This window comes from Nocardia sp. NPDC059236 (assembly GCF_042754085.1).
Classification (GTDB): Bacteria; Actinomycetota; Actinomycetes; order Mycobacteriales; family Mycobacteriaceae; genus Nocardia.
Genome location: NZ_JBHZAF010000005.1, coordinates 229,658 through 285,412, shown reverse-complemented (window position 1 = coordinate 285,412; position 55,755 = coordinate 229,658). Strand labels below are relative to the sequence as shown.

Annotated in this window: 56 protein-coding genes and 2 tRNA genes (1 of these 58 running past the window's edge); 32 read left to right on the top strand and 26 right to left on the bottom strand. The window is 67.4% G+C overall.

The features are described from left to right. On the bottom strand, positions 1–308 hold the 5' end (the start) of the coding sequence (locus ACFXIV_RS15900) for an RNA-guided endonuclease InsQ/TnpB family protein (RefSeq protein WP_379396916.1). The gene continues 841 nt to the left of window position 1, outside the view; 308 of the gene's 1,149 nt are visible here — the first part of the coding sequence; its start codon is at positions 306–308; its stop codon lies off the left edge, out of view. A gap of 22 nt (positions 309–330) precedes the next feature. Here ACFXIV_RS15900 and tnpA point away from each other — a divergent pair, with 22 nt between their 5' ends. Both tnpA and ACFXIV_RS15890 read left to right on the top strand, forming a co-directional pair. Next, positions 331–777: an IS200/IS605 family transposase gene (gene tnpA, locus ACFXIV_RS15895; protein ID WP_379396914.1), complete on the top strand. Its 447-nt coding sequence runs from the start codon at positions 331–333 to the stop codon at positions 775–777. Positions 778–1,003: 226 nt separating this feature from the next. Then, positions 1,004–1,885: an LLM class F420-dependent oxidoreductase gene (locus ACFXIV_RS15890; protein WP_379396912.1), complete on the top strand. Its 882-nt coding sequence runs from the start codon at positions 1,004–1,006 to the stop codon at positions 1,883–1,885. A 12-nt stretch (positions 1,886–1,897) separates the two neighbouring features. Here ACFXIV_RS15890 and ACFXIV_RS15885 read toward each other — a convergent pair whose 3' ends face one another. Together ACFXIV_RS15885 and ACFXIV_RS15880 are read right to left on the bottom strand one after the other, a co-directional pair. After that, positions 1,898–2,344, bottom strand: a complete 447-nt coding sequence (locus tag ACFXIV_RS15885) for a nuclear transport factor 2 family protein (RefSeq protein ID WP_379380977.1) — start codon at positions 2,342–2,344, stop codon at positions 1,898–1,900. Between the two features lie 799 nt (positions 2,345–3,143). Continuing rightward, positions 3,144–3,422, bottom strand: coding sequence for a hypothetical protein (locus tag ACFXIV_RS15880; protein ID WP_379396910.1), 279 nt, complete (start codon positions 3,420–3,422; stop codon positions 3,144–3,146). A gap of 491 nt (positions 3,423–3,913) precedes the next feature. Here ACFXIV_RS15880 and ACFXIV_RS15875 point away from each other — a divergent pair, with 491 nt between their 5' ends. The 3 genes from ACFXIV_RS15875 (at position 3,914) to ACFXIV_RS15865 (ending at position 4,641) form a co-directional block, all read left to right on the top strand. Then, positions 3,914–4,126: a hypothetical protein gene (locus ACFXIV_RS15875; RefSeq protein WP_379396908.1), complete on the top strand. Its 213-nt coding sequence runs from the start codon at positions 3,914–3,916 to the stop codon at positions 4,124–4,126. A 107-nt stretch (positions 4,127–4,233) separates the two neighbouring features. Further along, on the top strand, positions 4,234–4,386 hold the full coding sequence (locus ACFXIV_RS15870; RefSeq protein ID WP_379396906.1) for a hypothetical protein: 153 nt from the start codon (positions 4,234–4,236) through the stop codon (positions 4,384–4,386). A gap of 54 nt (positions 4,387–4,440) precedes the next feature. Next, on the top strand, positions 4,441–4,641 hold the full coding sequence (locus ACFXIV_RS15865) for a hypothetical protein (RefSeq protein WP_354832694.1): 201 nt from the start codon (positions 4,441–4,443) through the stop codon (positions 4,639–4,641). Between the two features lie 29 nt (positions 4,642–4,670). On the opposite strand, the gene ACFXIV_RS15860 is transcribed toward ACFXIV_RS15865, so the two are convergent. After that, complete coding sequence (locus ACFXIV_RS15860; protein WP_379396904.1) at positions 4,671–4,985, bottom strand: hypothetical protein; 315 nt, start codon at positions 4,983–4,985, stop codon at positions 4,671–4,673. Between ACFXIV_RS15860 and ACFXIV_RS15855 the strand changes: the two genes are divergently transcribed. The 5 genes from ACFXIV_RS15855 (at position 4,975) to ACFXIV_RS15835 (ending at position 10,497) form a co-directional block, all read left to right on the top strand. Further along, on the top strand, positions 4,975–5,625 hold the full coding sequence (locus ACFXIV_RS15855) for an ATP-binding cassette domain-containing protein (RefSeq protein WP_379396902.1): 651 nt from the start codon (positions 4,975–4,977) through the stop codon (positions 5,623–5,625). The genes ACFXIV_RS15860 and ACFXIV_RS15855 overlap by 11 nt on opposite strands. After that, positions 5,622–6,398, top strand: coding sequence for an ABC transporter permease (locus tag ACFXIV_RS15850; protein ID WP_357005905.1), 777 nt, complete (start codon positions 5,622–5,624; stop codon positions 6,396–6,398). Before ACFXIV_RS15855 ends, ACFXIV_RS15850 begins: the two co-directional genes overlap by 4 nt. Before the next feature lie 118 nt (positions 6,399–6,516). Then, complete coding sequence (locus ACFXIV_RS15845; protein WP_379396900.1) at positions 6,517–7,497, top strand: hypothetical protein; 981 nt, start codon at positions 6,517–6,519, stop codon at positions 7,495–7,497. A gap of 150 nt (positions 7,498–7,647) precedes the next feature. Further along, entirely contained in the window at positions 7,648–8,811 is a 1,164-nt protein-coding gene (locus ACFXIV_RS15840) for a polyprenyl synthetase family protein (protein ID WP_379396898.1), read from the top strand. A gap of 93 nt (positions 8,812–8,904) precedes the next feature. Further along, a complete protein-coding gene (locus ACFXIV_RS15835; protein ID WP_379396896.1) occupies positions 8,905–10,497 on the top strand; it encodes an MFS transporter in 1,593 nt (530 codons plus the stop codon). Between the two features lie 90 nt (positions 10,498–10,587). On the opposite strand, the gene ACFXIV_RS15830 is transcribed toward ACFXIV_RS15835, so the two are convergent. After that, positions 10,588–11,262, bottom strand: a complete 675-nt coding sequence (locus tag ACFXIV_RS15830; RefSeq protein WP_379396894.1) for a class I SAM-dependent methyltransferase — start codon at positions 11,260–11,262, stop codon at positions 10,588–10,590. An 86-nt stretch (positions 11,263–11,348) separates the two neighbouring features. On the opposite strand from ACFXIV_RS15830, the gene ACFXIV_RS15825 reads away from it, so the two are divergent. Next, positions 11,349–12,083, top strand: coding sequence for a glutamine amidotransferase (locus ACFXIV_RS15825; protein ID WP_379396892.1), 735 nt, complete (start codon positions 11,349–11,351; stop codon positions 12,081–12,083). Here the strand turns inward: ACFXIV_RS15825 and ACFXIV_RS15820 are convergent. From ACFXIV_RS15820 to ACFXIV_RS15790, 7 genes are all read right to left on the bottom strand, one after another. Continuing rightward, entirely contained in the window at positions 12,031–13,344 is a 1,314-nt protein-coding gene (locus tag ACFXIV_RS15820) for a glycosyltransferase 87 family protein (RefSeq protein ID WP_379396890.1), read from the bottom strand. The genes ACFXIV_RS15825 and ACFXIV_RS15820 overlap by 53 nt on opposite strands. Positions 13,345–13,776: 432 nt before the next feature. Next, positions 13,777–14,811: a zinc-binding dehydrogenase gene (locus ACFXIV_RS15815; protein WP_379396888.1), complete on the bottom strand. Its 1,035-nt coding sequence runs from the start codon at positions 14,809–14,811 to the stop codon at positions 13,777–13,779. A 192-nt stretch (positions 14,812–15,003) separates the two neighbouring features. Continuing rightward, entirely contained in the window at positions 15,004–15,414 is a 411-nt protein-coding gene (locus tag ACFXIV_RS15810; RefSeq protein ID WP_379396886.1) for a YbhB/YbcL family Raf kinase inhibitor-like protein, read from the bottom strand. 196 nt (positions 15,415–15,610) lie between these two features. Next, a complete protein-coding gene (locus ACFXIV_RS15805) occupies positions 15,611–16,096 on the bottom strand; it encodes a 3-isopropylmalate dehydratase (protein ID WP_379397183.1) in 486 nt (161 codons plus the stop codon). Positions 16,097–16,104: 8 nt separating this feature from the next. Next, complete coding sequence (locus ACFXIV_RS15800) at positions 16,105–17,352, bottom strand: aconitase/3-isopropylmalate dehydratase large subunit family protein (RefSeq protein WP_379396884.1); 1,248 nt, start codon at positions 17,350–17,352, stop codon at positions 16,105–16,107. A 3-nt stretch (positions 17,353–17,355) separates the two neighbouring features. Continuing rightward, complete coding sequence (locus tag ACFXIV_RS15795) at positions 17,356–18,228, bottom strand: oxaloacetate decarboxylase (protein ID WP_379396883.1); 873 nt, start codon at positions 18,226–18,228, stop codon at positions 17,356–17,358. After that, entirely contained in the window at positions 18,225–19,664 is a 1,440-nt protein-coding gene (locus tag ACFXIV_RS15790; RefSeq protein ID WP_379396881.1) for an MmgE/PrpD family protein, read from the bottom strand. The genes ACFXIV_RS15795 and ACFXIV_RS15790 overlap by 4 nt, the downstream gene beginning before the upstream one ends. A 101-nt stretch (positions 19,665–19,765) precedes the next feature. On the opposite strand from ACFXIV_RS15790, the gene ACFXIV_RS15785 reads away from it, so the two are divergent. Next, positions 19,766–20,791: an Lrp/AsnC family transcriptional regulator gene (locus ACFXIV_RS15785; protein WP_379396879.1), complete on the top strand. Its 1,026-nt coding sequence runs from the start codon at positions 19,766–19,768 to the stop codon at positions 20,789–20,791. Positions 20,792–20,836: 45 nt separating this feature from the next. Here the strand turns inward: ACFXIV_RS15785 and ACFXIV_RS15780 are convergent, their stop codons facing one another. Genes ACFXIV_RS15780 through ACFXIV_RS15770 form a run of 3 tightly spaced genes read right to left on the bottom strand, consistent with a single transcriptional unit; the run spans position 20,837 to position 24,901 of the window. Further along, complete coding sequence (locus ACFXIV_RS15780; protein ID WP_379396877.1) at positions 20,837–22,309, bottom strand: hypothetical protein; 1,473 nt, start codon at positions 22,307–22,309, stop codon at positions 20,837–20,839. A 1-nt stretch (position 22,310) separates the two neighbouring features. Further along, complete coding sequence (locus ACFXIV_RS15775) at positions 22,311–23,957, bottom strand: sulfatase-like hydrolase/transferase (RefSeq protein WP_379396875.1); 1,647 nt, start codon at positions 23,955–23,957, stop codon at positions 22,311–22,313. Further along, positions 23,954–24,901 (bottom strand): haloalkane dehalogenase, encoded by a 948-nt coding sequence (locus ACFXIV_RS15770; protein WP_379396873.1) that lies wholly within the window; start codon positions 24,899–24,901, stop codon positions 23,954–23,956. The genes ACFXIV_RS15775 and ACFXIV_RS15770 overlap by 4 nt, the downstream gene beginning before the upstream one ends. Before the next feature lie 67 nt (positions 24,902–24,968). On the opposite strand from ACFXIV_RS15770, the gene ACFXIV_RS15765 reads away from it, so the two are divergent. The 4 genes from ACFXIV_RS15765 (at position 24,969) to ACFXIV_RS15750 (ending at position 27,545) form a co-directional block, all read left to right on the top strand. Further along, positions 24,969–25,526: a TetR/AcrR family transcriptional regulator gene (locus ACFXIV_RS15765; RefSeq protein WP_379396872.1), complete on the top strand. Its 558-nt coding sequence runs from the start codon at positions 24,969–24,971 to the stop codon at positions 25,524–25,526. Between the two features lie 24 nt (positions 25,527–25,550). Continuing rightward, a complete protein-coding gene (locus ACFXIV_RS15760; protein WP_379396870.1) occupies positions 25,551–25,907 on the top strand; it encodes a DUF1330 domain-containing protein in 357 nt (118 codons plus the stop codon). Between the two features lie 71 nt (positions 25,908–25,978). Then, the gene (locus ACFXIV_RS15755) at positions 25,979–26,614 is read left to right on the top strand and encodes a hypothetical protein (protein ID WP_379396868.1); all 636 of its coding nucleotides are present in this window, start codon (positions 25,979–25,981) and stop codon (positions 26,612–26,614) included. A 100-nt stretch (positions 26,615–26,714) separates the two neighbouring features. Beyond that, positions 26,715–27,545: a class I SAM-dependent DNA methyltransferase gene (locus ACFXIV_RS15750; RefSeq protein WP_379421276.1), complete on the top strand. Its 831-nt coding sequence runs from the start codon at positions 26,715–26,717 to the stop codon at positions 27,543–27,545. Positions 27,546–27,609: 64 nt separating this feature from the next. Here ACFXIV_RS15750 and ACFXIV_RS15745 read toward each other — a convergent pair whose 3' ends face one another. Beyond that, on the bottom strand, positions 27,610–27,819 hold the full coding sequence (locus ACFXIV_RS15745) for a hypothetical protein (protein ID WP_379396864.1): 210 nt from the start codon (positions 27,817–27,819) through the stop codon (positions 27,610–27,612). A gap of 857 nt (positions 27,820–28,676) precedes the next feature. On the opposite strand from ACFXIV_RS15745, the gene ACFXIV_RS15740 reads away from it, so the two are divergent. The 7 genes from ACFXIV_RS15740 to ACFXIV_RS15710 are packed head-to-tail and all read left to right on the top strand — an operon-like array spanning position 28,677 to position 35,697. Further along, complete coding sequence (locus tag ACFXIV_RS15740) at positions 28,677–29,864, top strand: DegT/DnrJ/EryC1/StrS family aminotransferase (protein ID WP_379421274.1); 1,188 nt, start codon at positions 28,677–28,679, stop codon at positions 29,862–29,864. Further along, entirely contained in the window at positions 29,861–31,015 is a 1,155-nt protein-coding gene (locus ACFXIV_RS15735) for an MFS transporter (RefSeq protein WP_379396860.1), read from the top strand. The genes ACFXIV_RS15740 and ACFXIV_RS15735 overlap by 4 nt, the downstream gene beginning before the upstream one ends. 15 nt (positions 31,016–31,030) lie before the next feature. Next, positions 31,031–31,972, top strand: coding sequence for a sulfotransferase (locus ACFXIV_RS15730; protein WP_379396858.1), 942 nt, complete (start codon positions 31,031–31,033; stop codon positions 31,970–31,972). A gap of 18 nt (positions 31,973–31,990) precedes the next feature. After that, positions 31,991–32,803, top strand: a complete 813-nt coding sequence (locus ACFXIV_RS15725; protein WP_379396856.1) for an SDR family NAD(P)-dependent oxidoreductase — start codon at positions 31,991–31,993, stop codon at positions 32,801–32,803. Beyond that, positions 32,797–33,672: a family 3 encapsulin nanocompartment shell protein gene (locus ACFXIV_RS15720; protein ID WP_379396854.1), complete on the top strand. Its 876-nt coding sequence runs from the start codon at positions 32,797–32,799 to the stop codon at positions 33,670–33,672. Before ACFXIV_RS15725 ends, ACFXIV_RS15720 begins: the two co-directional genes overlap by 7 nt. 9 nt (positions 33,673–33,681) lie before the next feature. Continuing rightward, entirely contained in the window at positions 33,682–34,971 is a 1,290-nt protein-coding gene (locus tag ACFXIV_RS15715) for an NAD(P)/FAD-dependent oxidoreductase (protein WP_379396852.1), read from the top strand. 12 nt (positions 34,972–34,983) lie between these two features. Beyond that, positions 34,984–35,697, top strand: a complete 714-nt coding sequence (locus ACFXIV_RS15710; protein WP_379396851.1) for an aspartate/glutamate racemase family protein — start codon at positions 34,984–34,986, stop codon at positions 35,695–35,697. A 226-nt stretch (positions 35,698–35,923) separates the two neighbouring features. On the opposite strand, the gene ACFXIV_RS15705 is transcribed toward ACFXIV_RS15710, so the two are convergent. Further along, the gene (locus tag ACFXIV_RS15705; RefSeq protein ID WP_379421273.1) at positions 35,924–37,126 is read right to left on the bottom strand and encodes a PucR family transcriptional regulator; all 1,203 of its coding nucleotides are present in this window, start codon (positions 37,124–37,126) and stop codon (positions 35,924–35,926) included. 54 nt (positions 37,127–37,180) lie between these two features. On the opposite strand from ACFXIV_RS15705, the gene ACFXIV_RS15700 reads away from it, so the two are divergent. The 5 genes from ACFXIV_RS15700 (at position 37,181) to ACFXIV_RS15680 (ending at position 40,996) form a co-directional block, all read left to right on the top strand. Continuing rightward, complete coding sequence (locus tag ACFXIV_RS15700; RefSeq protein WP_379421272.1) at positions 37,181–38,347, top strand: alpha/beta fold hydrolase; 1,167 nt, start codon at positions 37,181–37,183, stop codon at positions 38,345–38,347. A gap of 32 nt (positions 38,348–38,379) precedes the next feature. Next, positions 38,380–38,724, top strand: coding sequence for a hypothetical protein (locus tag ACFXIV_RS15695; RefSeq protein WP_379396847.1), 345 nt, complete (start codon positions 38,380–38,382; stop codon positions 38,722–38,724). Positions 38,725–38,894: 170 nt separating this feature from the next. Beyond that, entirely contained in the window at positions 38,895–39,656 is a 762-nt protein-coding gene (locus tag ACFXIV_RS15690; RefSeq protein WP_379396845.1) for an SDR family NAD(P)-dependent oxidoreductase, read from the top strand. Between the two features lie 45 nt (positions 39,657–39,701). Further along, complete coding sequence (locus ACFXIV_RS15685; protein WP_379421271.1) at positions 39,702–40,586, top strand: AraC family transcriptional regulator N-terminal domain-containing protein; 885 nt, start codon at positions 39,702–39,704, stop codon at positions 40,584–40,586. Beyond that, entirely contained in the window at positions 40,583–40,996 is a 414-nt protein-coding gene (locus tag ACFXIV_RS15680) for a PPOX class F420-dependent oxidoreductase (protein WP_379396841.1), read from the top strand. The genes ACFXIV_RS15685 and ACFXIV_RS15680 overlap by 4 nt, the downstream gene beginning before the upstream one ends. A 224-nt stretch (positions 40,997–41,220) precedes the next feature. Here the strand turns inward: ACFXIV_RS15680 and ACFXIV_RS15675 are convergent. Next, positions 41,221–41,305, bottom strand: a tRNA-Leu gene (locus tag ACFXIV_RS15675). Between the two features lie 93 nt (positions 41,306–41,398). Continuing rightward, complete coding sequence (locus ACFXIV_RS15670) at positions 41,399–41,707, bottom strand: hypothetical protein (protein ID WP_379396839.1); 309 nt, start codon at positions 41,705–41,707, stop codon at positions 41,399–41,401. Between the two features lie 174 nt (positions 41,708–41,881). Between ACFXIV_RS15670 and ACFXIV_RS15665 the strand changes: the two genes are divergently transcribed. Then, the gene (locus tag ACFXIV_RS15665; RefSeq protein ID WP_379396838.1) at positions 41,882–44,152 is read left to right on the top strand and encodes an ATP-binding cassette domain-containing protein; all 2,271 of its coding nucleotides are present in this window, start codon (positions 41,882–41,884) and stop codon (positions 44,150–44,152) included. A gap of 9 nt (positions 44,153–44,161) precedes the next feature. Here the strand turns inward: ACFXIV_RS15665 and ACFXIV_RS15660 are convergent, their stop codons facing one another. After that, positions 44,162–44,995, bottom strand: a complete 834-nt coding sequence (locus ACFXIV_RS15660; RefSeq protein WP_379396836.1) for a tetratricopeptide repeat protein — start codon at positions 44,993–44,995, stop codon at positions 44,162–44,164. Between the two features lie 274 nt (positions 44,996–45,269). Here ACFXIV_RS15660 and mihF point away from each other — a divergent pair, with 274 nt between their 5' ends. The 3 genes from mihF to ACFXIV_RS15645 all read left to right on the top strand — a co-directional run bounded on the left by mihF (position 45,270) and on the right by ACFXIV_RS15645 (position 47,709). Further along, the gene (gene mihF / locus ACFXIV_RS15655) at positions 45,270–45,584 is read left to right on the top strand and encodes an integration host factor, actinobacterial type (RefSeq protein WP_354832585.1); all 315 of its coding nucleotides are present in this window, start codon (positions 45,270–45,272) and stop codon (positions 45,582–45,584) included. A gap of 139 nt (positions 45,585–45,723) precedes the next feature. Further along, positions 45,724–45,808 (top strand) — tRNA-Leu (locus tag ACFXIV_RS15650). A gap of 551 nt (positions 45,809–46,359) precedes the next feature. Further along, complete coding sequence (locus ACFXIV_RS15645) at positions 46,360–47,709, top strand: flavin monoamine oxidase family protein (protein WP_379396834.1); 1,350 nt, start codon at positions 46,360–46,362, stop codon at positions 47,707–47,709. Positions 47,710–47,807: 98 nt separating this feature from the next. On the opposite strand, the gene ACFXIV_RS15640 is transcribed toward ACFXIV_RS15645, so the two are convergent. The 6 genes from ACFXIV_RS15640 to ACFXIV_RS15615 form a co-directional block, all read right to left on the bottom strand. Further along, a complete protein-coding gene (locus ACFXIV_RS15640; protein WP_379396832.1) occupies positions 47,808–48,230 on the bottom strand; it encodes a hypothetical protein in 423 nt (140 codons plus the stop codon). A gap of 43 nt (positions 48,231–48,273) precedes the next feature. Continuing rightward, positions 48,274–50,373 carry a glycogen debranching N-terminal domain-containing protein gene (locus tag ACFXIV_RS15635; protein WP_379396830.1) on the bottom strand — a complete coding sequence of 700 codons (2,100 nt, stop codon included), beginning with the start codon at positions 50,371–50,373 and terminating at the stop codon, positions 48,274–48,276. After that, a complete protein-coding gene (locus ACFXIV_RS15630; protein ID WP_379396828.1) occupies positions 50,370–51,611 on the bottom strand; it encodes a glycosyltransferase family 4 protein in 1,242 nt (413 codons plus the stop codon). Before ACFXIV_RS15630 ends, ACFXIV_RS15635 begins: the two co-directional genes overlap by 4 nt. 241 nt (positions 51,612–51,852) lie before the next feature. Beyond that, positions 51,853–52,848, bottom strand: a complete 996-nt coding sequence (locus ACFXIV_RS15625; RefSeq protein WP_379396827.1) for an RNA polymerase subunit sigma-70 — start codon at positions 52,846–52,848, stop codon at positions 51,853–51,855. Positions 52,849–53,003: 155 nt separating this feature from the next. Further along, entirely contained in the window at positions 53,004–53,996 is a 993-nt protein-coding gene (locus ACFXIV_RS15620) for an NADPH:quinone oxidoreductase family protein (RefSeq protein WP_379396825.1), read from the bottom strand. A 77-nt stretch (positions 53,997–54,073) separates the two neighbouring features. After that, a complete protein-coding gene (locus tag ACFXIV_RS15615; protein ID WP_379396823.1) occupies positions 54,074–55,480 on the bottom strand; it encodes a DUF1254 domain-containing protein in 1,407 nt (468 codons plus the stop codon). Positions 55,481–55,755: the final 275 nt, after the last annotated feature.

The window sequence follows — 55,755 nt, the reverse complement described above, 5'->3', positions numbered from 1 at the left end:
GCACCTTTCCGCTTGCCGGTGACCGACTGGAAGAAGTTCCGGTAGGCAGTGTGCAGGTCGCCCAACGCCTGCACCAGCGCGACGCTGGAAACCTCGGCCAGCCATGCACGTTCCGACGTTTTCTTCGCCTCGGTGATCACCAGGGTTTGCAGCGCCGAGTCCTTGATGTACGGCAGCCCCGCCTCGCGTGCCTGTTGCCGCAACCGCAACCCGTCGTTGTACACCACCCGCGCGCACCCGAATGCCCGCTCCAGCGCGATCTGCTGACCAGGCGTCGGATAGACGCGGAAGTTGTACCGAAGCTGCACAACTCAATCCTATCGTTGGTCTATGGTTTCTGAGAGTAGTTATAGACGCGGACGCAGTGTGGTTTCCGCGATGCACGTCCACTTGGTCTTCGTCACCAGATACCGCCACGGAGTGCTCACCGACGAGCTGCTCACGACCTGCGAATACGTGATGCGCGACGTGTGTGCCGACTTCGAAGCCGAGCTGGTCGAATTCAACGGCGAACACGATCATGTGCACCTGCTGGTCGAATACCCGCCCAAGCTCGCGGTATCCAAGCTCGTGAACAGCCTCAAGGGTGTGTCCGCCCGTCGCCTGCGCGACGAATACCGCGGCTGGGTGAACCGGCACAGCATGAACGGACACTTGTGGTCCCCGAGCTACTTCGCCGCGTCCTGCGGCGGTGCGCCGCTGTCGATAATCCAGCACTACATCGAGCAGCAACAACGGCCGCCTCGCGCCCCCGGCAGGCCGAAGTTGATGCGCTAACCCGGCCCTGAAGGACCGGGCTTGCGCGCTACGTTTCCGGGTCATGGCGCAAACTCCTCGCGGTGCGACCGGACCGAGCGATATCCCATGATGGCGCGCGGTCGCATCGCGCGGGCCGCATTCGCCGCAGTCCGTGCGCTAATTCGTTCCGGGCGGCTTCGCAGCCTTCGCCGGCCCGGTTCGGCGCCCCCGAACGGTTCCGGATTCCACTGGTAGACAAGAAGTCATGGTCCTCCCTTTCCGCTTCGGCGTGAACCTGCTGACCCCCGCATCCCGCCCGGAATGGATCGAGAAGTGCCGTCGCGCCGAGGGACTCGGCTACGACGTCATCGGAGTGCCCGACCATCTCGGGCTGCCCGCGCCGTTCCCGGCGCTCATGCTGGCCGCGGATGTCACCGAACGGCCGCGGCTGAACACCTTCGTGCTCAATACGCCCTTCTACAACCCGGTTCTGCTGGCCCGGGACGTGGCCGGGCTGGATCAGCTCACCGGAGGGCGGTTCGAGCTGGGGTTGGGGGCCGGGTACGTGCGGGCCGAATTCGAGGCCGCCGGAATGCCGTTCCCGTCGGCGGGCCGCCGCGTCGCGCACCTCGAGGAGACGGTCACGACGCTGCGCCGCCTCTACGCCGATCCGGAATATCAGCCGCGTCCGGCGCAGCCTTCCGGGCCGCCGCTGCTCGTGGCCGGCTGGGGTGAGCGGGCGCTGCGGCTGGCCGCCGAGTACGCCGACATCGTCGCCTTCACCGGCGCGAGCTCGGCCGACAGCGGGCTGCTCACGCTCGCGGACGCCGACTCGACCGCGAAGAAGACGGACTACGTGCGCGGGCTGCTCGGAAACCGGGCCGGCGCCGTCGAATTCAACCTGCTCGTGCAGGGCATCGCCGCACCGGCCGACCGCGAGGCCGCGGTCGCCTACCTCACCGAGCGCCTGCCCTTCGGCTACACCGGCGCGCTCGAGGACCTGCCCGTGCTGCTGGTCGGCACCGCCGCGCAGATGGCCGAGGCCCTGCGCGAACGCCGGGAACGCTTCGGGTTCAACTACGTCACCGTGCTCGAGCACAACATGGACCGGTTCGCGCCGCTCATCGAGCTGCTGAAGGGGGAGTGATCCCCGCAGGACTCAGGTGCCCGGGACCGCGTCGGGGGCGATGAACATGTAGCTCTTCTCCTCCACCCGCTGCTTGATGCGCCATTCGCCGTCCATGCGCACGAAGGTGTCGTGATACCAGAGCCCGCACAGCATGAGCTGCCGCGTGCCGTCGGCGGCGGTGACCAGCATCGGGTTGTGGCACATGGTGCGGGCAGTGGCGTTATCGCCCTCCACGCGGATGGAGGAGTTACTGATCATGTGCTGGAAGGCGGAGAAATTCGGCATGACGGTGGCGAGGAACTTCTTGGTGGATTCCACGTCACCGGCCGGGCCGCCCATGGCCGTGTAGTCGATGTGGGCGTCGGGGGTGAAGATTTCGTCCAGCAGCTCCCATTGGTGGGTGTCCACGGCATGGGAATAGCGGACCATGAGGTCCTCTATTTCCAGGCGGTCCGAAATCTCCTGCAGGGACAGCATGGTGCCTCCGAGTGGTGCCGATAACTGTTCAGGGACGGTGGGCCAGCGTACGGCGAGGCGGACGTTGATCTTGCCGTTTCCGAAAGATATTGCAGGCGAATGGGATCAGCCGAGGCCAGCGCCCCGCCAACCGTCCGGAACAGCGGGTTTGCTTACCGCCGACCTACCGGTCACTACCGCGCCATACCGGCGGCTACCGATTTCTGCGCCTCAAAAGAGGAGGCAATCGTCGAGCGCACCTACCGCGAACTACCGCCCACTACTGCCGCTTTCGGCCCGAACTCGACCACCAGCGGCGCTTGCACAGGCGTCGAACCTCAGTCGGCTGACCATATCTCGAGCGGCCGGTATCCAGTGTTTGCAGAACAGCCTCGCTGGCGTGTCGTCGATCCGACACGCCAGCGAGATTCCCGGGCCAGCAATCCACCGGCAAACTCCTCGGGCTGGACGGCATCGCTGAGAGGACCCTACTCGTGAGCGCCCGACACACGCGCGAATGCCGATGGTCATCCGGGGCACACGACACGGCCCGCAGAGCATAAAACTCAAGCTGGGCCCTCCGGATTCCCCCTTCCTGGACCGGCTTTCGTCGTTTCCGGCGGTAGCAACGCGAGATGGCCGAAAAAGACTCGGCCCCAGCCCGTTTGGCGTCTGCGCTGCCAAGCCGATAGATTGACCGTTCGAAATATGGACACCCGTTGATGTGTCTCTCCAATACGATGGTCGCCGCCGGTACGCCCCGCCAACGAATGCCCGGCGGTCGACCATGAGAGCCACTTCTCCGCTGAGACGTCCCCGACTACAGCATTTCGGCGTACATGCGGCCGTCGAGGATTCCGAACTCGATCCGGCAGGGGAACGCCGACGGGTGCCCGGCCGCAACAGCGTGCAGGTTCCCCCCGATGACGGTGGTCGCCCAGTCTCGCAGCTGCTCGGGTAGCTGGTACCGCGCGCCGTTGGTTGCCCGCAGATACAGGGTGTCGGCGCCGGCGGGGTCGTAGATGCCGACGGCGGCGACGTCGAGGATCATCCCCGTCTGCTGCGGCGTGGCGATCATGGGCGGCTCGAGTGGTGTCATGCCAGGAAGATAATGCTGGCAGCGGGCACTGGGGACCGCTCTGATCAATACGGCCCGATACGTCCGGGTAGGTCTCTGCTCCCGTCCAACGGACGCCGTCCAATGTCCAACGAGACAGCGCGACCGGATCGCAGCGCACTACTCGTTGTCCACGGATGGATGGTCGCAGTGACGCAGCCGAGGACCCACCTGGATGGGTGCTGGTTCCCGCCGACACCCACCACCAGCCCAGCATGGATCCCTATGTCTTCCAGTCGAGGAGCTCCAGCACGGTGCAGGTGATGAGGTCCCCTGATTCGCTGCTCGCCGTCAACTGGGTCTTGCTGGTCGCCTTCGCTCATACCGGATTTGACGCGCCGAGCACGCCGGCGGTTGCATGCGACAGGCGCCGATATGCGGAACGAACCCGGTGCGAACCACATCGGACGTGCATCGGACCCCGATCCGAGCTGGATCGCATCCGCGCCGCGTTCAACCAGCACGATCGGGTGGTGATCCTGACCGACGAGCAGAGCGGCTGGGGTGGTGATCCTGGATCCGCGATGCCGAAGGAGGTCCCGCTGTACACGTGGAACCTCGCCGGCTACCGGATGGGTCACGCTGCGGGTGGCCCGAACCGGCACACCTTCGGTGGTCTCTCGGACTCGTGCTTCGCCTTGATCGAACTCATTGAGCGGGGCCGTGATTCGGATTGGCCCTTTTGAATGACACGCATGGGTGATGTCACATCAAGCGCGAGATCCGGCTGGCGGTCCAGGACGTCAAGGCCAGCCCGGCACTGTGCAAGCCGCTGGCCCAGGTCGGTGATTTGGTGGTGGGCGCGTACGCCGAGCTCGGCGGCGGCGACACCTCCGGGGTGACCGATTTGGAGAACTCGATCGACTCGATCGAGGCGCAGGCGAAGGGCGCGGGCGAAGCGATCACCGAGCCCGCCAATACCGACCCCAACTCCGTGCCGAACTAACTGTCGGAACCGTTCCCGTCCGACATCCGGGCGGTAATTCGAAAGGAGCGCCGAATGCGCGATGCCGACAGCCATCCCATCTTCTCTCGATGCCTCGCCTGTACCAACCGCATCCACTGGGTGGAATGCCCGACCGGCGGGTGGTGGAAGCATGACAAGCATCCCGGCGACGACCACGACGCGGTCTCGCCGTTGCGCGTGTTGGAAGAGAGGGACGACAGCGGCAACTGCGTGGTCGTGGGAACCACCATATGACCGCGACCCTCCGTTGAGCACCGCCTGGGTCATCTCCGAACCCGGGGGCTGAGCTGCGCCATGGCGTCGAAGTAGAAGTCCGCGGCGTCCGGCAGTTCGGCGAGCAGGCGTGGCGCCTCCCAGCCCTGGCCCGTGAAGGTTTCGGCGAGGATGCGGCGTTGGGCCGCGGTGTCGCGGCGCTGCTGGTGGGGCTCGCGGCGCAGGCGCTCATCGACCCCGAAACCGCCGCCACCGGAGCGGAACTCGCCGAGGGGCTGCGTCGGATCGCCGGGCTGCCGGCGAGTAGGCGACCCCGCGCCCCGTCGCCGATCCGGAGTGGGGCAGGGTGAGGCGGTGCCCAGCATTGTTTTGGACCGGGTCAGTCTCGGCCACGGATCGACCTCGGTACTCGTCGAGGTCGATGCCACCTTCGCGGCCGGGCGGTGCACGGCCGTGGTCGGACCGAGCGGGGCGGGCAAGACGACCCTGCTGCGGCTGCTGAATCGGTTCGGGGAACCCGACAGCGGACGGGTGCTGCTGGACGGGATCCCGGTGGCCGACCTGGATGTGCTGACGCTGCGGCGGCAGGTGGGGTTGGTGCCGCAGCGTCCGGTGTTGCTCACCGACACGGTCGGCGAGGAGGTGTGCGTGGGGCGGGCCGTCGATTCCGAGCGGGTGGGCGAATTGCTCGGGGCGGTCGGCTTGCCCGACGGGTTCGCGGCGCGCCGCTGCGCCGAGCTGTCCGGGGGTGAGGCGCAACGGGTTTGCCTGGCGCGGGCGCTGGCGGTGGACCCGCGGGTGCTGCTGCTCGACGAGCCGACCTCGGCGCTGGACGGGGCGTCGGCGGTGGCGATCGGTGCGTTGATCCGGGCGCATGTGGTGGCCGGCGGCAGTGTGGTGCTGGTCAGCCATGATCCGGGATTCGTGGCCGAGGTGGCGGACGAGGTGTGGACGCTGGCCGCCGGGCGGCTCACGCGCGGTGCGGAAGCGGGGAATCAGCCATGACCCAGGGACTTTCGGTGCCCGACTGGACGGGCGTCGGCGCGTCGCTGGTCCTGGTCGCGCTGGCGGCGGCCATCGCCTATCGGCAGCAGCTGCATCTGACCCGCGAACTGCTGATCGCGGCGGCCCGGGCCGGGGTGCAGCTCGTCGCGGTGGGCGCGATTCTGCTGATCCTGTTCCGCCACACCGGTTTGCCGGGCGCGCTGGGCTGGGTGGTCCTGATGATCGTCATCGCCGGGCAGGTGGCCGGGCGCCGCGGCGCGGGACTGCCGCACGCGACGCGCTCGGCGACCATCGGCGTGGCGTTCGGCGCGTCCATCACCCTGGGGGCGTTGATCGCGCTCGGCATCATCTCCACGCAGGCGCGGGTGGTGGTGCCGGTGGGCGGCATGATCGTGTCGTCGGCGATGCAGTCGACCGGAATCGCTCTGCGCCGCCTGGTCGAGGACGCGCGCCGGGCCCGCGATGCCGTGGAAGCGCGGCTGGCACTGGGTCTTTCGGCGTACCAGTCGTTCCTGCCGAATCAGCGTTCGGCGCTGCGCACCGCGCTGATCCCGGCCATCGACTCGACCAAGGTGGTCGGTCTGATCAGTCTGCCGGGCGCGATGACGGGTCTGATTCTCGCGGGCGTGGATCCGCTGACGGCCATCCGCTATCAGATCGTCGTGATGTACATGCTGCTCGCGGCCACGACCCTGGCCGCGCTGGCGGCCACACGGGTGGCCGAGCGGACCCTCTTCGACGGTGCGCAGCGCCTGGTCCGGCTGCCCGACTGACGACCGTCCGGCCCGCAAAATCCTAATGAGTGAGATTTCAAATGCGAGCTCAAACGTCCGAAATGCCGTTATCGTTACGATGTCGTCGGTAAAATGCTTGGGGGATAGGTAGTTTCGTATGGAAGCGATCGAGTTCTTCATGCCGTTCGGCGCTGCGGGGGTCAATCCCGCGGAGCCGGAAGCCGAAGCGGGGATGTGGTCCTGGCTGGAGGCCTACGGGCTGGTTCCCACCGAGCCCACCCGGCGTCGCATGGAACGCACTCGCCCGGCGCGCATGTACGCCCTCTGGTGTCCGAGCGCGGACCCCGAGGAGCTCACGCTGCTGAGCCAGTACACCGCATGGGCTTTCATCGTCGACGATCAGTTCGACATCGAAATTCCCGATCCGCGTCGGTGTCTGGAGGCCATTACCGCCATCGAGGCCGTACTGGACGGTACGACAACACCTTCCGGCGTGCTGGCGATCGCCTTGGCCGACCTGTGGCCGCGCCTGTGCCACGGCCGGTCGGCGGCTTGGCGGCGGAGCGTGCGCCGGGAGATCCACGACTGGCTGTGGACCTACTACACCGAGAGCGTCGGCCGACTATCGGGCAATCTGCCCGACCTCGAGACCTACCGCGCACATCGGCGAGACGGTGTGGCGCTGTTCGTGTTTCTCGATATCAGCGAACGCGCCGAGGGCGTGGACCTGCCCGCCGCCGTCCGCCACCTGCCCGCCATGCGCAGCCTGCGGATGGCGGCCGTCGAACACATGGGCCTGTTCAACGATGTGCTGTCGGTTGCCTCGGACGAGGCCTCCGGCTACCTCTACAACTCGGTACTGCTCGCGCAGTATCACCACGGGCACGACAGAGCTCAGGCCCGGCAACTGGTCAACGGCATGCTCTCCGAATGCGTCGAGCAGATGATCGAGGCGGTGCAACGCCTGCCGACCGAGCTCGACGATGCCGGCCTCACCGGCCGCGAACGCGCGGACGCCCTGGTCACCGCCCAGAACTACACCGTCTATGTGCGCGCCAACCACGACTACCACTATCAGGCAGCCCGCTACACGAGCGCACCCGCGGAGGCGCTCGAGCACGGCCTGCCACTGACCTGAAGCAGGAAACCTTCCGGCGTTGCCGAAATGAAATCCGCAGGCAACCCTCAGGTTTCAGACTGTGATGGGACCATGAGCTTCTTCTGAGCATGGCTGCCCAGCCGCCATCGGGTGGCTGCGGCAACCGTGTCCGAGCGAGCGGGGCCGATTATGCGAGCGTCGAAACCGATCCGATTCACCGCAGGACAGCACGCCGAGGGCAAGCGCCGATGGAGCCTGTCCCGTCCGGCCGCGGCCGCCCTGGCCGACCGTGACGAAACCTGCGCCCGCGCACCCGAATCCCTATCGCACCCGCTCGACGTGGACATCGAGCGGAGAGCTCGCAGACGCCTGTCCGAGGCCCGGATCGCCATCGACCCGGTGCTGCGCTCGGCGGTCGGCGCGCTGGCCGAACCCCTGGATGTGATGGCCGGGTACCACTTCGGGTGGTGTGATCCCGAGGGGCAGACGGTCACCGGCGCGCAGGGCAAGGCGCTGCGCCCGGCCCTCACCTTCGCGGCGGCCGCGGCCTGCGGCGGCGCGGTCGAAGAGTCGGTGCACGCCGCCGCGGCCGTCGAACTGCTGCACAACTTCTCGCTCGTCCACGACGACGTCATGGACACCGATCCGTTCCGGCACGGCCGGCCGACGGTCTGGCGCATCTGGGGCGAGACCAATGCGACGCTGCTCGGTGACGCGCTGCAGGCGGTCGCGCTCGGCGTGCTGTGTGACGGCGCACCCGAGACCGTCACCTCCGAGGCGGTCATCCGGCTGGCCAAGGCCACGGTCACGCTGTGCCGGGGCCAGTACGCGGACTGCGCCTTCGAAACCCGGCCCACCGTCAGCGTCGACGAGTACCTGGCCATGGCCGCCGGGAAGACCGGTGCGCTACTGGGCTGCGCCTGCGCGCTGGGCGCGCTGTGCGCCGGGGCCGACCACCGCGTGGTCTCGGCCATGCACACCTTCGGTATCGAGATCGGGCTCGTGTTCCAGCTCGCCGACGACTTCATCGACATCTGGGGCGATCCGGAGATCACCGGAAAACCGGCGCACAGCGACCTGATTCACCGCAAACAGTCCTTCCCCGTGGTGTGCGCCCTGGAATCGGATACCGCGGCCGGCCGCGAGCTGGCCCGCCTCTACCACGCCCGCCATCCCATGACCGCGGCCCGCGCGGCCCGGGCGGCGGACCTGATCGAGCAGGCGGGCGGCCGCCAGCGCACCCTGCGCCGCGCGACCGCCGCCCTGGACGCCGCATTCGCGGCCCTGCCCGGCGATCTCGCCTCCGACGACCTGACCGCCCTGGCCCAGCTGATGGCACACCGCGATCACTAGGACGCCGGGACCGTCAACATGGTGCCGCCCCACCCGTTCGGCCGATCGCGAACGGATGCGCCGATGCCAGGACGGATCCGTACCCTCTGACGGATGAGCACACCCTCGGCGACCTCACCGTGGACACCCCTGCGCATCAATACTTTTCGCGCCCTGTGGATCGCCTCGATAGCGTCCAATGTCGGATCCTGGATGCACCTGGTCAGCGCCTCCTGGCTGATGACCACGCTGACCGGATCGGCCGCGCTGGTGGCATTGCTGTCCACCGCCAATGCCCTGCCCAGTTTCGTGCTGGCCCTGCCCGCGGGTGCGCTCGCCGACATCCTCGACCGCCGCCGCCTGATCCTGTTCACCCAGGCGTGGCAGCTGGTGGTGGCGGCGCTGCTCGGCGCACTCACGCTGTCGCACAGCGTGAATCCGGCGCTGCTGCTGACCGCGACGCTGCTGCTGGGCACCGGCGCGACGCTCGGCATGCCGGCCTTCAGCTCGATCACCCCCGAGCTGGTGCCGGCCGCGCAGTTGCCCGCCGCGATCAGCCTCAACTCGGTGGCGATGACGGCCTCCCAGGCGATCGGACCGGCCATCGGCGGCGTGCTGGTGGCCGCGGTCGGCTCCGGCGGCGTCTTCCTGCTCAATGCCGCGTCGTTCCTGGGAGTGCTTGCGGTGGTCTATGTCTGGCGACGCCGGCCCACCGCGACGGCACTGCCGCCCGAGCATCTCACCACCGCCATCCGCACCGGCCTGCGCTATGTGGCCAATGCGCCCGAACTGCGCGCGGTGCTGGTTCGCGCCGCCGCCTTCGTGCTCTGCTACGGCGCGCTGCCGTCTCTGCTGGCCGTGGTGACCCGGGTGCGTCTGCATCAGACGGCGACCACCTACGGCCTGCTGCTCGGTGTACTCGGGGTCGGTGGTGTGTGCGGCGCACTGGTGCTGCCGCGCATCCGGCACCGCTATTCCCCCGATCGGATCGCGCTGGCCTGCAGTCTGCTCTACGCCGCCTGCCTGCTGACGGTCGCGCAGCTGACTGCCTTCCCGCCCGCGCTGCCGGTGCTGTTCCTCGCCGGCATGGCGGGCATGGGTGTGATGTCGACGCTCAATATCGCGGCACAATCGGTGCTGCCCAGCTGGATTCGCGGTCGCGGACTGGCGGTGTTCCAGCTGGTGTTCCAGCTCGGCTTCGCGGTGAGCGCGGCCGGCTGGGGTGCGGTGGCCGGCACCGCGGGACTGCCCACGGCACTCACCGCGGCCGGGGTGGCGCTCGCGGCGCAGACGGTGCTGGGCCTGTGGTTCCGGCTCGCGGCCGCCGAGCAGATCGATGTCCAGGCCGCGCACGTGCTGGAACCGTACGTGCCGCTGTCGCTGGCCCCCGATGACGGCCCGATCATGCTCACCGTCGAGTACCGCATCCCCGCCGAGCACCTGGCCGACTTCCACGCCGCCATTCCCGACCTGCGGCGTTCCCGCCGCCGTGACGGGGCCATGCACTGGGCGATGTACTCCGATCCGGTCGACCCGGACCGTCACGTCGAGACCTTCATGAGCCCGTCGTGGGTGGAGCACGAGCGCCTGAGCCAGCGGGTCACCGGGACGGATGCGCTTGCGGTGCAACGGATTCGGTCATTGCACGTGGGCGCGGAGGATCCGGCGCTGCGGGCGCTGGTGAGCGACCGGGTGCATCGGGGCTGAAGGCAGCGGCAGGGCTGAAAACAAAAGTACGTGTAACCCTGGGTTACACGTACTTTTCGGAAGAATTTTTGATGAGGTAGGCGAACTGTATCAGAGCCTCCGGATGCGTGCCATCCAAGCCGCAACATCCACCAGACCCGCGGGGGACAGCTCGAGGCCCACCGCCTGATCGGCGACGGTGGCGGTGACCCGGCCGCGGTAGCGGGTCGGTTCCAGGCTCTCCAGTTCCCAGCCCGCGCCGAAGGATTCCCGGATCACCGTGTCGCTGATGCGGGGGCCGAAGCCGGGTTCGGCGTCGGAGAGCGCCAGGACGTGGACCACGCCGCCGGGCTTGCAGACGGCGTGCAGGCTGCGGACGTAGGCGGAGCGGGCCTCGGGTTCGGTGCCGAAGACGTGGAACAGGGCGCTGTCGACCACGGTGTCGAAGGCGGGCACCGAACCTGGAGGATCACCCGCGAAGTCGGCATTGCCGCCGAGGGCCAGGGCATCGGCGACCTCGAAGCGGACGGCCAGGACGTCTTGGGCGGCGGCATTCGCGCGGGCGTATTCGATTGCGCTGGGGGAGAAGTCGACGCCCAGGACGTCGTAGCCGAGGCGGGTGAGCAGGATGGTGTGCTCGCCCGCACCGCAGCCCGGCTCGAGGACGCGGCCGCGGATCTCACCGGCGCGTTCCAGTGCCACGATGGCAGGTTGCGGTTCGCCGATCACCCAGGGCGCGGTGTCCTCGTCGTAGACGGTGTTCCAGATTTCTACCGGTCGAGTCATGGTTCCACCCTGCAACCTCGAGCGCACTCGAGGTCAATCCCCGCATAGCCCCCAACCGGAGCGGACCGACCGCCCACAATGTGGACATGCCCAAGTCTTGTCTGCTGCTGCAGCTGCGACCCGAGCAAGCGGCCTCCGACCAGGAGTACGAAGCGATCCTCGACGCGGGCGGGCTCGCCGCCGCGGACGTGGTGCGGGTCGAGATGAATCGCGGCATGCCCGATCTCGAGCTCGACGACCACTGGGCGGTGATCGTCGGCGGCGGGCCGAGCAACCTCAGCTACCCCGAGGCCAAGAAGTACGACTATCAGCGGGTCTTCGAACCCGAGCTGAAGAAGCTGCTCATCGAGATCGTCCGCCGCGACATCCCGTACCTGGGCGCGTGCTACGGGTTGAGCATCCTCGCCGACGTGCTCGGCGGGCCGGTCGGCACCGAGCGCTACGGCGAGACCCCCGGCGCGACGACCATCGAACTCACCGAGGACGCGGCGAAAGACCCGCTGCTGCACGGACTTCCGGACACGTTCCGGGCCTTCGTCGGGCACAAGGAGTCCTGCCAGGACGTTCCGCCGGGTGCGGTGCTACTCGCGCGTTCGGCCGTCTGCCTGGTACAGGCGGTGCGGGTCGGGGAGAATGTCTACGCCACCCAGTTCCACCCTGAACTCGACGGCCGGGGCCTGGCGCTGCGCATCGAAATCTATCGGCACGAAGGCTATTTCGACCCGAGTGAGGCCGACTCCCTGACCGAACTCGGGCACCGTGAGCACATCACGGTGCCGCAGGAGATTCTGCGGCGCTTCGTCGCCCGGTACCGGGGGTGAGGACGGGGCGGACAGGCGCGGAACCGCGCCGTGTCAGCACGGCGGTGGCGGCGAAGAGGGCGAGCGTGAGCCAGATGTAGGCGTTGTGGTCCAGGACGGCGAAGGGGCCGCGGCTCGGGAGGTCGAAAACGCTGCCGTAGTGCAGGTCCAGCAGCTCGAAGACGCCGCCCGAGCAGACGAGAAAGACGCCGAGCAGACCCGCCACGGTCGGCAGGGAGCGGCGGCGCAGGGCGAGGTCGGCCAGGCAGATGAGCAGAGGAGCCAGCCAGACCCAGTGGTGGATCCAGCTGTACGGGGAGACGACCGTGCTGGTCAGACCACACAGGACCACGGCGGGAAGTTCACGGCCGGTGACCGAGAGACGGCGGGCCAGGATCAGGCAGACCACCGCGATGGCGAGAGCGGCGGCGGCCCACAGCAATTGGATGCTGCCGGCAGCGCCCAGGGTGCGGGCGAGCATGCCGCGTAGAGATTCGTTCTGCGGGTTCTCGGGGACACCGACCCGCGCAGGGTCGGCGAAGGCGCCGCTCCAGAACGTCAGCGAATCCTTCGGCAGCACGGCCAGGCCGATCACCATGGTGGCGACCAGCGCGCCGGTGGCGGTGGCGGCCGCCCGGAATCGACGAGTCACCAGTAGGTAGACGATGAAGAACGCCGGGGTCAGCTTGATGCCGGCCGCGATACCGGTCAGCACGCCTTTGCAGCGGGAGGAATCGGGCAGCGCCATATCGGCCAGCACCAGGAGCAGCAGCAGGATATTGACCTGCCCGAAGGCCTCGGTCTCCCGGATCGGCTCACACAACAGCAGCAGAGCGGCAGCGGCAGGGCCCACGATCAGCATGCGGCGGTCGCGCCGATAACCGAGCACCGACAGTGCCGCCCAAACAGATCCGGTGAGCATCGCGAAATTCGCGAGTCCCCCGGCCCAGGTGAAGACCGACCCGTGCAGCCACGCCAGCGGCACGAACATCAGCGCCGCGAACGGGGTGTACACGAACTCCCACACCCCGCGCGTGTGCCCCCGCAACGGGGTGTCGTACACCGAAACATCGTGCACCACACGGTCTGCCGCGATCTGATACACGCCGAGATCGACCAGGTGCAGCATCGCGCGGGGCGCGGCCAGCAGCTGACCGAGGTAGTACCACCCGGCCAGTCCACCCAGCACCGCTACCAGCCACACCACGACCAGCGGAATCGAGCGCCGTTGCGGCGCATCCTGATTCGTGGCCATCACCTGTTCGGCCGTCGACAACGGCATCCACACACCCCCGCTTCCGGGCTTCCGATTGCCCGCCCCACCGTAGTGACGGGCTCACCTGATCGCCAGCCGGCCCCGGCGCGTGCGGACCGTGCGGGAGTGTCGACATTGCCGGTTACGAGCGGTCGGTGTGCGTCTATGGGTCGTGACGATCGGCGGCTGACCTTGGCCGAGGTGCACCGATCACACCCTGGCCAACCGCTTGATGGCGTCGCGGGGCATTGTCTCCGACGCGCCACTGTCTCCCGCCCGACCAGGCGTGACGAACATCGTCGTTGGGGCGGGCGGTGAAGCGCCCGGCCTGTTCAGCTCCGCCCGCAGCTTGTCCTCAAACGCGTGCAGTGTGGCCGTCGAAATCGGGCGGGCGGGTGGTTTCTGCTCCGGCGCGGGGTCAGCGCCCGCGACCGCTCCTGACGGAGTTGAGGGATCGGCTCAGGCACGGAGGAGGACCTTCAGGGAGCGACGGTCGTCCATGGCACGGTAGGCGTCGGGGGCGTCATCGAGGGAGAGTTCGGTATCGAAGACCCTGCCGGGGTTGACGGTGCCGTCGAGGACCGCCGGGAGCAGGGTTTCGATGTAGGCACGGGCGGGTGCGGGGCCGCCGGTGAGAGTGATGTTGGGGCCGAAGAGGTCCCACCCGACCGGGGCGTCGTTGTATTGAGGAAGGCCCACGCGGCTGATCACGCCGCCCGGGCGGACCACGCCCAGGGCCTGTTCGTAGGCGGGCATGTGGCCGACCGCTTCGATGACGACGTGGGTGCCGTCGCCCCGGGTCAGTTCACGCACCGCGGCGACGCCCTCGGCTCCGCGCTCGGCGACCACGTCGGTGGCGCCGAATTCGCGTCCCAGATCGGTGCGCTCCTGGTGGCGGCCCATGAGGATGATCCGGGGTGCACCCAGCTGCCACGCGGACAGGACGCCCATGAGGCCGACCGCGCCGTCACCGATCACGGTGACCGTGGTGTCCGCGGTGACCCGGGCCTTCACGGCCGCGTGGTAGCCGGTGCCGTACACGTCCGACAGCGTCAGCAGCGACGGGACCAGCGGCGACTTCTCTTCGACCGGTACCGGGACGAGGGTGCCGTCGGCGAGCGGCACCCGCACGGCCTCGGCCTGGCCACCGCGCACGTCGCCCGCGTTCCAGAAACCGCCATGGCGGCAAGAGGTTTGCAGGCCCTCACGGCAGAAATCACAGGTGCCGTCCGACCAGGCGAAGGGGGCGATCACGAAATCACCCTTCCCGACCGTGCGGACCTCGCTCCCGACGTCCTCCACGACTCCCACGAACTCGTGGCCCATCGATTCGCCTCGCTCCGACACGGGCATGTTGTGGTACGGGTGCAGATCGGAACCGCACACGCAGCTGCGGACGACACGGACCAGGGCGTCGGTGGGGTGTTGGACGACGGGATCGGGAACGTCGATGACACGGACGTCACCGGCACCGTACATGTAGGTCGCTCGCATGAGACTCCTTCGCTCGATACCGATGCCAGTCAGGGTTGCGGGAAGTGCGCGGCAGCAGTCCGGCCCTTCCCTGTGGGCGGGTTGTTCAGGCGTTCCATGCGCTCTCCTCCGATCGGAGAGGACGTCATAGCTAATTATTTGCCACCTGCCGATTCCGCTGCCGGCCGACCCGGTCTATCCCGATGGTTCGCGTTAGGGCCGTTCGTAGCGGCCGGTGAGTTTGCCGCGGGCGATCACATGCCCGCTGACGGCTGCGAGTACGGCGGGCAGCGTTGCGCCATCGGTCAATCCGCTCGGCTGGTCGAGCGCCACGAGCTGGAAGACGTAGCGGTGCGGTCCGTGACCGGGGACGGGGCGTGGACCGGCGTACCCTCGGCGGCCGAAGCTCCCGGTGCCCACCCTGATGCTGCTGCTCGTCTCCCCGTCATTCGAGCCGAGCGCTCCCTCCTGGACGCTGGTGATACGCGGATCGATTCCGGTGAACACGCCGTGCACAACCGGACGACGCAGAGGAGCGTCGAGGTCCTCGATGATCAGGACCAGCTCGACGGCCTCGACCGCCACACCCGACCAGCGCAGTGGTGGGGATACGTTGTCTCCCACGCCTGTTCCCGCGTGCAGACGCGGAATGTCCCCGCCGTCAACGAAAGCGGCACTGCCCACCATCAGGGTTTCGGGTGCATGCTCGACAGCCGGATCGAACCATGCCGTGCGGCCGATTCCGGCTCGCACTGGCCGCAGGAGTCTTCCGATCAAACGAATTGCCATGGCTGGTCCGATTCTGTGGGGTCGGTTGCGGTCACGACAGGAAGCCCTGCTCGGCCAGGCGCGCGAGAATCCCTCCGCTACTGATGATTTCCAGCAGCAACGGCGGCAGGGGGCGGCCCAGGCCACTGATACCGGTGGACTCGTTTCTGTACGTGCCCGTCGCGAGATCGAAAGTGCCGGTCTGGCCGTCCTGGAAGTGCTCGGTGATTCCGGGTGCGGTGATCGCGGGCAGTCCCGCGTTCACGGCGTTGCGGAAGAACAGCGAGTTGAAACTCTCCGCGACCACGGCGGCGACGCCCAGCTGTTGGAAGAGGGCGGCGACCGGGCGGGAGGAGCCGACGCCGAAATTCGTTCCGGCGATGACGATGTCGCCGGGGGTGACGAGATCGGTCCAGCCAGGGCGTACCTGGTAGAAGATGTGCCGGGCGGCCTCGGGTAGCTCGAGCTTCATGGCGAAGGCCGGGTACATCGCGTCGGTGTCGAGGGAGTCGCCGAAGACCCAGACGCGGCCGGTGATGGTAGTGCTCATGCGGTGACGCTCCGGGGGTCGGTGATGTAGCCGGTGATGGCGGAGGCCGCGACGGTGGCGGGCGCGGCCATGTAGATCTCGGCCTCGGTGCTGCCCATGCGGCCGGTGAAGTTGCGGGTGCTCGAGGTCAGGCAGACCTCGCCGGGTCCGACCACGCCCATGTGGTAGCCGAAGCAGGCGCCGCAGGTCGAATTGGTCACCACCCCACCGGCATCGGCAATGTCCTGCAGGTATCCCAGTCGCATGGCGTCCCGGTAGACCTGCTGGGAGGCGGGCGTGACCAGCAGCCGGACGCCGGGGGCGACGGTCCGGCCGCGCAGGATCTGCGCGGCGATGCGGAGATCTTCGAGCTGGCCGTTGGCGCAGGACCCGATGAACGCCTGGTCGATGCGCCGGGGCTCGACCTGCGAGACCGGAACCCCGTTGCGGCTCACCGTGCCCGGGCGGGCGACGTACGGTTCGAGGCCCGACAGGTCGATGGTGCGGATGGCGGCGTATTCGGCGTCCGAATCCGCGTCAGCGGCAACGAAATCCGCCACCCCACGCGCGGCGAGAAACTCGCGCAGCAGGTCGTCGACACCGAAAGTGGCGAAGTCGGCGGAGATTTCGGCGGCCTGGGTGGCGATCGTGCGCCGGTCGTTGAGCGGGACCGTCGGCAGGCCCGGCCCGCCGAATTCGAGATTCTGGTTGGTGGCGTCACCGTAGGTGTCGGCGAGATAGAGGAAGACGTCCTTGCCGCCGACCTCCGGCGGGAGCGCGCCGGCGAGTTCGTAACGCACCGTGGGGGCGAGTTCGAACCAGGTGGCGCCGGTGCACAGGATGGAGTACACCTCGGCCGGGCCGAGTCCGCGGGCGGCGGTGTTGTACGCGCCGCCCGCGCAGGTGTGCGAGTCGGTGCAGGCGAGCACCTCGCCGGGACGGGCCAGCCCGTTCTCGGCGATGACCTGGTGGCAGATGCCGTGCCGGCCGACATCGTAGAAGTGCTCGATCCCGAAGTCCGCCACGAACTTCCGCGCCTTCGGACCGCCCGCGGCATCCTTGAGCGACGGCGCCGGTACAGCGTGGTCCATGACGACCGCGACCTTGCGGGGATCATGGATGCGGCGGGGCTGCTGCCACAGCGTGGCGAACTGCAGATCGATCAGCACGCACATGTCGACGTCGACGGTCACGATGTCCCCGGGCCGGACCCGCGGCACACCGGCCTTGCGGGCCAGCAGATTCTCGATCATGGTCATGCCCATGGGTCAGGCTCCTTCACGGTAGCGTTCGCCCAGCTCGGACCATTCGGCCAGACCGACGAGGTTGAAGAACTCGGCAGGTTTCGCGGGCAGCAGCGGCCCGGGATCGCGGCCGGCGAGGTCGGCCAGGCCGGTGAGCATCGCGGACGCCGCGGCGCCCAGCGGGAGCGAGGGGTGGATGGCGATCGAATAACCCAGTTCCCGCAGGCGCGTGGCGGATTCGATCGGGGTGAGGCCGCCCAGGACGAGATTGATGAGCAGGGGAGCGGACACCTCCTGCGCTATGCGCTCGATCTCGGCGGTGCCCTGCGGCGCCTCGACGAAGATCACGTCGGCGCCCGCCGCCGCATAGGCTTTGGCCCGGTCGATGGCAGCGTCGATACCGAGCGGGCCGCGGGCGTCGGTGCGGGCGATGACGACCAGGTCCGGGTCCGTGCGCGCCTCCAGTGCGGCGGTGAGTTTGGTGACGAACTCCCCGGTCTCGATCAGCTCCTTGTCGGGCAGGTGCCCGCACTTCTTGGGGAAGGCCTGGTCTTCGAGCTGGATCGCGGCGACGCCGGCGGCCTCGTATTCGCGCACGGTGCGAACGACATTGAGTGCGGTGCCGTATCCGGTGTCGGCATCGGCGAGCAGCGGGATGTCGCCGAGGACGCGCACCAGCATCCGGGCGCGCTCGACCATTTCGGTCTGGGTCACCAGCCCGATGTCGGGGAGTCCGAAACCGCTGGCGGCCACGCCCGCGCCGGTCAGGTAGGCGGCGGGAAAGTCCAGCCGGCGGACCAGGGAGGCGGACAAGCCGTCGAATACGCCGGGGGCGACGATGATTTCGACACGGTCGGCGAGGGCGGCGCGTAGTCGCGCCCGCGACGGGGTGGTCATCGGTGGTGATCCTGTTCCAGGTTGTCGAGGGCGCCGGCGACGGGCGCGGCGAGCAGGTCGGCCAGCTCGCGCAGATCGGCGAGTTCGTCGATGCCGAGCACTGCCCGCTGGATGGCGTCTAGCCGATCGGGCGAGACCAGGGGACCGACGAGTGAGCGGTACTTGGCGACGAGTTCGTCGTCGGTGACCGGGTCGGCGGGGCCGCCGTGCGGCTGGACGATCCGCTGTGCGAGCACCGTGCCATCGGTGAGGGTGATCGCCAGTTCGGTGGCGAAACGTTCGTGGACAGGGCCGTTCTGGATGTTCTCGTCCAGTTTCACCTCGACCTTGCCGAGCAGCTCCCAGACATCGTCGGCGTCCAGCCGGGCCGCGGTGAACTGCGGCGGCAGCACCTGGCCGTCGAGCAGCGCGACCGCCGCGGCGTAGCCGAGATTCATCTGCGCGCCGATGGCCGTCAACGGCCGTTCCGGCTCCCACCAGCCATGGTGGTAGACGGTGTGGCCGACGCGAATCTCGATGTGCGCGACCGACTTCGGGTCGATGTGGTGGCGGGCGCGCAGCTCCAGCGCCGCCTGGACGGTGCCGTGCAGCCCGCCCTGGGACGCATACGACTTCACCATGATGAGCTCGGTGTGCCAGCCCTCGCCCAGACCGGCGATCACCTGGGCGGGGTCCGGGTCGTGGCCCTCGCCGAAGACCGACAGGTAGCCGCCGTAGGGCCGATCGAAGACCTGCTTGATCCCGGTGTACCCGGCAGCGGCCAGACCGGCCGCGTAATAGCCGTTGCGCGCGGCGAATCCGTGCTGCATGCGCTTGGACATCGCCTCGTACTGGGCGGCCATCAGTCCGGCGGACTGGGTGCCCGCCATGCCGAGCGCGTCCTCGAGCCGGGCGGCGTCGAGCGCCCGCAGCTTGCCGGCAACCATTGCGGCGGTGTGGGTTCCGAAGACCGGGCCGCTGTGCCAGCCGCGGGAGAGCATCTCCGAGCCGTGCAGGGCCAATCCGACGCGTGGACCGACCTCGAATCCGGCGATCGCGGCGGTCAGGGCCGCGGCGCCGGATACCCCGCCGAGCTGCTGGGCGGTTGCGAGCAGGACCGGCAGGATCAGGGAGGTGCTGTGCAGGGGCGCGAGCGGATGGAAATCGTCGAGCTCGAAGCCTTGGATGAACGTACTGTTCAACAGGACCGCCGCGGGCCCGCCGGTGGTGGCCCCGGTTCCGATCAAGGTCGCCGCGCCCGTGCCCTCCAGGTCCAGCACCGCCGAGGTGGCGACTGGGGACCAGGGCAGCTGGGCGCCCACCAGACCGCACGCCACACCGTCGAGCAGCACGTGCTTGGCGCGGGTCCGTACCCGCGCGGGGATCTGCTCGGGCGTCAACTGCTCGACCCACCGGGCCAGCGGTACCGTGACGCCCGTCGTCGTCGATTCGCTCATGTCCTCAGTGAACGGCAGGCCATTCGCCTGTCCCCGAAATTGCGGGGGAGTCGCACAATGGGAGCATCCAGTGCGGGAAATCGACGGAACGGATCTGAGTCGTGCGGGAGAGCAACCTCGATGAGGTCGACCTGATGCTGCTCGACGCGTTGCACGCCAACCCTCGGGTCAGCTTCGAACGGCTGGGCCCGGCGCTCGGGGTTTCGGCGGCCACGGCCGCGCGCCGGTGGCAGCGACTGTCGGAATCCGGGCGCGCGTGGGTGTCGTCGGTGCCCGGTCCGCAGGTGGCGCTGGTCGGCGCGGTGTGCGAGGTGCGGGCACAGCCGGGCCGGGCGGTGGCCGTCGCCGCCGGGCTCGCGTCGATCCCGCAGGTCATGAGTGTCTACGGCACCGACGGCGATTTCGACCTGCACACCCTGGTGTTGTCCGACAGCCCGGCGGCCTTGAGCACCCTGCTGCTCGAGCGACTACCCGCGGTGCCCGGCATCGTGCGGGTGCGCTCCACCGTGGCGCTGCAGTGGCACAGCGGCGTGCACTGGCGGCTCGGCGCGATCGACCGCGATCAGCAACGGTCGGTCGTCGAGGAGGAGAGTGGCGAGTCGCGAAAAGCGGTGCGCTACCGCACTTTCGAGCCCGGCGACCGGGACCTGTTCCTCGCCCTCCAGCACGACGGCCGGGCCAGGTACCGGGATCTGGCCCGCGAGCTGAACACCTCCGAGCATCTCGTGCGCCGGCAGCTCGATGCCCTGATCCGCCGCGGAATGCTGGCTTTCCGAACCGATTTCGCGCGCGGCGCGGGCGGCTGGCCGACCGAGTACGTGCTGTGGCTCTCGGTTCCGCACCAAGACCTGGATGCGGCGGGGACCGAGATCGCCTCCTGGCCGGAAACCCGGATCTGCCTGTCCACGGTCGGGCGGGCGAACATCATGGTCATGGCCCAGGTGCATCGCATCGCGGACCTGAGCGCCATCCTCGGCCGAATCGGCACCGCGCTGACCGATGCGGTCGTCCTCGACCAGCGCTTGGTGCTGCGCGCGTTCAAGTCGTGGGGGCGGCTGCTCGATGGTTCGGGGCACACGGTCGGCGTGGTGCCGGTCAATCCGTGGGCGGCGGTGGCGGACGCCTGAGGCGTGTGGATCGAGAGCCGTTGCCGTGCAGCGACTCTCGATCGTTCATCCGTCGTGGACTGCGATCAGGCCCGGGATCACACCGAGATAGGCGGTGCTGTCCGGTCCGATGGCGATTCCGGCGTAGTTGTTGTTGAACCCGGGGCCGGTGCCGGTGAGCTGCTTCCACACCGTCGCTCCGGTGCGGAAATCCAGGGCCGTGAAGTACCAGGGATCGCTGGCCTGGGTGCCCTTGGTGTAGGTGTAGATCAGGCCGGTGGCGAGCGACAGCTTGGGCACGACGGTCGGTGCGGCCTCGGTCGTGTTGGCCCACACCTGATGGCAGCCATTGCCGTCGGGGTCGATGTCGATGCGGGCGAACCCGGGGGTGGTGGTCTTGCCCAGCAAGGCGGCCTCGGGACCGGTGTAGCCGTAATTGTTTTCGACGATCAGCGCGTTTCCCGCGCTGATCAACGAGTTCTCGGTATCACTGGCGCCCGCCTCGAACACCGGCACGGCGCACACCTGCCGCTGCGCCGCCCCGGGCGCGGTGCGGTAGACCACGACGTTCATCGGGTCGGCGTTGTCGGTGATGGCGACATAGCCGCCGGACAGGAGGGTGGGTGTGGTGCCGGTGCCGTCGTCGACCTGGCCGGGCTTGTGCTGTCCACTGTTGGCGTAGGTGACCCGCCAGGTGAGGGCGGGTGCGCCGCCGGGCCCGGCATCGAAGCGCAGCAGCTCACGGTTGGTGGCGATATACACGTCGCCGGCGTTGCCGACGGCGAAGGAGTTCTCGATCTCCCCCTCGGCGCCGTCGCCGAGCCGGATCACCTGTGCGGCACCGGTGTTCAGGTCGAGGGTGCCGACCACGCCATCGGTCCGGGTGACGAACCACAGCAGCCCGTTGCTGTCGGGCAGCGCCGAGTTGAAGGTCTCGCCGGGCCGCAGCACACCGGTCAGGTCGTAGTCGTGCGCGAGAGTGAAACCGTCGCCGCCGGCGTTCTCGGCGAACACCCGGATGTGGCCGTCGCGGGAGGCGATCACCGCGCGATTTTCGTTGTCCAGATAGAAGTAGGCGCCGCCGGTGAAATTGCCAAAAGCGCCGGGCCGCAGGAACGCGCCCGGATCACCGGGTAACGCACTGCGGCCCAGCACATTCAAGGTGACCGGGTCCAGCAGGTACAGCGCCGGGGACGGGCCGATGCAGGTGGTGACGATGCGGCCGGCCCGATCGAAGGTGATCGACCCGCACTCCCCGCCGATCACCGCCGACACCACGCGGGGGTCGTGCCCGAGCGGTCCCGGGCGGGTGCTGGTGTTGCTCATCCACCCGTCGTCATGGATGCCGGAGCTGCCGTTGGGCGCGAGATAGGGATGTTGCGGCACCGGCGGCACATCGGTGACCGGCTGTGCCACAGCCGGATTGCCGATGAATCCGGGCGGCGACCCCGGTACCGCAGGAATCGGGACGGCGGCCGCGGTACCGGCCACGGTGGCGAGCAGCCCGGCGGCGGCACCGGTGACGAGGTTGCCCCGCACGCTATTTCGAACCGATACCGTCCTGCAGGAAGTTGAAGAGCTGCTCCCCGAAGGGTTTCGCGGTCTGGGTGTTGTAATCGTTCCATCCGTCCTGCTGGGCCTGCTGCAGGTAGGAGGGTAGCGGCTGGTGCAGTTCGGTGCTGACGGCTTCGTCGTGCAACCGGCTCATGGTGTCGCGCAGCTCGCCGCCGACGGCCGCGACATTGTCCAGCTCGAGCTGCCCGTCGCGGGTCGAGTAGTCGTAGAGCTCGTATTCCTCCTGCTCGGCCGGGTCGATCTGCGCGGAGCCCGGCACCCAGTGCGAATAGCGGACGAACTTGGCGTCCGCGGTCCGCAGTGCGATCACGTGACCGGGTGCGTCGTCGTTGAACCGGACGGCCGCCTCCTCGATGGAATGCTCGTCGGTGGTGTGCAGGATCCACGGCCGTCCGGGTGCGCCCGGATCGGCGGCTACGGCGGCGATATCGTGCCGCCCGGCCAGGTGCGCGTAGCGGTCGTCGGCCCGCCACCCGTTGCCGCCGGTGCCGATGGTCAGCAGCAGCGCGGCCAGGTCGACGCTGGAGGTCAGCTGATCGCGGGTGCCGGGTGCGGGGGTGAGCTGACCGCGTGGATCGTGGATGAACAGCGGTACGCGAATGGCCTCGTCGTAGGCGCCGCCGCCCTTGCCGTGCAGGCCGTGCGAACCGGCGTAGTCACCGTGGTCGGAGGTGAACACCACCACGGTGTTGGCGGCGACCTCCGGCTGGGTCGCCAATTCGGTGAGCACGCGCCCGATCTGGGTATCGACCTGCTGCTGGAACCAGAGATAGAGGTTGCGCATGTCGATCCACTCCTGATCGGCCCCGGGCGTGCCGTAGGGCGCCAGCCCAAAGGTGACCGCCGAGACCTCCACCAGGGCTTTCTGCAGCCGCGGCTTGCGCGACAGCTGTTCGAGGCTCTCGAAATTGCCCGGCAGGTCGTTGATCCAGCGCGGAATGTTGTTGAACGCCAGCGTGCGTCGCGTCCAGCGCGGCCACCACTGGATGTCGTGCGGGTTGACCAGTGACACCGTCGTGCACCAGGGGCCCTGTCCCGCATCGGTATTGAACCAGTCGACGAACTGGTCGACTATGCGCCCGTCCATCTGCAGGCCCTGTTCGGGCGCGCCGTTGGGCGAGGGGTAGGTGCCGCCGTCGAATCCGTAGCGGTCCAGGCCGCCCGGGGTGGTGTCGGCGTAGTGGCCCAGATGCCATTTGCCCCACCAGGTGCTGCGGTAGCCCTGCTCGCGCAGCATGGACCCCCAGGTCGGGAAGCCCGCCGCCAGCTCCGACTGCGAGGTGGACAGGCAGCCGGTCTGATGCGAGTACAGGCCTGTCACCAGCACGCCGCGTGAGGGCGTGCAGTCGTTGGCGGCCGTGTAGTGCTGCTCGAAGGAGACCGACTTGTTCCGCAGCGCCGCGATATTCGGCAGGATGGTGTCGAGCACCGACTGCTCGGGGAACCACATCGGGGTGCGCATCTCGTCGACCAGGACCACCAGGATATTGGGCCGGTCCGGATGGTTGTCCATGCGTCGCGGGGTCGCGGCGGCCGGGCCGGTGGCGGCGACCGCCGCGGCGGTGGCACCGGCCATGGCGCCGGTGCCGAAAAATCCTCGCCTGCTGATCATTTCGTGGATCCTCCGGTGGTGTCGGGAGCCGGGGTGGCGGCGATGAACTCGGTCACCACCGTCGCGAGCTGCGGGCCGCGGTCCTCCTGCAGGAAGTGACCGGCGCCGGTGATCGTGATGTGCGGCTGACCGGCCGCGCCGGGCACCCGCTCCTGGAAGGCGCGATAGCCGCCAGCGGTGATCGGATCACCGTCGGAGAAGGCGGTGAGCACTGGTTTCCCGAAGTGCGCCAACTGTTCCCACGCGCGCCGGTTGGCAGGGCCGGCCGGGTCGTCGGGGCTGGTGGGGACCAGCATCGGGAAGGCGCGCGCGCCCGCCTTGTAGGTCTCGTCGGGGAACGGGGCGTCGTATCCGGCCACCACCGCGGGGGACAGCTCGGTGCGGCAGCCGCCCGCGATGATGCCGCCGACGGGGAATTGCGGTGTCTCCTGGGAGAACCGCTGCCAGGCGGCGAAGGCGTCGGTCAGTTTCGCCTCGCCCGTCGGCAGGCCGGTATTGGCGACCACCACCCGGGCGAAGCGGTCGGGGTGCTCGGCGACCAGCCGCAGGCCGATCAGCCCGCCCCAGTCCTGGCAGACCAGGGTGATGCCCGAGAGGTCCAGGTGATCGAACAGCGCCTCGCGCACCCATTCGACGTGGCGGGCGTAGGTGTAGTCGGCGCGGTCGGCGGGCTTGTCACTGCGGCCGAAACCGATCAGATCCGGTGCGACACAGCGTTTCCCGGCTGCCACCAGCACCGGGATCATGTGGCGGTACAGGAAGCTCCAGGACGGTTCGCCGTGCAGCAGCAGCACGATCTCGCCGTCGCGCGGGCCCTCGTCGAGGTAGTGCAACCGCAGCCGGGTAGCGCTGCCGTCGCCCGCCTCGACCTCGAGGTAGCAGGGTTCGAAGGGAAAGTCGGGCAGGGCGGCGAACCGCTCGTCCGGTGTCCGCAATGCGTGCATGAGGGCGACGATAATGTTGTTGCACGCGACGTGCAACTACCATTCCGCGTGTGTAGGGTTGCCAATGATGGACGGACGGACCGCACGTGGAGCCAAGAACCGTCAGGCGGTGCTCGACGCCGCGCTGGCGCTGATGGAGGAGGGCAATCTGCAGCCCACCGCGCAGGCAGTGGCCGAACGCGCGGGAGTCGCGACCCGCTCGGTGTATCACCACTTCCGCGACCTGGAGACGCTGTATCTCGATGCCGCGCAGACACAGATCGCCCGGCACTGGGTACTGCTCATGGAACCCGTCAGCGGCGACCTGGACGAGCGCGTCGATCGCCTGGTCGCACTGCGGGCCGAACTGTTCGAGCGTGTCGCGGGCACGCGCCGCGCCGCCCTGCTGCGTGAACACGAATCCGTCGTCCTGTCCGAACGACTGGACGAGAGCCGCGCCGCGCTGCGGGCCCACCTGCGCACCCACCTGCCCGAACTCGCCGATCTCGACCCCCCGGCCCGCGAGGCCGCCTACGCCCTCTGCTCCTGGGAAACCTGGGACGTCCTACGCCGCCATCAGTCCCTGTCCGTCACCGCCGCCCGCGCCGCGGTGACCACAGTCCTCACCCGCCTGCTCACCGGCTGAGCGGGCCGCCGAAAGAAGAGCCCCATGTCGATCACGCCCGATCCCGACCAGTTCACCCGCTTCGCCGCCGCCACCGACGAGGGCCCCGTCGTCATGCTGAACCTGATCACCTTCCAGGACCGCACCGAATACGCGGCCTACGGCGCCGCCGTCCTCGCCCTGGTCGCACAGCAGGGCGGCCGCCTCCTGTGGCACGGCGAACCGCAGCAGACCCTGATCGGCGACGCCGAATGGGACTACGTCGCCCTCGTCGAATACCCCAGCCGCCGAGCATTTCTCGACATGGTGACCGCCCCCGAATACCAGCGCATCCACCAGCACCGCGAGTCGGGCATCGCCCGCACCGAGCTCATCGCCTGCCACCCTCTCGCCACCCACTGACCGCACCGGGCAAGATCGGTGGAATATTCTCGACCCAGTCCCTCGGCGGCCCCCGGAGGAAGGACATTCCCATGGAATCCGACGACTACACCCGCACCCGCCGCAGTCTCCACGGTGTGGCCGAACTGCTGATGGCCGGCCCGCAGTACCGCGCCCACGGCACGATCAAGCTGCGCCCGGCCCCGGGCGGATTCAGCACGATCCATCCTCCACTGGTCGCGGTGGACGGCGACCTGCTGCTGGTAGACGGTTCGGGGGCCGGAAAGCTCAGCGGCACAACCTTTGCCGAACTGGCCGACCACGCCGGCATCGACGCCGGCGCCCCCGCCGACCTGTATTCCGACAGCTCCGGCTGCACCCTCACCGACACCATCCACGTCGACCTCGACCACGCCCAGACCATCGCCCGAGCCTTCGACTGGGGTGACCGAGCCCTCCGCCGCCTGAACCCCACCGAAACCCCCGTCCTCTGGCCCGAACACTTCGACCTCGGCATCACCATCACCGCAGATCGCATCAACTTCGGCGTCTCACCCGGCGACCCCCACATCCCCGAGCCCTACGCCTACGTCGGCCCCTGGGACCCCCACACGGGCCCCTTCTGGAACGAATCCTTCGGCGCAGCACACACCCTCACCGCCCTGGGCACCGCGGACGCTCTGTTCACCTTCTTCACCGAGGGCTACCACCTCGCCACCGAATCCTGACCACCCGCGAGCAAGGCCGGCTCGATGCGCCCTGCACGACCGGTTCCGCGACGATCAGAACAGGCTTGCTCGGTGTGCCGTTGCCGGGCAGGCTTTTCCGGTGACGAACAGCTCTGATGATCTGCGTCTGTGGGATGCGGTCGCCGGTAGTTATGCAGCGACGGTGTCGGGTCCCGCCGATAGCTTCTATCGGCGGATGCACGAGTTCTTGTGGTCTCATCTGGGATCGATCGCTGATCTCGATGTCTTGGACCTGGGGTGTGGGCATGGCTGGCTGGCGGAGCAGATGCGGCAGGCCGGAGCCCGCGTCACCGGTGTCGACGGCAGCGAGGCGCTGCTGGCGGCCGCGCGGACGCAATACCCCGAGATCGACTTCCAGCGGCACGATCTCACGCTCGGATTACCCGGCCCGGGCCGATTCGACAGGGTTGTCGCGCACATGGTCCTGATGGATATTCCGGTACTGGACCAATTGCTCACCGATGTCGCGGCAGCATTGCGGGACGGCGGCGTGTTCGTCTTCTCGATACTGCATCCAGCATTCTTCAGCCAGAACATCGTCGACGAAGGACCTGGCGGCGAGCGCTATCGGAAGGTCACCGGCTACCTGGAGCACGAGACACGGTGGATCGAGTCCTTCGGCGGGCATCGTCATTACCACCGCCCGCTGTCCTGGTATGCCGAACAACTGACCGCGCACGGGCTGGTGATCACCGGCATTCATGAGCCGCCGTCCTTGCCGCACAACGACATTCCAGTATCCGACTGGACCGATTACCAGAAGTGGTTCAGCACCATCCTCACCATGCTGACAATGTCATGCATCCCGTCCAATCAGGCGATGCCGCCCCCTGAACGCCCTGCAGCTGAGATCGACATCTGTAGGCGTTTTGGAAGGCACTGCGCACCTGGCGCTGACTGGATTCGCTGACGAAGTAGGTCAGGCGCAGCGGACCCTGGGGATCGCCGTCCCACCGCAGGCTCTCGATGAGTCCTCAGGTTCGCATTCGATTGGTGACCGGATCCAGGGCTGTCCCGATGCCCGGATACTGCGGGACGCCGGTGAAGGCCGCCGGAGTGATGACCCCCTGCGCCCGGGCCGTGGCCGCATCGACCCGCAACCCGATCAGATACCCGCACGGTTGCGGCCGCGGGTGGTTGTCGGGAGCGGCCGCATACTTCCAGTCGAGAGTGTAGTCGTACATTTCCGTCATTGTCCGCGCCACGGTGATCGAACACTGAACCTCGTTGTGCAACAGCATGATCGACGACCGAATAGCCGGGACAGGCTGGTTCGCAACGCAATCGGGTGGTGACGACAGAGAACCTGTCGTCACCACCCGGTTACGCACTGTGTCCGGAGGGGGACACGACTACTACGCCCACGCCTTCCACCAGCTAAAACTGCCGATCGTCGAGGGATAGGCGTCCGTCAGGGAACCACTCAGGGCACGCAACCAGCGCAGTCCGGACCGGATGCTTGGCTTGACGGGGCTCGAGCACGCCCATCACGCATTGGTGGGCGTCGACTGGTGCGGCATTCCGGCGGCGGACGGGGTGTGCCTGGCCGGTTCGAGCACTGTGGTCAGCGGTGAGAACGGATGCTTCATTGGCCATGAGGTCACTTCGGGCGAGTACGACCGGTATGTCGATCGGTGTGGTGGAGAAGAACCGCAGGCGCGTGCGGTGGTTCCCGTCGACGTCCCCGCACCCAGGGTCGAGCTCCTTATATCCGTTGGGGCACAACAGTTTGCACAATTGATCGGTTCCGGACGCGTGACCAGGATTTAACGGCATTCTGGTCATGGACAGTGAAAATCGGCGTAGCGTGCCTTGAACATTCACCAGGTTCCCCGTCATGAGCACCTCGGTCGACAAGCTGTCAGAACCGCCGGCGCCGTGTCGGTGGATAGCCAGAAACACGATGGCGGACAACGTGATTGATGATTCGACATCTGCCCCGACAACACCCGTCACGGAGCCGGCCCGTGGTCCGCGACTGGCCCTGTCCGGCGGGGATCCGGTACGACACACCCCTTGGCCGACATATGACCGGGGCGCGGTGTGCGTCCATCCCGAGGACGAGGAAGCGACGCTGCGCGCCCTCCGCAGTCACCTCTATTTCCGGTACGACCACCGCCCGCATCACGAGACCGAGTGCGCGCAATTCGAGGCAGAGCTGTGCCACTACTTCGGGTCCGGGCACGCGCTGGCCACCTCCAGCGGCACCACCGCCCTGGCACTTGCGATCATGGCTTCCGGGATCGAACCGGGGAGCCTGATCGCCTGTCCCGGTTTCACTTTCGCCGCCACGCCCAGCTCCATCCTGCTCGCCGGATGCACGCCATTCCTCGTCGACGTCGACGAGAACCTCCACCTGGACGTGGCCGATTTGCGCAGGCGGTGGACACCGCGAATCAAGGCGCTCGTGGTGGTCCATATGCGCGGTTTCGCCGGAGACATGGGCGCGCTGCTGCGGTTCGCCGAGGAACAGGGTGTGCCGGTGTTCGAAGACGCGGTCCCGGCGCTCGGCGCGCAACTGGATGGGCGCAAACTCGGCACCTTCGGTCTGGCCGGCGCGTTCAGCACTCAGTCGGACAAGTCGCTCAACAGCGGCGAGGGCGGCTTCCTGATCACCGATGACAGCACCCTGTTCGCCCGTGCTGCAGTGCTTTCCGGCGCCTATGAGGGGCGGTTGCGGCGGCATTTTCCCGACGGCGAGCCGCCGATCGCCACCGATCTCGATCTGCCGCTGTTCAGCTTCCGGATGGACGAGATCCGCGCTGCCCTGCTGCGGTCCGAACTGGGACGCCTACCGGTCAGACTGGCCGCCTTCCGCGAGAACTACGACTATGTCGCCTCGGCGCTGGCCGACCTCGACAGCATCCGAATCCGGCGACCGGTGGCACCCGGTGCCTACCTCGGCGAGGCATTCATCTTCCGGGTGGCCGACGGCCGTGCGCAGTGGTTCGCGCGGGCGTTGTGCCGCGAGGGCATCGAGGCGCGCAATCTCGGCTCGGACTCCGACCACAATATCCGCGCCTTCTGGAACTGGCGATTCATGTTCCGCGGCATGGAAACCGCTGCAGTCAAGGCGTCCCTGCCGAATGCGACCCGCTATCTGCAAGAGGCGGTGGACATTCCGCTGTCCTCGACCCTGTCGCGGGCCGACTGCGACGATCTGGTCGCCGCGGTGCGGAAGGTCGCAGCCGTCCTCACCGCGAATTCCTCGCGGGCCGGGCAACGATGACGGCATCCTCGGAGACCGGAACGTTCCCGCGGCTCGCGCTCGCCGGGGTGTTCGGCGGATTGTTCTGCGGCTACCTGGGCCTGTCCGCGGCCATCCCGGTGCTGCCGGACCACGTCCGCGACCGTTTCGATGCGGGCGATCTCATGGTCGGGCTCGTGGTCACGGCCACCGCGGTGACCGCGCTGCTCACCCGGCCCGTGTTCGGCGGGCTGGCCGACCGGCACGGTTACCGGTCGCTCATGCGGTTCGGCGCTCTCACCCTGGCGGTCGGCGGTCTGCTGTATTTCGTGCCGCTCGGCTTGGTCGGTCTGATCGCGGTGCGCCTGCTGATCGGGGTGGGCGAGGCCGCGCTCTTCACTGCGGGCGCCGCCTGGACCGTCTTGCTCGTACCGCACGATCGGCGCGGCCAATTGATCGGGCTCTACGGCGTCGCCATGTGGGGTGGCATCTCACTGGGGACGGCGCTCGGCGCGGCATTGCGGCATTTCGGGATCGGTGCGGTCTGGACACTGTGCGCCGCAGCACCTTTGGCCGGACTCGTCCTGATCAGCCTTGTCGCGCCGGAGCCGCAGGTGGCGCGGTCCGGCGGGGGTCGTGGACTGATGCTGCGACCCGCGGCGCTGCCCGGCCTGGCTCTGGCCCTCGCGGCCGCGGGCTATGTCGGGCTGGCCGCGTTCATCATCCGCGACCTGCAAGTGCGCGGGATCGGTTCCGGCGCAGTCGTATTGAGTATATTCAGCGGGGTCTACGCGGGTACGCGGCTGGTCATCGGGAAGCTGCCGGATCAGCTCGGCCCCCGTCGAGTCGGCACCTGGTCCGGTATCGGAGAGGCGACCGGGCTGCTGATCATCGCGTGGTCGCCGAACCTGCCTGTGGCGGTGCTCGGCGTCGTCGTCATGGGGGTCGGGTTCTCGCTGCTGCACCCCTCGCTGGCGCTGATGGTCATGAACAGCACCGAAAGCTCGAAACAGGGTGCGGCACTGGGCGCCTACACCTCGTTCTGGGATCTGGGCCTGTTCGTGTGGGGCCCGGCGACCGGCGCCATCGCGAGCGGATTGGGCTACCCCGCCGTGTACCTCGTCGGCGCGGGCTGCGCATTCACCGCCGCGGTCATGGCCAACACGATTCGGCAATCGGTCGCCACCGGCTGAGAAAGGAGTCGGCAGATGACAAGCGCAGCACCGGTCAAGGTCCTGTCCATCACGGGATGGTGCCGCAACGGCAGCACCATCCTCGGCAATATCCTCAATGAGATTCCCGGCGTATTCCACGTCGGCGAACTGCACTTCCTCTGGAAGAACGCGGCGGGCCGCGGCGTGAACGAGCAGTGCGGCTGCGGTCACAAGCTCGTCGACTGCCCGTTCTGGTCCACGATCCTGCCGGTCGGCCGACCCGACGGTACCACCCTGGAAGCCCACGCCGACACGGTCATCCGGCGCCAGCTCGGCAATGTCCGGACCAGGCATACCTGGCAGGTACTGCACCGCGGTCTGCACAATGGGGAGATTCGCGCGCACGCCGACCTGATGACCCAGATCTACCGGGCCGTCGCGGAGCGCAGCGATTCGCGGGTGATCGTCGACACCTCGAAGATGCCGGGGGAGGCGGCGATGCTCGCACGCCTCGACGGCCTCACCCCGTACTACGTCCATCTGGTGCGCGATCCGCGAGCTGTGGCCCAATCATGGAGCAGGCCCAAGGAATACGTGTACGCGATGTCGCCAGGGAAGAGCACCGGCTACTGGAGTGGCTTCAATCTCGCGTCGCACGCGATCACCCGACGCTATCCGCAGCGGTCGCTGTTCCTGCGCTACGAGGACTTCATCGCCGAGCCGGCGGCGACGGTCGACACGTTGCTGCGATTGTGCGAGATCGACCCGGCGTCCAACCCGATGACCGATCGAACGGTAGAGCTGCACTCCAATCACACGGTCACCGGAAACCCGGACCGTTTCAACACGGGTGTCACCGTGATCCGCCCGACCGACGACTTATGGCGCAGCGCGCTGCCGGATTCGGCCAGGCGAACGGCGTCGGTGCTGTCCTGGCCGCTGTCGCTTCGGTACGGATATCTCAACGGCGGTGCGAAGTCCAGCGGAAGAGGTTGAGCGACAGTGGATCTGGGATTGACCGACAAGGTCGCACTGGTCGCGGGCGGATCCAGCGGCATCGGGCTGTCGATCGCCCGCGAGCTGGCCGCCGAGGGCGCGCATGTCGCCATCGGCGCGCGCGACACGGGACGACTCGCCGCGGCCGAGCGGGCCATCAAGGCGGTGGCGCGCGGCCGCATCCACGCCGCGCGTGTGGACATCACCGACGCTGCGGCGACCCGCCGCTGGGTCGACGAGGTCGCCGGGGAGTTCGGCGGACTCCATATCGTCGTCGTCAGCGGCGGCACTCCGCCGACCGGGAGCGCGTCGACCTTCGAGTCGGCCGCCTACCGGGAGGCGGTCGACACGGTGCTGATGCCGGCGGTCGAGCTGGCGCTGGCAGCCTTGCCCCAGCTGCGGAATGCGCACTGGGGCAGGGTGCTTTTCGTTGCCTCGGAAACGGCGCTGGTCCCCATGGGCGGACTGGCCCTGTCCGGAGTGACCAGGGCGGCGATCGTTCGGTTCGCCCAGGCCCTCGCCGCGGACGTCGGCCGCGACGGTGTGACCGTCAATGTGCTCGCGCCGAGCGCGACCCGCACACCGCTGCTGGAACGAGTCCTGACGCAGGGATTTACCGACGGCCGGATCGAGGACCAGCTGCACGCCGTCGGCCTTGGAACCGCCGTGGGACGAGTCGCGCGTCCCGACGAAATCGCCGCCCTGGCAACGTTTTTGGCCAGTGAACGCGCTGGCTATATCACCGGCACCGTCCAGCTGATCGACGGCGGCTCGAGCGTGCTCGGCGCGTCCTCATCGCACTACACCGTTTCCCAGGAGGGGACATGCTGAAGGCAGACACCATCAAACAGACACTGGCGCAGGTCGTCGCCGACCGCAAGCAGGAACTGTCGCCGGGCCGGATGTTCGTCGAAGCCTGCGTAGAACACGGGCTGGACGCGGCGGTCGAGTACGACGTGACCATCACCGATTCGCTGACCAGCTCGCGGCGCAAACCGCGCAATCCCGCCCGCAATATGCTCAAGACCATCGACCTGTCTCGCGATCCGCGCCAGTTCTACTGGCACGAAAGCGCGCCCGCGGCAGGGGACACACCGATCGCGGGCGCCGAGGTCCGACGTGAACTGGCCAGCCGATTCGGCAAATCGCCGATTCCGGAACTGCTCACCACCACGGCCTGGGTGCAGGTCCCGCCGGATCTGTGGAAGGACCCCGAAACCTTCGAGACCTTCATCAACTACCGCTTGATCGTCCGCCTCTGCACCGCCGAGAATTACACGATCATCAGCGGCGAAGGCGGGCTGCTGAACCTGCCCGGGATCGAAAGGATGACGTCGCCGGGACCCTTCGCATCGGCAATCCTGCGCGCCTGCAACGAGATCGAGCAGATGGGTGGCACGGCGGATGGCATGATCATCAACCCCGTCGACTACTACCGCGCGCTGGGCACCGGACGGCTGATGGACGATCTGGAACAGAACGGTGTCTTCATCGTCCGTACCCGCCTGGTCGAGCCCGGGACCGCCGTCGTCGGCGATTTCGGTCACGGTGCACAGCTCTTCGACGCCGGCCGTTCGGTGATCCGCTTCGCCGAGCCACCCGAAGGAACGTTCACCGAGCCCGGTATCGCGCTGCAGGCGGAGATCTACGAGCGAGTCGTGGTCAATCTGCCGACGAACTTCTTCGTCGTCACCGTCTAGGTCGAAGTCGTGACGCGCGATCAGGAAACCCCCGTGCTCGAGCACCCGGATGTGGTGGTCGTCGGCGGCGGTGTCGTCGGACTGTTCTGCGCCCACCAGCTGCGGCTGCGCGGGGCGACGGTCACGGTGCTCGAGCGCGGTGCGCTCGGCGGGCCGCAGTCGTGTTCCTACGGAAACACCGGATTCGTCGGCACTCATGGTGCAGCGCCCCTGGCCGAACCCGGCATGCGCACACTCGCCGCTCCCGGTGCGACCGACCCGGACTCACCCTGGTACATCGAACCGCGGGCGGACGCCGAATTGACCCGCTGGCTGGAGCATTTCCGGCGTGCCTGCTCGGCCGATGCGGCTACGGCCGGATTCCGGGCGCTGATCGCAATGAAGAAGCGCAGCCTGAGGATTCTGCTCGACCTATGCGCTACCGAAAGCATTGCTGCGACTTTCGAGTCAACGGGCATCGTGTTGGCTTTCAAGACCGCGGCGGGTTTCGACGATGCGAGACGCGCTGTCGCGCGCACCGTCGCCGCCGGTGTGCCGCTGCGCGTCCTCGGCCCGGGTGAACTCGACGAGCTCGAGCCGAAGACCGTGTTCGATATCCACGGCGCGCTGTACAACCCCGAGGGCGCGTATCTGCACGTCCCCGAGTTCATCGTCGAATTCGGCCGAGTCCTGAGAGATTCGGGCGTGGAGATATGTGAGCACACCGAGGTCACCGCGTTCGAGGTGCGAGAGCGAAATGTCGTGCGCCTCAGCACCACTCGCGGAGACCTGCACCCCGGCAATGTGGTCATCGCCGCGGGTGTGTGGTCGGCCGAGTGTGCCCGCCTAGCGGGCATCGACCTGCTACTCCAACCGCTCAAGGGCCACAGTGTGACCGTAGCCATGCCACCGAGCGCGCCCGGCCGGCCGGTATTACTGAGCGAGGGCAAGGTGGCGATGGTCGCGCTCGGCGACCGGCTGCGGATCGGCGGGCAGCTCGAACTGACCGGGATGAGCACCGAGGTCTCCGAACGCCGAGTGCGGGCGATGCTGCGTACCGTGCGCGAATTCCTTCCCGCACTGGAGGAAACACCGACCCTGCAGACCTGGAGTGGATTACGGCCGTGCACTCCCGACAGCCTGCCCCTGATCGGTCCCGCGGGCGATCTCCGCAACCTTCTCATCGCGGCCGGGCACGGCCATATCGGCATGGGACTCGCGCCCGCCGGCGGCGAACTCATCAGCCAGATGCTCGCGGGCGATCCACCGCTCACCGACCCGATTCCCTTGCGGCCGATACGTTTCGGCGCATTCACCTGAAACGGCGATGAGATGGCAGACCGAGCGGACATCAGGATCGGCGTCCTGTGTCTCGACACCACTTTCACCAAGGTCCTCGGCCACATCCGCAATCCGGCGACCTTCGACTTCCCGGTCGTCTATCAGGTGGTCCACGGCGCGACCCCGCGTCGAGTGGTGACCGAAGCGGATCCGACGCTGCTCGAACCGTTCATCGGCGCGGCCCGGAAGCTCGAATCCGAAGGCGTGGCCGCGATCACCGCCGCGTGCGGTTTCCTGGTCGTCTTCCAGCAGCGGCTGGCCGATGCCGTCCAAATCCCGCTCTACAGCTCGAGCCTCGTTCAATTGCCGATGGTCCACCGCATGGTGGCCGCCGATCGCAAGGTCGGCCTGCTGGTCGCCGACGAACAGGCCCTCACCCGCCGCCATTTGGTTGCGATCGGAGGCGAGTCCGTGCCGATCTGTGTAGCGGGAATGGCCGAGCGCCCGGAATTCCGCGAGGTCATCCTCGAAGGTCGCCGCAGCGACCTCGACGTCGACCGGCTCGGCCGCGAGGTACTCGACGAAGTGGAGCGAATGGCCGCGCACAACCCCGATATGGGTGCGCTGATCATCGAATGCACCGACCTCGTGCCGTACCGGCACGCGATACAGAAGCATCTCGGCGTGCCGGTCTTCGACATCGTCACCCTCACCGAAATGGTGCACCGCAGCCTATCCCACCAGCCCTTTCACAGCCGACGGTAGGACATGTCGATTGCGGCTGCCGAATTCGAGCAAATGAATTTTGCTGCATCGCGAAGGATTTCATGCCCGTTGTGTCCGGAGGTGTATCAGCCGCTACGCACACGCCTTCCACCAGCGAAAACAGACCGAAGGATGGCGCGATGGTCTTCTTGCTGAGTTCGTCGGTGTCATCTGACGAGGAATAGAGCCCGAGGGCTGCGCGGTCTAGAGAGTTAGGTAGGTGGCATCACGATCCCGCGCGGCGCGTATTCGTCGAGACCGGCAGCGCCCACAATGCGGCGCCGAGTTCGAGGACGGTTTGTGGATTGTTCAGCGAGCGACTCGTCAGTTCCTCGATTCGGCGCAGTCGGTAGCGCACCGAGTTCGGGTGGAGGAACAGTTGCCGGCCGGTCTCGGTTGCGGAACCTTTTGCCGCGTACCAGGTGCGCAGGGTTTCCAGCAGTCGCTCGCGCTCTTCGTACGGCAGCGCCAGCAGTGGTCCCAGCGAGACCCGCACCATCCGTTCGGCTTCGACCGGGGCGGCCGCGATCAGCATGGCGAGGGGGTCGTCGTCGAACAGGGCCACACCATGCGTGCGACCCCGTAGCCCGGCCAGTGCGAGCCGCGCGAAATGCAGAGCCTGCGGGGTTTCGGGGAGCGCATCGTAGGGCGGGCTGACTCCGATCCGCCTGCGGTGCTTCCGTAAAGCTTTGAGTGCGACTGGTTCTCGGGCGGCGGGCAAGGCGAGGACGCCGATCTGTTGGTCTGGTAGCAGTCGCCAGGCTGAGGTGATCTGTTGGGCACGCAGTACGGCCTCGATGCCGGGCAGCGCCTCGCGGCCGGTGGCGGGTACATCCGCCGCGACGACGACATACCGTCCGGTGGGCGGTAAGCCGAGAATCCGGGTGGCCTCGCCGAGCGTGGCCGGATCGGCGATCATCCCGGTGAACAGAGCCTCCACGAGCACCGAACGCTCGTGTTCGCGTTGCATCACCAGTTCCGCTGTCATGTCCCGGTAGGCGGCCGCGACCGCGACCGCGTACTCGCCGGACAGTGCCCATACGTCCGCGGCGAGTGGGACGAGCATGGCGTCGGTGACCTCGGGGTGGTGTCGGGACTCGGTGACGAGTTCGGACCACAGGAATTCGAATCCGATGCGGAAGGCGTGCAAGGTTTCCGCCAGCGGCACCCCCTGTTGTGCGCGTAGCCGTCCCGTTTCCTTCGGTGGTTCCGGATCCGCCGGTGCGTCGGTGGTGAAGTGCCGCAGCATGAGTGTCAGATTGCGGGTACACGATGTTCGAATGCTGTCGAAGGGAACCTGCGCCTCGTTGCGGTAGGTGTCGAGTTCGATCAGGAAGCGCTGGGCCAGCCGGAGTCCGAGGTCATCGATTCGTTCGAGCAGGATGTCCGCTACTTCGACGACCTCTTCGGGCGGGATGGATCGGGACATTTCCGCAGATTATCGGCATCGCGACTGTTCCTGAAAACAATCGGAGCGGCAGTGATGTTGTTCCCGCAGCCATGGGACCGCCGTCACATCGGTGCAACGATTTCGGTGTCGCGGTTCAGCGCCAACGGAAAGTCGACGATGTCCTCCCTGATCGTGAATCTGCTCCAGTCCGCTCTGCGCTTCCCGCATTGGGTCGCGGTGCGATTGGACGACACGATCCTGACCTTTGCGCAACTCGAGGAACACACCGCCCGCGTCGTCGCACTGCCGCGCGCCGAGGGCGTAACCCCGGGTAGCCGGGTGGCGGTGATGCTGCCGAACGTCCCGGAGTTCGTCGTCCTCTCATTCGAACGTCCGTACAGGAGTATCTCCATGTCCACATTCACCAGCAGTGACGGCACCATCATCCACGTTCGGGAGTGGCTGCCTACCGATCGTGAGCCGATCGGCATCGTGCAGATCGCGCACGGGATGGGCGAATTCGCCGGCCGGTACGCTCACCTCGCCGAGCGGCTTGCCGGCCTCGGATACGCCGTCTACGCGAATGATCACCGTGGCCACGGCCACAGCATCGCCGGTACGCCCGGCGACCTCGGTGCAAATGGGTGGAATCTGCTGGTGGAAGACCTCGCAACTCTGACAACACTATTGCGCGACAAACACTCCGGAATCCCTGTCGTGCTGTTCGGCCACAGCCTCGGATCCTTCGCCGTCCAGCAGTACATCCTCGATCATTCAGGATTGATCGACGACGTCGTCCTGTGCGGGACCACTGCCGTCGACCAGCTGTTCGCCAGAATCGCCGAGTCCGACGGTGATCTGTTGGGGTTGTTCAACGCTCGGTTCCAGCCGACTCGAACGACCGCCGACTGGATCAGCCGTGACGAGGCTCAGGTCGACGCGTACATGACGCATCCATGGTGCGGGTTCGAGATCGACCCCGACAACATGGCATTGCTGGCATCGGTCGCCGCCGAACGGTTGTCGAAGCCGACGACCGTACCCGCTGACCTTCCCATCTACGTGATGGTGGGCGATCAGGACCCGCTCAACGACGATCTGCGTCTGAGCAACCAGTTGATCGCACGCTACCGCGACGCCGGTCTGACCGACATCACCTACCGGGTCTACGGGGGCGCTCGCCACGAGATCCTCAATGAGATCAACCGTGACGAGGTCGAAGACGACCTGATCGCCTGGATTGCTCGCGTGAGCGAATAGCTCGCGCCCTCAGGTGTTTCGGGGAGTCCGGTGTGGCGGTGCGGCAGTGGCGGATTGGGCTGGCTGAATTCTTCACGACGCTGCGTTCGCAGGTCGCCGACCACCTCGAGGGGGACGGTGTACTCGCGATCCAAGCCGATCAGTACGCCTACGCCATCACCAGCAGTGCGGGTGCTGCGATCGAAGGGTTTGCGGCCCAGCCGCAGACACAGTCGATCGCCGATGCCGGACGCACTGCCATGACCGATGGCATCCATGTGGGGAGTTACCTCGCGGCGGGCTTCGTCCTACTGGGCTTGTTCGCCACGGCCCTGATTCCGAAGTCGGCGGCCAGCGAAGACGAGCTGAGCAGGGCGGCCCCACCGGCGCACGTCTGACCGCAGCGATCCCCGGACCGCCCAGCAATCGGCGGCCGAGGAACGTGCGAGGATTGTGCAAGATCGGGCGAATATCGGTCTAACGTTTCCGCAGGTCATGTTGTTTGAATGGTTCGTCTCTGTTCGTGCGACTCCGCAGCGATGTGGATATCCAGCGAAAGGCTTGAACCATGACTCTTCGTCTCGAAGGAACTGTCGCTCTGATCACCGGGGCTTCCAGTGGCATCGGCCGCGCCACGGCATCGGAGCTTGCCCGTGAGGGTGCAGCGGTGGCCTTGGTCGGTCGGCGGAAGGATCGGCTCGCCGATCTCGCCGCGGAAATCGGCGACGCCGGCGGGCGCGCCCTGGTGGTGCCCGCCGATATCACCGACGCCGACGCCGCCGCAGCAGCGGTGGAACGCACCGTCGAGGGTTTGGGCCGTCTGGACACCCTGGTCAACAACGCCGGTCTGATGCTGCTCGGGCCTGCTCCCGGTGCGGACCTGAACGACTGGCGGCGCATGATCGACATCAATTTGATGGGCCTGATGTACAGCGCTCACGCTGCCATCCCGCATCTGGTCGCGGCCGCCGCCCAAGGACCGCGTGAGGTTGCCGACATCGTCAATATCGGGTCGCTGGCCGGCCGTGGCGCCTTCGCCATGTCCGCGGTGTACTGCGCTACGAAGTTCGGCGTCGGTGCCTTCAGCGAGGCGCTGCGACAGGAACTCGCGCGCCAGCATGTCCGAGTATCCGTTGTCGAGCCCGGCAGTGTCGATACCGAACTGCGGGAACATAATTCGGCAGCCGTCAAGCAGCAGCTCGCTGCCGCCTTCGGTGACATCGAACGGTTGCAAGCTCACGACATCGCCGATTCGGTGAGCTACATCGTCACCCGCCCGCGGCACGTGGCCATCGCGGAACTACTCGTCCGCCCCACCGAGCAGATCTGACGACCACACCGGATCATGAGCACATCGGCGAACCAGGCTGTGAGCGTGCGGCTCGAAGAGCTGCGCGTGCTGCTGGCCCGTCACGCCCGAGACGACGCGACCACCGCTATCGCGGATCTGTTGATCGGCCGGGAGGTGTCGGACACGACGCCACCGCCGTCCATGGCCGGTACGCGCATGACGCTGATCGCCCAGGGCTCAAAACGTCTCGCGTGCGGCGACCAGGTGTACGACTACCGCGCTGGGCAATGCCTCGTGGCATCCGTCGCCGTGCCCCTCAAGTGCGACTTCACCGATGCCACCCCGGAACGGCCCGTACTGGGCCTGTGCTTGCGCTTGCAACCCGCGGAGGTCGCCGAGATGATGGTGCAAGCCCCTCGCGGCACCGTTCCCGAGGACACGGATATCGCTTCGCCCGCGGTCGTCTTCGCCGACGCTTCCGTCGAACTCCTCGACGCCACCGTGCGGCTGGTGCGCCTACTCGACCAGCCACGTGACCGGGACGTGCTGGCTCCCCTCGTCAAACGGGAGATCCTGTGGCGCTTGATAACCGGCCATCACGGCCCCACGGTCCGGCGGATCGGTCTCACCGATCCCAGGTTCTCCCCGATCGCCGAAGCAGTGGAGTGGATTCGCCAGAACTACCGCGAGCCGTTTCGGGTCGACGAGCTGGCGGAGCGCATCGGAATGAGTCCGTCGGCCTTCTACCGGAACTTCCAGGCCATCACCCGAACCACACCCATCCAGTACCAGAAGCAGATCAGACTCCAAGAGGCTCGCCTAATGCTGGCAGCAAATCCCAAAGACATTGCCCGCATCGGATTTTTCGTGGGCTACGACAGCGCCTCTCAGTTCAGCCGGGAATACCGCCGCCTGTTCGGCGCGCCACCCAGCCAAGACGCGCTGCGGTTCGAACGGAGCGAGACATGACATGGAGCGAGATCGGCGCGGGCAAGTACCCGCGGTTGACCACGTACAAGAAGGATGGAAGCCCGGTCGCGTCGCCGGTCTGGCTGGCGGCACAGGATGACCGAATCGTGGTGGCCGCCAATGCCGATAGCTGGAAGATCAAGCACATTCGGCGCAACCCGAGCGTGACTCTGCAACTCTGTGATGCCAGGGGCGCTACGACAAGAGGAGACGTCGTCGACGGCCACGCCGAAATCCTGGACCCCGCCGCGACAATTCACGTGCGTGCGCTGATCCGCGAAAAATATGGTCTGCTGGGCACACTCGTCGCTTGGACGGGCAAATTCCGTCGTGGCCCGGACAACACCGTCGGCATTGCCATCACCACCTCCGCACCGCCGGTCCAGTACGACAGCCCATCTGATGCCTGACCTCCACCGCTTCGATCCCGAAATCGGCGGCGCGAAGACCATGTCGAAGGTGGTCGATCGCAGTGCAGTCGACAACCCGGATCTGCTGGATTGGTTTGCGGCAGTAGGCGTAACGCCGACTATCAGGTAAGCGTAGCCGGGTTCTGAGCCCTGTACTCCTCGGTACGGCTTCAGAAACGAATGGCGTGAATCGTTTGCGCTACAAAGGAATTCACGCTTCGTTGTGTCCGGAGGGGGACTTGAACCCCCACGCCCTAATACGGGCACTAGCACCTCAAGCTAGCGCGTCTGCCATTCCGCCACCCGGACCGGTGATGCTGCACAAGATTAGCGGAGAGATTGGCGGAAACGGAAATCGGGGCTGGGCCAGGCGAAATGGGGTGCGCGGGGGGAGGTTTGGGACTAGTGGAGGATGCCTGCAAGGTTGGCGTTCTTGATGGGGGTGTCCTTGTTGGCCTGGACTTGGCAGAGGCCCTGGACGGCAGCCATGGACAGGTCGACCTGGGTGCCGGCGGGCTCGTGGTCGCTGCCCGTCTGCTGCTTGATGAACTTGGTGATGGTGACGCGCTGGGTGTCCGCGTTCTGTGCGAGATAGTCGCTGCACTTGGTGTCGCCGCCCTTGTTCAGGGCCTTCTCGACATCCGAGCAACCCGAGAGCAGGGCGACGGCTAGTGCGGCGGCGGCCACGGCCGTCCATCGGGCGGTGTTCATCATGCGTTCCTCGTGGGTCGTGCGCGGCGGTGTCGGCCGCGCGATCGACCGCCACTGTAGATGGGTGCGACCGTTCGGCAATCGGGGCTGGACCCGGAGATCCGATCCGAATCGCTGTGATTTGCATCACATTTCCCCGCACATCGAGGGGGGTCGGCCTGGCATGGTGGGGACATGTCCCTGGCCTCCACCGAAACTATTCGGATCCTCGGCGCCCGCGAGCACAATCTGCGCAACGTCTCGATCGACATTCCCAAGAACAAGATCACCGTCTTCACCGGGGTCTCCGGATCCGGCAAGTCCTCCATTGTTTTCGACACCATCGCCATCGAATCCCAGCGGCAGCTCTACGCCACCTTCCCGGCCTTCGTCCTGAATTTCCTGCCGCGCTACGAACGCCCGCACGCCGAGGCCATCGAGAACCTCACCGCGCCGGTGATCATCGACCAGAAGGCGGTCGGTGGCGGGCCACGCTCCACGGTCGGCACCATGACCGACATCTACGCCCTGATCCGAGCCCTGTTCGCGCGCTTCGGTTCTCCGTCCACGGGATTGGTCTACGACTACTCCTTCAACACCCCGCAGGGCATGTGCACCGGGTGCGACGGACTCGGTGTGGCCATCACCGCCGACCCGGGCAAACTCGTGGACCGCACCAAATCGCTCAACGAGGGCGCACTACTGGTACCCGGCTACACCGTCGGCAGCGGCGATTGGCAGCTGTATGCCAACTCCGGCCGATTCGACCCGGACAAGAAACTCGCCGACTACGACGACGCGGAATGGCGCGACCTGCTACACGGCACCGGCGGCAAAGTGGAATTGTCTTTCGCGAAAGGCACCTGGAAAGCCAATTATGAAGGCCTGGTCGACAAATTCACTCGCACCCGGCTCAAGCGCGACACCTCGGGGCTGTCGGAGAAGACCCGCGAACAGATCCAGCGCTTCCTCACCGAGGGCGTCTGCCCGGCCTGCCACGGGGCGCGACTGAATCCGAAGGCCTTGGCCACCGCCATCAATGGACGCAATATCGCCGACTGGGCGCGGCTGCAGATCACCGATCTGATCGAGGTCCTCGGCGAGATCGACGACCCGGCCGCCGTCCCGCTGGCCGCGGCCACCCGGGTCGCGCTCGAACGTGTCGCCGCTATCGGGCTGGGCTACCTGAGCCTGGACCGCGCCACCTCGACCCTGTCCGGCGGTGAGGGCCAGCGCCTGAAGATGATCAAGCACCTGGGCAGCACGCTGGTCGGGATGACCTACATCTTCGACGAACCCAGCGTCGGCCTGCACCCGCGCGATGTCGGGCGGCTCAACCACATGCTGGAGGCGCTGCGGGACAAGGGCAATACCGTACTGGTCGTCGAGCACGATCCGGATGTCATCCAGATCGCCGACCACATCGTGGACGTCGGTCCGCGCGCGGGTGTCCACGGCGGCGAGGTCGTCTTCACCGGCAGTTTCGCCGAGTTGCGGCAGGCCGAGACCCCCACCGGCGCGGGATTGCGCCGCACCTTCCGGGTCAAGGAGAACTTCCGGCCCGCGACGGGCACGCTGACGGTGGCGAATGCCAACGCGCACAACCTGAAAGATGTCACCGTCGCCATTCCGACCGGCATCCTGACCGCCGTCACCGGTGTCGCCGGCTCGGGCAAGAGCAGCCTCATCCGCGACGAATTCCTGGTCCGCTACCCGGAATCGGTCTTCGTGGACCAGTCCGCCATCGCCGCGTCCTCCCGGTCCACGCCCGCCACCTACCTCGGGCTCATGGATCCGATCCGCAAGCTGTTCGCCAAGGCGACCGGCGAACCGGCCGGTCTGTTCAGCTTCAACTCCGACGGCGCCTGCACCGAATGCGGCGGCCGCGGCGTCATCATCACCGAGATCGCCTACATGGACCCGGTCACCACCCACTGTGAATCCTGTGACGGGCGGCGGTTTTCCGATCGGGTCCTCGCACTCACCCTGCGCGGCAAGTCGATTGCCGATGTCCTCGAGCTCTCCGCCGAGGCGGCCGTGGAGTTCTTCCCCGAGAAGACACTGAATGCCAAGTTGCGCACCATGAACGAGGTAGGCCTGGACTACCTGAGCCTGGGCCAGGCGATGAGCACCCTCTCCGGCGGCGAACGCCAGCGCATCAAACTCGCGACGCAGCTGCAGAACACCGGTACGGTCTACGTCCTCGACGAACCCACCACCGGCCTGCACATGTCCGATGTCGACACCCTGCTCACGCTCATGGACAACCTGGTCGAGCGTGGGAACACGGTCGTGGTCATCGAGCACAACCTGGACGTGGTCGCACACGCGGACTGGGTCATCGACCTCGGGCCCGACGGCGGCAAGAACGGTGGCGAGGTCGTGTTCACCGGTACTCCCGCCGAACTGCTCACCGACCCGGCCTCGCTGACGGGGGAGTACCTGCGCCGCTACAAGTCCGCCTGAGGAAGAGCGTCACGGGTACTGATCGTCCGCGGTACTTGCCGCCCGCCACGCCCTGGCTTCATTGGGATTGCCGCGGCGATTGAGGAGTTCGGCGAGACCGGCCATGGCCCGGGGGTCACCCTGGGTCGCGGCGGCGCGCCACCAATGCTCGGCCTCGGTGAAATCGCCCCGGCGATAGCGGAAGACGCCGAGGTCGTAGGCGGCGCCCGGATGACCGAATTCGGCTGCCTGCGTCCATAGTTGGCAGGCCTGCTCCTGGTCGCCGCGGCGCTGCATGGCCACGCCCAGCTCGTAGAGCGCGTGCTGGTAGCGGCTGGCATCGGTGGGCGGGGCCGGGGGCGGCGGGGTGGGGCCGATGGTGAGTTCCACGACCAGTTCACCGAAGTCGGGCGGGCCGACGCCGGTGCTGCAGTGCAGGACCGTCATGGCAGGTTCGCGGGCGATGAGCATGCCGTAGTTACCCGTCCAGGAGACGGTGGCCTCGGTGTCGTCCACCCAGACAGGGGTGAGGGTGATGGCGGCATCCGTCTCGGCAGGGCACACCTGTAGCTCGATGCCGCCCGACATGGCATCACTCCAGACGTCAACCCCCCTGAGCCGGCGGCCTTCCAGCAACACATGTCCGCGCTCCACGGCGAGCCCGATGCCCAGGCTGCGCACGCCGGGGCGCGGGGCGGCGCTGCGCAGGGTCAGCCGGACCATGGTGGGGGAGCCGCCGAGACCCTCCGAGTGCAGGGGGAAGACCTGCGCTCCGTTCCAGGTCACCGGGTCTGCGCTGTCGTATCGGTCCGCCAGTGTTGGTTCGGTCGTGCCCGGCTCGGCGTACGAATACGACCCCTTCATCTGCCCCGCCTTCCGCCGGTGCCCGGTGATATTCGGGGCTACCGTAGTACCGATGCCACCTTCTGCGTCCCGGATTTGCCAGGTCCGCGATCCAGCAAACTCCTGGTCGCATGACCGGCATCTTTCCGGGCGTCCGACCGGTGCCCGGTGTACCGATTTCGCCGATCGATCGACGTGGCGGCCACGTCCACGCGGTGTGTCGTTCTTGCGGACGGCCTGGTGTCATGTTGAATCGTCGGCGACGTACCAGCGAACGAGTGAAAGGTAAGGACATATGGCTCTGCCCACCATGACCCCCGAACAACGCTCCGAGGCGCTGGCGAAGGCCGCGGCGGTTCGTAAGGCCCGCTCGGAACTCATCGCGCAGGTCAAGAAGGGGTCGGTCAGCCTCGCCGAGGTGCTCAAGCGCGCGGACAAGGAGGACCTGGTCAAGAAGACGAAGGTGGCGGCGGTCATCAAGGCGCTCCCGGGCATCGGCCCGGTCAAGGCGGCCAAGCTGATGGACGAGGCCGAGATCCCCGCGGACCGCCGGATCGGCGGCCTGGGTTCCCGGCAGCGTGCCGCGCTGCTGGAGGCGCTGAAGGCTTGAGATCGGGGGGTGGCCTGCCGGGTCGCGAACCGGCCCGGCGGCAACCACTCCCACCGCCTCCGAATCCTCGGTGAACATGCAGGACATCGACCGATTTGGTCCAGGCGGTCCAATCCGATAACCTTGCTGAGCATCACCGGTCCGGGTGGCGGAATGGCAGACGCGCTAGCTTGAGGTGCTAGTGCCCGTATTAGGGCGTGGGGGTTCAAGTCCCCCTCCGGACACAGTCAGTAGGCCCACGGGCGGTTTTGGAGCAGTTTCCACCAAAACCGCCCTTTTTCATGGTCACAGCCCGCCGAGGAAGTCGACCATCTGCCGAATCTTCTCCCGGCTCATCCTGTGGTCTGCAACGGATTTCGCCTCGATCGTGGCGATTTGCGCGGGTACCGAGGTCCAGCCTCCGCACCGCGATCGAACCCCGAACTGAAACACCTCTCACAAAGTGCGAATTCCGTACTGCGCCTGCCGAGTTCGGTGATCACCGTATCGAACTCGGGTCATCCGGGCGCGCGTGGCGGCGGCCGAGACGAAGCACGTGTTGACAGCGCGACGGCGAGCCTCATAAACTCGATATCGATTTGAGTTCGACAAAAATCAGGGCCGGGTTCCGGCCCTGATTCATCGCCGAGGTCACCGGAACGACGTGGCGTCCACGGCGGCGGAGATATGTCGACCACCGGCCCCTCGAGGGCGTGGCAGGTAGTTGTGCGCCGCTGGCAGTTCGCGAACACCACGACACCGAGGTGGTCAACCCAATCGAGAGTCAGGAGTTGATATGACTGCGCACGAAGAGACCGCAGAGGTAGTTGTCGTCGGCGCCGGGATGGCGGGATTGATGGCAGCGACCACGCTGGCGCCGACGACCGATGTGGTTGTCCTCGAGTCCACCGACCGCACGGGCGGACGAGTCGACACCGTCCGTAAGGGCGATTACTGGATCAACGTGGGCACTCAGTTCACCGAAGGCACCGGCGCGCTGATCGATGCCCTGAACAAGCACGGCATCGAGATGGGTTCGCTCGCAGGCAAAAGCGTCGCGCTGTACCTCAATGGCGGGCTGGTCGACACCGCGAATCCCCTCGCGCTCATGTTCCGTACGAAGATGACGATGATGGATCGTCTCGGCATGGCCATCGTCGGTGCGCGCATTCTCGCCGTCATGCCGTTCCTGGAGTCGCAGAGCCGAATCGCGCAACGGGTTCGCGCCAAGCTCGACACCAGGCTGGCGTCGTATCTACTCCAGGGCGTCCGCTCCGAGCTGGCCGGCGAGGTCGTCCGGTCGTGGTCGGCGCAGTGGATGGGATGCGAGGCGGAGGAGACGGCCGCGACCCAGTTCGTCACGTCCGTGGCGATCGCGTTGGCCGACCCGGAGAAGATTCCGAACTTCTCGCTGCCGGTCGGTGGCAACCAGACTTTGACCGATGTACTGGCGGAAGACCTCGGCGGTCGGATCCGGTTGAACTCGGTGGTGCGATCGGTACGCCAGGACGGCGACGGCGTCGTCGTCGACTACCTCGATGGTGACCGTCCGGCGAGGATTCGGGCAGAGCGCGCGATCGTGACCGCGCCCGGCGATATCGCCGAGCGGATCATTCCAGACCTCCCGCAGCGGTACCGCGTCGCTTTCAACGACATCACATACGGCCGGTACGTAGTGGTCGGGTTCTTCACCGAGGAAGTGGGGCCGCAGCGCTGGGACGACTTCTTCGGCGTCTCGACGCCGCAGTTGTCGTTCCAAGCGATGTTCAACCACGCCGCGGCGATGCGCAAAGGTGGCGATCGAAAGCCAGGCGGAGCACTGGCCTGTTTGGCCGGCGGGGCTCAGGCCGACGCATTGCTGGACCTGCCCGACGAGGAAATCCTGTCGCGATTCACGAAGGACCTGCTCACCGTTTTCCCCGAGCTGGACGGGAAGCTGGGCAACGGCGTTGTGCGGAAGCACCATCGGGTCGTCCCGTTCTGGGCGCCCGGCCGCAGGAACTCGCTTCCGACGTTGCGGAATCCGCTCGGATCGATATACCTCGCGGGCGATTATCAGCTCGATCTGCCGTCGCTCGCCGACGCGGCCGCGTCGGGTGAGCAAGCGGGGAAGGCCGTACTGGCGAGCCTGAGCCGGCGACGATAGTCGAGGCCGCGATCGAGAGAACACAGGGACATTCCGGACGCCACGACGGTAATACCGCACTCGGCGGTCACCCGCCGGCCGGCCGGGTTCCCAAACTCTCAGGCCGGTACACCTAGGTCGTCACAGCCGTCACCGTCGCCAGCGCGGCGGCACCCGGTACCCGCGGCCCGGGTCGAGGCCGTGGATCTCCTTTCCAGGGCGTCCATGAAGTCGAGGATGTCCGTGCTGAACTCCTGACCGGGGACCAGTACCGGGAATCCCGGCGGATACGGAGTGACGAAGGTGGCCGATACCACCGGCTGCCCGGTGCCGAGCCGCTCGCGGACCTGGTCGGCGGGCAGGTACTCGCATCGGTCGTCGTCGTAGGCCAGGTAGCGCTCCAGGTCCGCCACCTCGGTTCTCGCGTCCGGGCCGAGCGCCGCCAGCCACCGCGCGGTATCGGCGATGTGCCACCAGATGTCGTTCCGCAACTGCGCGACACTGTTGTACGCCGACAGCTCCCGCCTGGGAGGCATTGTCATCAGCGTTTCCTTCCGCTGCGTCATCGGCCGGCACCGCCTGTCGCTATTTCCGGTTCAGCTGCCAATCCGGCGGCAGCCCCTGGACTTTCGCGTCGGTGCCGCACGCCTCGATGGACACGGTCGCCGGACCCAGGCGGAGGTCCGTGAGCCGGATGACGCCCGCCCGGTCGGGCAGGCGCGGCGCGATGGTGAGGGTGCGCCCGGGGACGTCGGGCATCAGCCCCAGGAACGATCGCATGAGCAGCAGGGGCGCCGCGCTCGCCCACGCCTGCGGGGAGCACGAGGTGGGATACGGCACCGGGGAACTGAAATCGGAGCGCGCGAAGCCGCAGAACAGTTCGGGCGGCCGGGCCCCGAATTCCAGGATGGCCTCGAGCAGTCCGCTCGCGAGTTTCACACTCAGGTCCAGCGCACCGGGGATGTGGCCGTAGCGCATCAGACCGGCCACCGCGATGGCCGTATCGTGCGGCCACACCGAACCGGTGTGATAACCCATGGGATTGAAGTGACGAGCAGTGGAAGACAGTGTGCGCAAACCGAATCCGCTGTTCAGGTCCGCCGCGCCCAGCCGCTCGATCAGTTCGGCCGCGCGTTCGTCGGGCACGATGCCGGTCCACAGGCAGTGGCCGGGATTGCTCGATCCGACATCGACCGGCTGCTTCGAGCCGTCCAGCGCCAGGGCATAGCAGCTGCTCTTCGGCATCCAGAAGGACTCGTCGAAATGGGCTTTGAGGTCGGCGGCCTGCGTGCGCAGCCGCTCGGCGAGGGCGTGGTCGCCGGCCTCCTCGGCCAGTTCGGCGCGGCCGATCCGGGCCGCGTAGACGTAGCCCTGCACCTCGCACAGGGCGATCGGCGGGTCGGCCAGGCGGCCGTCGGCGAATCCGATCGCGTCCCAGCTGTCCTTCCACCCCTGGTTGGCGAGGCCGCGGTCGGTCTTGCGCCGGTACTCGACGAAGCCGTCGCCGTCGAGGTCGGCGTCGGTGTCGATCCAGGTCAGCGCCGCGTCGGCGGCCGGCAGCAACTCCTGTACGGCCGCGGCGCCGATACCCCAGCGACGGCATTCGGCGAGCAGCATCACGAACAGGGGGGTCGCGTCGGCGGTGCCGTAGTAGACGGTGCCGCCGAGCACCCGATCACTGCCGGGACCGTAGCGCCGCTCGTGCATGATGCGGCCGGGTTCCTCCTCGGTGAGCGGATTCGACTCGGTGCCTTGGAGTTTCGCCAGCTGGCGCAGTGTGCCCAGGGCCAGGTCCGAATCCAGCAGCAGCGCCATCCACGAGGTGAGCAGACTGTCGCGGCCGAACAGGGCCATGAACCAGGGCGCGCCGGCGGCCACATAGGAGGTGCCGTCGGCGGGATCGTCGAGGCGCAGCGCGCCGAGGTCGGTTTCGGTGCGCTGCAGGATGGCGTTGAGCCCGGCGCCGCTCGCGGTGAGGGTGGTGGTGGAGGCGCGCCAGCGGCGGATCTTGTCCGCCGGGCTGTATTCGTCGTTGTCGTCGAAGTTCATCGGGACGGCCCGATGGTCGTTGATCGGCTGGCAGTGCACCACCGTCTGCCAGCTACCCTTTGCCGGGACCAGCACCTGCCAGGTCAGCGATCCGGGCTGAACCTCGGGGTCCTCGCTGGCGGTGATGATGACGCCACGACCCTGCTGACTGCGGTCGGTGAAGCGCAGCGCCTGCTCGGTGGCGGCCGACTCACTGCCGCCACCGCCCGCCCGGCCCTCCTTGACCGCGAACAGGTCCGCGAAGTCCGCCTCGGCATCGAGAACCACGGTCAGAGCGGTGTCCTCGTCGCCGAGATTGAGCACGCTGATGATCTCCTGCATTCCCTCACCCACGACGCGACGGCGCTGGACCAGCACCGTCGCGTCGGCGATACCGTGCGGTGGCGGTTTCCGAGCCACGAATCGCGCCCGGAAGGGTTCGCGCACCACCACCGAAAGCTGTTCCGGCGGAAGACCGTCCACGCGCAGCTCCCATCGGGTCAGGATGCGCGTGTCCCGGTAGTACAAACCGTGCGCGGTGCCGGGGTGAAGGTCCCCGAGGCGGTCGGACAGGCAGAAGGTTCCGGCCTCGACGAGGGTGATCAAACCGGCGCCACCCTCGATGAGAACGGGTGGGCCGGCATTGAATACGCTCACGGGCGACCGCCCGGCGCAGGGCTGCTGAGGATCGGGGTCCCCGCGGGCACCCGCATCCGGACGGCGGTTCGCGACGCCCGTTGCGCCGCCATCTCGATCGCCCGGTGATAGGCCGCCTCGTAGCCCTGCGCGAACAGGTCCGTGGCGAACAGCCTTTCGACACGCTCCCGGCAGGCGTAGGGGTCGATCTCATCGGCGCGGGCGATGTATCCGGGTAGTTCGTCGGGATCGTCGCAGATCCATCCGGTCACGCCATGTTCGACGACCTCTTCCACCGCACCGCCGCGCAGCGCGATCACCGGTGTGCCACAGACCATGGCCTCGATCATGACAATGCCGAAGGGTTCTTCCCACCGAATCGGGAACAAAAGGCAGCGCGCGCCGGCGAGCAGATGCCGTTTCGCGGTCGCGTCGGCCTCGCCGAACACATCGTCGCTCTCGGTGAGCAGCGGCTCGATGTAGTTGTCGAAGAACTCGTGCTCGGGCGGCTCGTTGAGCTTGCCCGCCAGGACCAGGCGTACACCGGCGGAGTGTGCGGCCCGGAGCGCCAGGTGGGGTCCCTTGTAGGGCGCGTAGCGGCCCAGGAACAGGGCGTAGTCGAGCTTTTCGGTGCGGAATGGCCATTCCGAGGGGCGGATCGCGTTGTGTACGCGGCCGATCCAGTTCAGATCCGGCGCGAGCGCGCGCTGCCGGTCGCTGATCGCCACGAGCCGCACACTGTGATCGAGCGATTGGTAGTAGTCGTGCATCTCGGGGTCGACCGGACCGTGCACAGTGACGACGGTGGGAATCCCGAGCCCCCGGTACGCGGCCGCGTTGGCCGGGCCGGCGAAGGTGTGATCGTGCACGACGTCCACCGGGTCCTCGGCGTGCAGTGCCTCGATGATCTGCCAGGTCTTCATGGCATTGACGATCTCCGGGTACGGCTCGCCGAGCCGCTTGGACTGGATCTCGTCCCAGACCCGGACGAATCGGGCCTTCGTACCGGCGTGGCCGGCGCCGAGCAGCGTGACGCGGTGACCCTGATCGACCAGCTCATCGGCCAGCGTGGCGACCACAGCCTCGATACCGCCGTAGCCGACCGGTGGGATGTCGAAATACGGTGGAGCGGCGAGAACGATATGCAGCGACCGCTTCCGGGAATTGACCGCGCCGAACACAGCGGAGTTTTCGGGCTGAAGCTGCAGAAAGTCGAAGGCGTTCTCGAGTGAGGCATCGCACGTAAGTTCGCTACTCATTTCGAAACTCCTCGTCGTGAGTTGAACTGAGCCAAACCCTCGTATACGTTGCCACGAACGACGCTGGTCGGCAAGTGATGTTCGTCCGATTTGGGCGGTCGCAATTCAAAAGTTATGTCGATGGTTTATCAGCTCGAATTTCGGGTATCCTTATCCACCCATCGAGTATGAAATGCATTTGCACCGTGAGGGATTCGCGAATCTCGGCAGTAGCGCTCGGCGAGAATCCTTTTCTACCGACTCACTCCGCAAGCACCTCGGGGAATCCGAACAATGCGACCAGCGCCGGGTCGTGGAACGAGATGACACCGCGAACACCGGCGGCGGTCGGAGCCAGGACCACGATGCCGTGGCCGCGGAGCACGCCATCGGTGTCCCGGTGATACTCGATCGCGGCGGGCTGGCGGTTGGCCGTGGTGGGTAGCATCCGCCAGTCGCCGGGCCGGCCCATCACGTAGGTGTCGAGCATGCGGATGCAGTTCACCCGGCCCGCCTGCCAATCGCGGAACGGGGTCGCCTCCAGCGTCGCGTCGGCGCGCAGCACCCGTTCCAGGAGAGCGGCATCGGCGTGCTCGAAGGCAGCGATGTAGCCGTCGAGCAGTGCCCGCGCCCGGCGGTCGGATGGTTCGAGCAATTCCTCTGGCCCCGAGGGCAATTCGTTCAGGCGGGCGCGGGCCCGCTGCAGGCCGCTCTTGACCGCCGCGGTGGTGGTGCCGAGGATTTCGGCGGTCTCGGCGGCGGAGCAGGACAGGATCTCGCGCAGGATGAGGATGGCGCGCTGGCGGGCGGGGAGATGCTGGAGGCTCGCGATGAGGGCCAGGCGGAGTGACTCGCGGGCGACCACCGCGGCGGCCGGATCATCCGCGGCCGGAGCGATCCATTCGCCGGGGCATGGTTCGAGCCACGAAACCTCGCCCGGCGCAACGCGACTCGGCGCTCCCTCGGACCCGTCGCCGGGACCGCCCAGGCCCGAGGGCAGTACTCGGACGCGGCGCGGCTCGAGCGCCGACAGGCAGACATTGGTGGCGATCTTGTACAGCCAGGTCCGCATCGAAGCGCGGCCCTCGAAAGCGGCGTAGGAGCGCCAGGCGCGCAGGTATGTCTCCTGGACCAGGTCTTCGGCGTCGTGGGCCGAGCCGACCATGCGGTAGCAGTGCGCCAGCAGTTCCCGGCGGAACCGCTCGGTTTCGGCGGCGAAGCGGCTCCGATCGGCCGCCTCCGCCAGGTGCGCCGTCATGCGGCGAGTTTAGGCTGCCGCCGGGCTGCGGAATGGCTACTTGTCATGGGCTGTCTCTTTCCGGATCGTGTCCCCGCTGATCGGGTCCTCGCCCATTACGACCGGTGCGGCGGTCCGAAGGAATCGAAACCCAGGTCAGCGGGTATCCGGAATGGTCAGGGCAGCAGGGCCAATTTGCCGATGGTGGCGCGGGATTCCATTTCCGCGAGGACCTTCGGGCCGTCGGCGAGATCATGGGCGGTGGGTCTGCTGGGGGCGAGAACACCCGCTGCGATGAGCGCGAACATTTCGGCCATGATCTCGCCGAAAACGTGGGGAGCGGCCTGGATCAGCACGCCGATATTGAGGCCGATGAGGTGAATCTGGTGCTTGTACACCAACTCCCAGTTGGTGATGGCGCTGTCGCCCCCTGCCATGCCGTAGACGACGACCCGTCCGGTGACCCGTTTGGCCGCGGCGAGGCTCTCGGTGAAGGTGGCGCCACCGGCGGATTCGAGCACCAGGTCGGCTCCGGCGCCGCCGGTCAGTTCCAGCACCTCGGCGGCGAGGTGCTCGGACCGTGAGTCCAGCATGTGGTCGGCACCGAGTCTCCGCACGATCTCGTGTTTGCCCGGCGAGGCGGTGGCGATGACGGTCGCACCGTAGTGCTTGGCCATGGCGACCGCGGCTTGGCCGGTTGCGCCCGCTGCGGCATGGATCAGCACCGTCTCGCCAGTGGCTATGCGGCCCAACGGTTTCAACGCGGCGAGCGCGGTTGGCCAGTTTACGACCAGTCCGAGTGCCTGCTCGGCGGTCCACCCGGACGGGATCGGCACGGCCGAGACTGCGGGCAGCACCGCGTATTCGGCGAATGCTCCGGCCCCGACGCCGACGACGCGGTCCCCCGAAAGCGGCTCGGCCACGTCGTCTCCCGCCGCGACGACCTCACCGGCGGCCTCGAACCCCGCCGTGTACGGCGGCCGCGGTCCGCCCAGGAATGTTCCGTGGGCCTGGGAGATATCGGCGAAATTGACTCCGGCGGCGGCGACCCGGATCAGTACCTCGCCCGGACCGGGAACCGGTACCGGCGCGTCGGTGATCAGACGCAGGTCCTGCGGGCCCCGCAGCGAGGTCTGCCGCAGGGCCCGCATGGTGGTGGGAATGGTCATGGCGATCAGCACTCCTTCTCGGTTTGTCACCAGGTAGACCGCCGCCACGGGAGAAAGGAATCGGCCGCCGGAATCGGTCAGCCGATCGGCGTGACCGCGGGCATGGTGAAGCGGCCCGACAGGATGTCGGGGCCGGGGACGTAGGAGCGGGCGAAGAGGATGAACGGGTGGCCGGCGGCCGGGGCGGGCAGCCAGTTCGCGCGGCGATCGGGCTGCGGCGTCTGCGGTTGGATCCAGATGTCGATGCTGCCGTCGGGGTTGGTGACGACTCCCGGTGTGTTGCCCGCGATTTCGTAGCGGTTGATCGGGTTGGGGGTCAGGAACTGGCCTGTCGGCTGGACCTCGTAGAGCGATACCGACCAGAACGCGTGGGAGGGAATGCCGCCCGGCGGCAGGTGCAGGGTGTAGGCGGTGTTCCCGGTCATCGGTTGTCCCGCACCGTCGGTGAAGGTGATCCAGTAGTTGGCCTCTTCGCGCCGCAGCCCGAGCATGCCGGTGCCGCTGCCCAGCGCCAGGGCGCGCTGCGCGTGGTCGCGCTGGTCGGTGGTGCCCAGCAGGGATCCGGGCGGGCTGTAGTCGATCCAGCCCTTGGCCTTCGCGGTCTGTGCGGCGTACTGCTTCATGTAGGCGCCGAGCTGTGGAAACAGCCTGCGCCAGGCGTCTTTCGCCGATTGCGGCAGGCGGTCGAAGCCGCAGTCGGCGCCGCAGATGCCGACCCGACGAAGCGTGTCGAGCAGGGGACGGTCGGCAGCGGGTGGGGGATCGAGGGTCAACATCTGGTTCACCACGGCCAGGTAGTTCTCCGGGTCGCCGGGAACCGGCTGGACGCGGGCGGTCGGCTCGGTCGTGGTGGGCTGTAGGGGCGTGAAGGTGAACCCGTCCCGTACAGCATTGACGGCGGCCTGATCGGCGGGGCCCGTGGTCTGGACCCGCACGTTGACATAGACGTCGTTGGTGGGCGCGTGCACGACCGAGACGTCTTGGGGCGCTTGGCTGTTCCACTGTGGTCCGACCAGCAGATAGCGCTGGGCGCCGCTGCCGGTGGTGCGCGGGCCCGCGTAGAAGAAGGTGTTGGAGTAGAAGTCGATGAGGGTCAGCACGTAGTAGCGGCTGCCGGTGTCGGGGGTGTCGAGAAAGACCGGTCCCAGCGAAAGATCGGTCCACGCAGTCGAATACAGCGCGTCGACCAGCGGCGCGTTGGCCCAGGTGTCCTGCGGCCCGGCCACGGCGCGGGAGTGCGCGAAGTGATCGAGCGTGGTGCTGGTGCGGCCTCCGGTGGTCTCGAGCGCGTTCCATCGCAGCTGCGAGAGGAAGTACAGCGGGAACGCGTAGTCGTAGGCCGTGCGGATCGCAGTGTCCGTGTCGGCCGGCGCGGCCGGGCCGGAGGTGGTCCCGCAGGCCGCCAGTGCCGCGGTGACGACGATTCCGGTCAGTGCCCGTGCGGTGCGAGCGGAGAAGGCGCGGTTGCCTCGGACAGGTCTCATGGAACCCTCCTCGATAGATCCGAACTGTAAGGCGACTGCCTTAAGGCGTATGCCTCGAGAGGTCGGCTTGTCAAAGGCTGGTCTGATCCCTGAGCCTGGGCATTGACATCCGATCGGGAGGTCCACCCCAGATTTCGAGAGTCCCGCTGACCGGGACCTATGCCATCGCTCAGCGGCAGCGGCGTTGCCAACGAGCCGTTCGTACCCAACATGCCTGCGGCCAAATAGTTCTCACGGTCCTGGCCCCCGGGCCAGGTGCGCCTCGCTCGGGGACC

Excerpts from the sequence above, each read along its gene's own strand:
- ACFXIV_RS15845 (WP_379396900.1), top strand. The coding sequence starts at position 6,517 with ATGGAAGCGATCGAGTTCTTCATGCCGTTCGGCGCTGCGGGGGTCAAT.
- ACFXIV_RS15665 (WP_379396838.1), top strand. The coding sequence starts at position 41,882 with ATGTCCCTGGCCTCCACCGAAACTATTCGGATCCTCGGCGCCCGCGAG.
- ACFXIV_RS15815 (WP_379396888.1), bottom strand. The coding sequence starts at position 14,811 with ATGCGAGCGACCTACATGTACGGTGCCGGTGACGTCCGTGTCATCGAC.
- ACFXIV_RS15790 (WP_379396881.1), bottom strand. The coding sequence starts at position 19,664 with ATGAGCGAATCGACGACGACGGGCGTCACGGTACCGCTGGCCCGGTGG.
- ACFXIV_RS15760 (WP_379396870.1), top strand. The coding sequence starts at position 25,551 with ATGTCGATCACGCCCGATCCCGACCAGTTCACCCGCTTCGCCGCCGCC.
- ACFXIV_RS15835 (WP_379396896.1), top strand. The coding sequence starts at position 8,905 with ATGAGCACACCCTCGGCGACCTCACCGTGGACACCCCTGCGCATCAAT.
- tnpA (WP_379396914.1), top strand. The coding sequence starts at position 331 with ATGGTTTCTGAGAGTAGTTATAGACGCGGACGCAGTGTGGTTTCCGCG.
- ACFXIV_RS15830 (WP_379396894.1), bottom strand. The coding sequence starts at position 11,262 with ATGACTCGACCGGTAGAAATCTGGAACACCGTCTACGACGAGGACACC.
- ACFXIV_RS15885 (WP_379380977.1), bottom strand. The coding sequence starts at position 2,344 with ATGCTGTCCCTGCAGGAGATTTCGGACCGCCTGGAAATAGAGGACCTC.
- ACFXIV_RS15820 (WP_379396890.1), bottom strand. The coding sequence starts at position 13,344 with ATGCCGTTGTCGACGGCCGAACAGGTGATGGCCACGAATCAGGATGCG.
- ACFXIV_RS15890 (WP_379396912.1), top strand. The coding sequence starts at position 1,004 with ATGGTCCTCCCTTTCCGCTTCGGCGTGAACCTGCTGACCCCCGCATCC.
- ACFXIV_RS15680 (WP_379396841.1), top strand. The coding sequence starts at position 40,583 with ATGACATGGAGCGAGATCGGCGCGGGCAAGTACCCGCGGTTGACCACG.
- ACFXIV_RS15625 (WP_379396827.1), bottom strand. The coding sequence starts at position 52,848 with ATGACGGCGCACCTGGCGGAGGCGGCCGATCGGAGCCGCTTCGCCGCC.
- ACFXIV_RS15705 (WP_379421273.1), bottom strand. The coding sequence starts at position 37,126 with ATGTCCCGATCCATCCCGCCCGAAGAGGTCGTCGAAGTAGCGGACATC.
- ACFXIV_RS15765 (WP_379396872.1), top strand. The coding sequence starts at position 24,969 with ATGGACGGACGGACCGCACGTGGAGCCAAGAACCGTCAGGCGGTGCTC.
- ACFXIV_RS15745 (WP_379396864.1), bottom strand. The coding sequence starts at position 27,819 with ATGTACGACTACACTCTCGACTGGAAGTATGCGGCCGCTCCCGACAAC.
- ACFXIV_RS15825 (WP_379396892.1), top strand. The coding sequence starts at position 11,349 with ATGCCCAAGTCTTGTCTGCTGCTGCAGCTGCGACCCGAGCAAGCGGCC.
- ACFXIV_RS15775 (WP_379396875.1), bottom strand. The coding sequence starts at position 23,957 with ATGATCAGCAGGCGAGGATTTTTCGGCACCGGCGCCATGGCCGGTGCC.
- ACFXIV_RS15710 (WP_379396851.1), top strand. The coding sequence starts at position 34,984 with ATGGCAGACCGAGCGGACATCAGGATCGGCGTCCTGTGTCTCGACACC.
- ACFXIV_RS15630 (WP_379396828.1), bottom strand. The coding sequence starts at position 51,611 with ATGAGTAGCGAACTTACGTGCGATGCCTCACTCGAGAACGCCTTCGAC.
- ACFXIV_RS15730 (WP_379396858.1), top strand. The coding sequence starts at position 31,031 with ATGACAAGCGCAGCACCGGTCAAGGTCCTGTCCATCACGGGATGGTGC.
- ACFXIV_RS15645 (WP_379396834.1), top strand. The coding sequence starts at position 46,360 with ATGACTGCGCACGAAGAGACCGCAGAGGTAGTTGTCGTCGGCGCCGGG.
- ACFXIV_RS15880 (WP_379396910.1), bottom strand. The coding sequence starts at position 3,422 with ATGACACCACTCGAGCCGCCCATGATCGCCACGCCGCAGCAGACGGGG.
- ACFXIV_RS15735 (WP_379396860.1), top strand. The coding sequence starts at position 29,861 with ATGACGGCATCCTCGGAGACCGGAACGTTCCCGCGGCTCGCGCTCGCC.
- ACFXIV_RS15640 (WP_379396832.1), bottom strand. The coding sequence starts at position 48,230 with ATGACAATGCCTCCCAGGCGGGAGCTGTCGGCGTACAACAGTGTCGCG.
- mihF (WP_354832585.1), top strand. The coding sequence starts at position 45,270 with ATGGCTCTGCCCACCATGACCCCCGAACAACGCTCCGAGGCGCTGGCG.
- ACFXIV_RS15660 (WP_379396836.1), bottom strand. The coding sequence starts at position 44,995 with ATGAAGGGGTCGTATTCGTACGCCGAGCCGGGCACGACCGAACCAACA.
- ACFXIV_RS15700 (WP_379421272.1), top strand. The coding sequence starts at position 37,181 with ATGTTGTTCCCGCAGCCATGGGACCGCCGTCACATCGGTGCAACGATT.
- ACFXIV_RS15720 (WP_379396854.1), top strand. The coding sequence starts at position 32,797 with ATGCTGAAGGCAGACACCATCAAACAGACACTGGCGCAGGTCGTCGCC.
- ACFXIV_RS15795 (WP_379396883.1), bottom strand. The coding sequence starts at position 18,228 with ATGACCACCCCGTCGCGGGCGCGACTACGCGCCGCCCTCGCCGACCGT.
- ACFXIV_RS15770 (WP_379396873.1), bottom strand. The coding sequence starts at position 24,901 with ATGCACGCATTGCGGACACCGGACGAGCGGTTCGCCGCCCTGCCCGAC.
- ACFXIV_RS15620 (WP_379396825.1), bottom strand. The coding sequence starts at position 53,996 with ATGACCATTCCCACCACCATGCGGGCCCTGCGGCAGACCTCGCTGCGG.
- ACFXIV_RS15755 (WP_379396868.1), top strand. The coding sequence starts at position 25,979 with ATGGAATCCGACGACTACACCCGCACCCGCCGCAGTCTCCACGGTGTG.
- ACFXIV_RS15865 (WP_354832694.1), top strand. The coding sequence starts at position 4,441 with ATGCGCGATGCCGACAGCCATCCCATCTTCTCTCGATGCCTCGCCTGT.
- ACFXIV_RS15615 (WP_379396823.1), bottom strand. The coding sequence starts at position 55,480 with ATGAGACCTGTCCGAGGCAACCGCGCCTTCTCCGCTCGCACCGCACGG.
- ACFXIV_RS15800 (WP_379396884.1), bottom strand. The coding sequence starts at position 17,352 with ATGGGCATGACCATGATCGAGAATCTGCTGGCCCGCAAGGCCGGTGTG.
- ACFXIV_RS15840 (WP_379396898.1), top strand. The coding sequence starts at position 7,648 with ATGCGAGCGTCGAAACCGATCCGATTCACCGCAGGACAGCACGCCGAG.
- ACFXIV_RS15670 (WP_379396839.1), bottom strand. The coding sequence starts at position 41,707 with ATGAACACCGCCCGATGGACGGCCGTGGCCGCCGCCGCACTAGCCGTC.
- ACFXIV_RS15690 (WP_379396845.1), top strand. The coding sequence starts at position 38,895 with ATGACTCTTCGTCTCGAAGGAACTGTCGCTCTGATCACCGGGGCTTCC.
- ACFXIV_RS15860 (WP_379396904.1), bottom strand. The coding sequence starts at position 4,985 with ATGCTGGGCACCGCCTCACCCTGCCCCACTCCGGATCGGCGACGGGGC.
- ACFXIV_RS15850 (WP_357005905.1), top strand. The coding sequence starts at position 5,622 with ATGACCCAGGGACTTTCGGTGCCCGACTGGACGGGCGTCGGCGCGTCG.